This window comes from Streptomyces cellostaticus (genome assembly GCF_001513965.1).
Classification (GTDB): Bacteria; Actinomycetota; Actinomycetes; order Streptomycetales; family Streptomycetaceae; genus Streptomyces; species Streptomyces cellostaticus.
Genome location: NZ_KQ948057.1, coordinates 1 through 47,758 on the forward strand (window position 1 = coordinate 1; position 47,758 = coordinate 47,758).

Below are 47,758 nucleotides of genomic sequence, written 5' to 3' on the forward strand. Positions count from 1 at the left end.
CTGTGGGGTCCACATCGGGGCCGCCCTGCAGGAAACCGCCCACATTCCCGATGATCTCACCGGTGTCGCCCGAGGAGTCGAGCTTGGAGAACCACGGCCCGCCGGAGACCCCGCCCCACATGCCGGCGCAGTCGATCTGCATCTGGTTGTAGGCCGGCAGCGGAGTCGTCGTGACGTCGCGGCAGCGGAACGCGCGGTCCGTCGAGTCGTACTTGACCATCGGGTAGCCGATGACGGTCACCTGGTTGACGAAGCCGGGCGTACGAGCGAGGGTGTTGGCGCCCACGACGTCCTGGACGTTGCGGCCGCCGTTCTCGTTGAGGCTCGCGAAGGCGAAGTCCAGGTCGGAGTTGGCGCTTCTGTCCGAGGCGTACTGGGAGTCGCGGAACCACTCCTTGACCGGCCAGATTCCGTACGGCTGGTCGGCGGCCGACTTGGTGTGGTCGTACTTGGGAACGAATGCTGCCTTGTCACCGAGGCAGTGCCCGGCGGTGAGGATGAGATTGTGCCCATTGCTGCGCACCACGCTCGCCGTGCAGTGGTGCGCTGTCATGTCCTTGCTCTGGCTGAAGAGCGTGCCGACGGACTTGATGCCGTCGAAGTGCTTGTCGGCGGCGGCGACGGACCGCTTCTTGCGCGGTGCCACCCAGCCCTGCGGTTGGGCGATGCGGCCCGAGGGGTCGGTGGCCGAGGCCATGCGTTCAGGCGTCCAGAACCGGATGGCGTCCTGGACCGTCCAGCCGGCGTCGGCCTTGCCTTTGTCCGTCGGTGACGACGTGGCGGACGTGGAGGGTCTCGGGGCGGGAGTGACCTTGCCGGTGGGTGCCGGCTTGGCCGTGGCGGGTCGGTCGGGGGTCGGGGTCGGTGTGGCGGCTTGGGCCGCTGCGGCGTTGCCCAGCAGCAGCCCAGCACACAGTGCGACGGCAGCCCCAAGACGTATTCGTCTGGTGTACAAGTACCTTTACTCCATGTCAGGCATGCCGGAGGGCACGGTGAGCCTCCGGCCATGCGTGAGGATGACGGCCGTCGCGGAATACGAGGCCGGGTATTCGTCCATACGAAGTTCGATCTGCCGCGACGGGGTCCGAGTGGCGATCAGCCCGCCGTCAACGTGCGGCAGCGACGCGTGGCGTACCCGATGACAGGGAACAGCGCGGCGTCAACTGCCCGCGGATCGTGGCCCGTCGGCACGTCCGGGACGGGGGCATGGAACGCCCGGGAACGTCGCGACCCGCGGCGTCTCGTCTGGCGCGGCCGCCTGTGTGATCCCCCCGGCACCTGGGTGTCGGCCGCGTCGGTTCCCGGCATCACTGCGCCCCCGATGCGTTCCCCTATGCCGCCATGAGGCGGTATCAGCCGACCGTGGTCAGCGGTCGCTGCCCTCACGATCGGATGGTCCCATCGGCATGTGCACGGTCATATCGAAACGTGCTGATCCTGGCCCGGCGCCGCCGCCTCGCACGGTCGGTTCGGCGCCTGTGCCCCGCCGCTCACTCGGTCTGTCGCAGCCGAGGTGAGCCCATGTGCATGGTGTCGCACACCGTCGCACGCAGATGCCGGCCGTGTGCGTCAGTCAACTGCAGCAGAGTGCCGTAGTCGGTGCGCGCGGGGTGCGGCGGCTGCACCGCGATCCTGGGGTCCTCGTCCACCGGTATGGAGCAGTACCCGTCACGGAGCGGGGATGCCGGATAGAACAGCGGGAAGTCGACCGTGCGGCCGTGGTCCAACGCCAGCCGAACCGGCTTTGTCGTCTTCGGCTTCGCCGATTCCGACGGTCCCTTGCCCAAGTAGACCTCGACATACGGGTAGCCGTCGAAGGCGCAGGACGTGCCGCCGATGTTGGTCGCGCTCAACAGGGCCGTCGGAGCCTTGCTCGACTTGTCGGCGAGGCGCGTCAGTCTCCACCGCAGTTGCTTGGTGCCACATGCGGCACCTGGCCGGGCGCCTGTCGAGGCCGAGGGCGACGCGGGCGTCCGGGACGATGGGGCGGACGGCGCCGTCGTCCGTGACGGCCCGGTGGGCGCCTGCGCGGCGCCACGGTGTTGTGGACCGCAGGCTGCAGCAGCCACAACCACCGCCAGGCTGATCGCGGAGACTGCCGCTGTTCGCCGTGCCATGAGTTACATCCCCCTGGTGAAGCCACCCTGCGGCGGCCGGGTGCCACCGCTCCTGCGTCCCGGACGGAGAGAGCACATGCCTGCGCGGAGGTTCCCGAGGCGGCCTCCTCGACGCGCTGAGCAACGTCGGGCGTGCAACACAGACTCGGCCCGGCGTCCGAACCAGTTGCCGTATCTGCAACGGCGCTCAACTGCACACGAGCGCATCTCAGGCTGTGAATTCGTACGATGATGCGTCGGTCATGTTGCCGCTGTCGTCGTAGCCGTAGATGTCAAAGCTCAGCCGATGGCCCTCCGGGAAGGACATGTCGCACTTCTTGCTCTTGCCGTCTCCGGCGACCCTGCAGTACGAGAGCTTGGACGTCTTACCGTCGTACACCTGGACCTCGATCCCCCAGCCGTCGGACGCGGTGTCCCTGACGGTGACAACCTCCCCGTAGCTCTCGAAGGTGAAATTGCCGTGGGCCTCGTTGCTGACCCAGCCCATGTAGGTGAGCGCCTGGGCGGAGCCCACTCCGGCGGTGAGGGCGAGGCCGGCGGCGGCACCCAGCGCGACGGCCGCCCTGGCGATGGTGCGGTGCGTCGTGCGTTTCATCTTGCATCCCCGTTCTCGTTCGGTGGCTGGCGCTGTCCCCCGCGAAGCACCAGCCACCGTGCGCGAAACCCGTATGAGTAGAGAATCCCGGAATCCCGCCGAAGAGTCGTTAGCAGTCGGTCCACACTCCGTTTGGCAATGAGTGGACTTGCGGCCGGTATTCCGGCTGCCGACCACGGACTGGCAGCAGCAGCTGGAACGGATCACCGCACGGCGCGCGGAACTGGACGAACTCGAAGAACAGCTGGCCAAGCAGTTGGCCGAGATACGGGCCGAGCGGGACGAACTCGCGGTCGCCGGAACGGGTCCTCTGACCGGCAACTTCACGTTGGCGAAGGCTCTGTGTCGGCAATGGGTTCACTCGCCGTGGTGGAGAGCCTGGTGCCGGTGGTCCTTGGGCGTGGTGCCGTAGGCCGCGCGGTGAGCGCGGCTGAAGTCGGCTGCGCGGGGGAATCCCCAGCGGGCGGCGATGGCGTGGATGGGGATGGTGCGGAGCGCCGGGTCGGCGAGGTCGCGGCGGGCCGCCTCCAGGCGCAGGCGGCGTATCCACGCGGCGACCGTGGCGTCTTCGTCCTGGAAGAGGCGGTGCAGGTAGCTGGTGGAGATGTGGTGCACGGCGGCAATCGTGCTCGGGGTGAGATGCGGGTCGTGCAGGTGCTCCCGGATGAACGCCTGGATGCGCAAGGTGAGGGCTCGCTGGTGGGTCTCCGGGGGCAGGCAGTCACCGGCCTCGAGCAGATGGGCGAAGAGCGCGGCGACCAGAGGGGTCACGACGGTGGCCAGCCGCGGCCGGTCGGAGGGCTCGTACGCGGCCGGGTCCGCGATCAACTGGGTGAGGAACTGTGCCAGCAGGGCACCCATGCCTTCCCGGGCCGATACCGGTGCCCCGACGATCCGGCCGGCTATGTCGCGCGGCAGCGGCAGCAGGGCCTTGGGAACCTCCAGCGCCACCGTCTGGACGCTGTCCCCGGCGCTGTAGACGTCGTTCGGCAGCGAGGACGAGTTGATGAACAGGTCGTACGGCTTGTACTCGGTCTCCCGGTGCCGCCACACGCCCGACCCGCTCCCGCGCACGACGAGTGACAGGTGGTACGCCTCGGGGTCGGACTGCCGGATCAGCTTCGGCGTGCGCCGGAAGACCAGCGGCTGGAACGTGGCAGACCACACGGTGACGGCACCGAGGTCCAGCACGCGCTGGGAGGCACGGAAGTCGTCGGCGTGGTCGCTGCGCAGTTCCATGGGTGCATGGGTTCGGCCCAAGAGCTCGGACCAGTAGTCGAACCGGTCCGCTGCGGACACGTCTTCGCTCCGGAACACCATCTCGTCCAACAACTGTCTTTTCACCGTTTCTGAAAACGCTGGTCAAAGGCTCTCCCTGGGGATGACGGGGCAGCTGAACGCCCCGGTTCCACTTCGCGCCGGGCAGATGCCGAAGCAGCGCTCACTCACACGACCTGCTCGGGGGCGGGTTGTTTTCCTTGCGGCATCTCCCTCGCGTGGACGACGTCTGCACGATCGAGGATGTGCTGTTTCCCGGAGTCGATGCCGAGTTGGAGCGCCTGAGTCTCGGCCCGGGCTCCCCACGGTGGAGGTGGCAGCGCGCGGCGAGCCGCCGCAGTGCCCCGGCTGCACCATCCGTCGGAGACCTTCACTGCCGCTGCCTGGCTGCGCGAGCACCCGGGGGCGGAGGTCGTCTGCCGGGACCGGGGCCGGCGCCTCGACCGCAAGAGGGTCCGCCGCTTCAAGACCACCCCGCTGGACGAACTCCTCGCGTCCGCCAGGGACTTCGGAGTCCACAAGGCCGGGCTTCCGGAGCCGTTCAAGGCCTACCTGAACAGCCGGTTCACCGCCGGATGCACCCGTGGCACCCAAGTGTTCCGGGAGACCCGAGAACGCGGCTGCACCGGCAACGTCAACCGCATCAAAACGATCAAGAGAGCCATGTACGGCCGAGCCTCGTTCAGGCTACTCCGGATACGCATCCTCACCCGACCGTGACCTTCACGCAGGTCTCCGAGGACCGACTCGACGCGACGATCACGGCGGTGGGTACACCGCGGTAACCGACCCAACGGGCGAGGCCGCCCACCTGCGCGGGATGCGCACGGTGGGCGGCCGCACCTCTGTGGCGGTCCTGACCGCTCCGTGCCAGCTGAGCCGGAACCGCTGGAAGCCGGCGTAGGGACCGTTCTGGTTCTGGCAGCCGAATTCACGCAGGCCGTAGTCACTGTCGTCGACGCACCAGCGACCTGAGGCAGCGTCTCCGGACGCAAGATCATTCACGGAACCGCGGCCAGAACCCCGGAATCCCCGACGCTCACGGAGCCATCGACCTTGGCCAGGCCCACCGCGAAGGTCGGTGGCAAGCTGCTGATCGCCGCGGCCGTGGCCTACGACATCTACTATGTGGCGGCCGCACCGAGCAGGCTATGTCGCCGAGGTCGGCATGTTCGCCGGGCCGGTCGGGACCGTGGTCGGTGGCGGCGTGGGCGGTGACGTCGGCAGCGGGATCGGTGAGGTGATCGTGGACGGGATCGAGGATCTGTTCCGGATGAGGAGATGGCTGGAGGGGCTGTTCGGAAGGGGACGACTCCACACCGCGAATGCGTCCACCCCGGGTGCCCCGGTGTGGGCCGAGCCGGAGATCCCCGATGAGGAAAGGGCCGTCCTGCTGGTCGGCATCCTTGACGACCCCATGGCTCGCGAAGACGAGAAATACGACGCGGCGTGGGATCTGGAGTTCCTCTCCGGTCCGTTCGTCGAATCGAGCCTGGCCCGGATCATCCGCGCCGAGGACTTCACCAGCGTGCTGGCCCAGCACTGCGCAGAGTCCCTCGGCGGGATCTGGGCCAGGGCAGGCCGGGTGGACCCCGACTTCATGGCGGAGGTGCGGGGGCCGGCGAAGGACGAAGTCTTCGGCATCCTCGGCGTCCGCGCCCCCCACCTGCTGCCCCCTGGCCCCTGACCCCTTTAGGAGATTTTCAACGGCTGGGTCAGGGAGGTTCGAGGTCGAGCCTGGTCTTGGCGATGAGGCCCTCGACGAGGTGGGGGCGGTATTGCATCCGTTTCAGCCGTGTCTTCTCCTGATTGGCCATGGGTAGCGGGGAGGCGGGATCGAGGAACCCGGTCGCCGCGGAGCAGCTCGTGTTCGTCAACCCGTGGTTCGGCAGGCCGACAGCTGGCCGGAGATCACCGAGGCGATCAAGAACCGCGCCGGGTGGCAGTGCGAGTGTGAAGGGGAGTGCGGACGCAGCAGCCACCCCGGCCGGTGCCCCGACCAGCACGGACAGCCCGCGCCCTACTTCGGTGTCTGGAAGCCGCCGATCTCCTGCTCGAGCAGTTCGGCCAGCCGCAGCGGGGTGCGGTCCTCGAACATCGGACCGATGAGCTGTACTCCCACCGGCAGACCCTCAGGGGACCGGCCCGCTGGTACGGCGGTGGCGGGTAGGCCGGGCATGGTGGCCAGACCGGCCCAGACGAGCTGGTCGAAGTACGGGTACTCGACGCCGTCGATGTCGATCCGGCGTTCCCTCGGATCGGGGTTGTGGTCGTGCGGGTACGCGGGAGTGGGCGTGATGGGACACACCACGGCGTCGAACTCGGTGAAGAACTGCCGCCAGCCGTGGCGGTGGAGCTGGCGACGGCTGTCCGCCTCGATCCAGTCGCGGTGGCTGAACACCATGGCGCGCAGCCGCGCCGCATCCAGACTCTGGTCGTCTGCGCTCAGCTGGGCGGCGCGGGTCCGCAGCTGCTCGTACGCCTCGACGGGAAAACGTGCAACCGAGCTCGAAAACAGCAACTGCGTGTAGAGCATCGCGGCTTCGGTCAGATCGGGCAGCAGCGGACTGTGCCGCTCGACGCGGGCACCGCCGTCGACAAGCGCGTCGGCCACCCGGCCCACGCCCGCCCGCACGGCGGACCCGGTCGGAATGAGCGGATGGTCGTCGAGGACCAGGACCCGGAAGTCGCGGAGCCGTTCGTGGCGCGCGGGCGGCAGCGTCAGGTGGTACGCCACACCGAGCGTCAGCGGGTCCGGTCCGGCCATGACGTCGAGCAGGAGCGTGAGGTCGCGAGCGGTGCGCGCCATCGGACCGACGACGGCGAGGTCGTACTCGACCGGCAGGGCCGGCCCGGGCGGCGGGACCATGCCGCGGTTCGCCGCCAGCCCGAGTGTCGGCTTGTGCGCGTAAATGCCGCAGAAATGCGCGGGGGTGCGCAACGAACCGGCGAGGTCGGAGCCGATGGACAGCGCGCCGAACCCGGACGCCAGGGCCGCCGCCGAGCCGCCGGAGGATCCGCCCGACGTACGACGGTGGTCCCACGGGTTGTTGGTGGTGCCGTAGATCTCGTTGAAGCTCTGTATATCTTGCAGCCCCAAGGGCACATTGGTCTTACCGAGCACCACCGCGCCTGCGGCCTTGAGCCGCGACACCTGCACCGCGTCCTCGGCCGCCATGTAGTTCCGGTGCAGCGGTATGCCCCAGGTCGTGGGCAGCCCGGCGATGTTGTAGGACTCTTTGACCGTCACCGGAATACCGAGCAGCGGCCGGTCCTCACCGCGGGCGCGCGCCTGGTCGGCGCCGCGCGCGGCGGCCCGTGCACGGTCGAAGTCCGGCACACAGATCGCGTTGATCGCCTTGTCATCCCGCTCGATACGGGCGATCGCCTCGTCGGTCAGTTCCGCCGAGGTCACTTCACCGGCGCGCAAGGCAGCCGCAAGTTCTTCGGCCGTCGAAAAATTCCACTCCATGAATCCGACCCTATCGGCCTCTGGAAGAGGCCATGAAATGCCGCTTCGCGCAACGGGTTGGATTTCTCCATACTCATGGTGCTCCTCTCCGGCCACAGACAATTCGGCTGACCGCCGGCGATGGCGGCGCGCGGCGGCTTCGCCTCCGCCTGGACGGAGACTGACTGTCACGGTGGACAGTGAACGCTTTCAGCACGGCCGCTGATCGGGTGACGAGGGTGGTGTGAGCAACGCACGAGGCTCCCGTGCCGTCGGGGGAGGTATTCGAAGTCTCAACCCACAGGCACAGGAGCCGCGTTGGCTCCGTATATTGCCACACTCGACCTGCCTCATGCCCTGGTCGGGCCGGTGTCTGCGCCGGCACGACACGCCCGCACAGATCGCGGCCGGCTTCGGTGTCTCCGTCGGCACCGCCCACGCCTGTACGGCCGCGGTGATCGGCCTGCTTGTCTGCGGCGACTTCAATTCCCCGGCTGCTGAATGCCTGTGTCAACCGCCAGTTCATTCGGCTCTGATCTACCCTTGCACTCCGGTGATGTGGCGTTACAGGCCTCTGGATAGTTGGCGGTTCGTGAATTGCAGTGTGCTTTTCACCTCAAGGAACACTTCGGTTTTCTGGCCCCGTCGGCGGCCGTTGGCGGCACGGCGGAACCGCTCCGGCAGGACCGAGTAGTGACGACGGCCCGCGGTCGGCGGGATATAACCTCCCCGTCCTCCCTTGACTCCATTTGTCGCTGCTTCTGGTGCGGGTGCTCCAGAGCCGCCGCCTCAGATTCGATCATGGTGGGAGCGCAGGGCTCCCGGAGAGGGCACAAAAGCAATGACAGCCTTTCGTGCACCGGTGCGGGCCCGACGAGTTCTCCTGGCCGTCTTGCTGGCCCTCACCACGGTGACAAGTCTGGTACAGGCAGTCTTGCTTCCGGATACTGCCCAGGCCCAGGCGGACCGGCACCGGACCGGAACGTTCAATATGCAAGGCGCCCCGGACCGCTGGCAGCAGGGTGTCTACACGGCGGCCAAACAGGTCGAAGTCCTCGCCCTTCAGGAAGTCCCTGACGCGGTGCCCCCGGATGCGGAACTGGCGGACGGTGCGTATGTGAGCCGGCAGACGACGCTGGCCCACGGCTTCACTGTCGAGCGCTATCGGTGGGTGAACTGCCGGCCACCCCTGCCGGGCCAACTGCACCGGAGCCCCTGCATCATCTACAAGGTCAAGACACCGACTCGCAGGAACCGGTCCCTGGCCATCGTCGTCAATCAACCGACCGATTCGGTGCGAGCGGTCCAGGTCATCCCCCCTCAGCCGGTCCTGCCTGGCGGCCCAGTGGACAGCGCTGCCAAGCCCGCCCTTGGCATCCGGCTCACGGACGGAACCTGGTTCTATACCCTCCACGCGCAGAACAGACCGAGCCGCGTCAGTCAGCGGAACGACGTACCCAGCCTGATCAGCAAGATTTCAGCTGACGCGGGAAGCCACTGGGCAGCCATGGGAGACTTCAACCGCACGCCCGACTCACTGGGACCGCTTCTCGCGGATTACCCGGACCTGAAGATCGTCCGATCGGGGCATTTCACGTACCCGGTAAAAAACCCGAAGGACGAGTTCGACTATATGATCGCCAATGGGGCGACCGACAACCAGTACACCGGCTTCCGTCTGACCTACCTGGACGCCTCCGACCACTACCCCGTCGGCTTCTGGACCAGCGCCGCCGCTGACGGACACGAGTTCCTTTGCGACCCCATCGACGCAATCCTGCGGGCCCGCCAGGCCACATGCGTGCCGCCGAAGAACCCGGCCATCGTGTCGCTCGGCGACAGCTACATCTCCGGCGAAGCCGGGCGGTGGGCAGGCAACGCCGACACCGGGGCGCACGGCTCGGTGTGGGGAACAGACCGCGCTGCTGCCAACTGCTCCAGCGACGAGAAGACCTGCGACCACGACCTCGCCACGGTCTACGGCCCCACCTCCTACGCCCCCGGCGGCAACAAGTGCGACCGCTCGGACGTCGCCCCGATCAACACCGCCGACTACCCTCATGTCCCTGCATGGCGGCGTTTCAACCTCGCCTGCTCCGGGGCCACCACAAACGAGATCACCCACCCGTACGCCGACAAAGACGAAGACGCACAGACCGAACAGCTCGCGGACATCGCGAAGAGGTACCAGGTCAAGATGATCGTCGTGTCGATCGGCGGAAACGATCTCGGCTTCAGCGACATCGTCCGGTCCTGCGGCAAACGGTACCTGCTGCAGATCGTGGCCTACTGCAAGAATGTCTGGCCGGATGTGAACGAGAAACTCACGACGGTCCGGCAGCAGGTCGTCACCGCCCTGCAAACCATCCAGCAGACCATGCGGACGGCCGGATACCGGCCAAAGGACTACCACTTGGTGGTGCAGTCCTACCCCGACCCGCTCCCCCGCAGCACGGACTACCGCTACCCGGAGAAGGGCCCGCGCTACTCCGAAGGCGGCTGCCCCTTCTACAACGCGGACACCGACTGGGCCCGGCAGACGCTCGTGGGAGGCCTGACGCGAGAACTCAGAAACGCCGCCGCGACCGTGGGCGCCAGGTTCTTCGACCTCGGCGCCGCGTTCGAGGGCCACGAACTGTGCAGCAACCGGGCTCACCAGGCGACCGCGAGCGACACGTCGGCCGATCCACTGCCCGTCTGGCAGGCGGAATGGGTCCGCTGGATCCCGTACCTCTGGTTCCAGACGTTTCCCTGGACCTCTCAAGGTGATCAGCAAGAGGCACTGCACCCCAACGCCTACGGGCAGGAGGCCCTCGGCGAGTGCCTGTCGCAGCTCGGCGGAAAGCTGGAGAGCCCGTTCGGCAGGCCCGCCACGGACTACACCTGCCACAATGACCCTGTCCAGGGAATCCACGTCGAGCCGGCCGACTCGAAGGAGATTGCGGGACGCGGGTGAGGAGCATCATGAGGCTGTCGTTCGAGACGCCCCCGGCGTACGACCTGGGGGCGGATGCGAACCTCGGCATGTGGCTGACGGAGTGGGGCGAGTACGCAGACCGCATCGTCCACCTCGGACCGGACGACGGCCGCAGCCACGGGCAACTGTGCTGGGACGTCCTGGCGCCCACCGGGTTGCTCATGCCGCACTGCGGGCACTGTAAACCACAGGCACGGGGCCCACGGAGCCCGCAGCAGATGGAGTCCGCCCTGCGCATGCGGATCCCTCCGCACGAGGTGTCGCGCTGGACGGCCGCCACGCTCATTCGCACCCTCGCCTATACGAACGGTGTTCCGGACGGCCCGATGCGCCCCGTGGCCGATGCCATCGGTGACGGGCTCGCGGTGTTGCTCGGTCCGGACGCCGACTGGCGCGCCAACGGATACGCCGCGTACCGGGAGGGCGCTCACGGCAACGTCTCCTGGACACCGCTGACCGAAGCCACTTTCGACGCGGCCGTGGTGGGCATCGGTGAGGGCCATGCCGTGGTCATCGTCGCCACGGACGAGGACTGAGGCAAAGCGGGTCCGGTCGAGCCGATGGGTCGGCCGCCGCGGCTTCCACGGCGTTGGCGGTTGGCCCGCTGGTCCCGGCAATCGGGGGGTGTGTGCCGGATCTGCGGTCGCCGCAGGTAGCGGCGGTTGCGGCGGGAACTGCGCGCTTTGTCGCCGCAGACGTGGTCCGGCGCGTCCTCGGATACTCGCCAGCCGGGCGCGAGACACGGATACGGTCGCGTCGACACTGGCCAAACCCCTGTGGGGCGCGAAGCTGAGCCAACTTCGTGACGGCAACGTCGACGGCGCGGGCAGCTGCCGCTGGTGTCCGTCGGCGGAGGGGATGACGACACCGTCGGGCGCCGGCCGGTCCAGGCCGGCCAGGGGGTAGGTGGCAAAGGTGGGCTTGGACTGTTCGCCGTCGGTGACGACTGGGGAGCCGATCTCCTCCAGGCGGCGGATGGTGTCGGCGACCACGCGATCCTCGGCAGCGGCGAGTTCGCCGTCCCCGATCCGGTCTGCCGCGTGGTCGGCCATGGCTGCGAGCAGCTCAGCGGGCCGGGGGATGCAGCCGATGGGTTCGGGGAACCCCCACCGCGGGCCGGCTCACAGCCCGATCTCCAGCACAGCCTCACCGCCGCTTCCCCGGAGCCCGGAGGAGAGGCACTCCGTGGGCAACTGGCCAGGGAGTGCGGGGACGATCCGCTGCGCCGCCTGCCCTTCGCCGCGGCCCTTGATAACCCGGCCCGACAGCCTGACGACGAGGACACCGGCGACGCGGACAGTGGTGCCACTGTCGTAGGCGATCAACGAGCGTTCGCCGTCTGCGTAGTGGACGAACTCCTTGAGGTGCGGGCTGTCCACCGTGATGCAGGACGCTGAGGGGGACACCCCTTCCAGGTAGCCGGTGGCCTGCACGGTGCGGCCGGGCTTGGCCGTGCACTCGTAACCGGCGTGTGTGCGAACACGGGTCGGGCGGGGCTGAAGGGTCAACGGAGGGTCGTACATGCTGGTACTGGAGCCCGCGCACAGGACATGCTCGCTCTCATGGGCTTGGCCGGCCGGAGCCCACACCAGCGAAGAGCCCACCAGGGCCAGGGAACTCAGCGCCACTGCCACACCGCGTCTGCCGAACATGCACCCTCCACGGAATCCGATCCTCCAACGGGCCCTGGCTACCCCGAGCCAGGCCCTGACTACACCCCAAGCCGCCCCTGCCGCCCCGGCTCCTTGCGGCACACCGACCGCGCGCAACTCGCGCCACGCGCGGGACATGCGCAACGCGCACCCGGTGGGGTGCCTTGGCCTCCGAGCCACCGGGTAGGACAGCCAGACCGAAATACGGCTCTCACCGGCAGAACGCATCCGGCAGAAGGGATATCGATGGATCAGACAACCGCGCAGAGACTCGTCTTCGGCATGCTGGACGCGGATGGAGACGGGGTCGTCTCCAGGGACGAATACATGGCGCGCACCAGGAATGTGGCGCTGGCGACGGGCCGTAGGGAGGACGACCCGCTCGTCGTCACCGCACGCACGTTGGGCGCGCAAGCGTGGGCGTCGATGGACGCCGACGGCGACGGCGGGATGACCTTCGACGAGTACGCGGCATGGGCGGGCGCTGAGGCGTTCGACACCGTCTGTGCGCCCGTCCTCGGCGCGCTCTTCGACCTCGCCGACATCGACGGGAACGGCGCCCTCGAGCTGTCCGAGTTCACGGCGCTCCGCACGGCACTGAACAACCCGGTCATCAACGCCGAAGCAGCGTTCGCGGCCCTGGACAGCGACGGTGACGGACGCATCAGCCGTGATGACTACATCGCGTCGATCCGTGCTCATGTCACCGGCGAGAGCTCCCCCATGGGCGAGGCGCTGTACAGCACAGGGGCGGTGAAGGCGCTGGGAGGAGTTTAACTTCCACTGGAACGACCGGCCCGGGGGCAGGCTGGGACAGCCTGCTCGCCCCCGGCGACGCCCGCCGTTGACCGCCTGCGCCCGGCAGGGCCGGCCGAGCACGCGGAGGCGTTCAGCGCGGAATCACCCAGCTCGGTGCCCAGGTCCCGGCGGTGTCGTGGCCGGGCGTTGTGGCGGCGAGGTGGGCGCGGAGGGTGGTCAGCGCCGGGTGGGGGTTGTCGCGGTGCCAGAGGAGCGAGTGCGGGTAGACGGGTGTCGGGTCGGTCACCGGGATGCGGCGCAGGCCGTGGCCGGCGGGCCAGACGAGGCGGGTCTGCTCGCTCATGAAGGTGGCCAGGGCCGGGGTGTCGGCGACGGTGTCGAGGAGGGCGTCGGAGCCGAAGTTGGGGCCGGTCGCCTCGATGGTGAGGCTGAACTCGGCGACGAGGTCGTCGTAGTAGGCGGCCCACTCGGTGCCGGGGACGATGCCGGGCATCCAGATCCGGTGACCGACCAGCTCGGCGAGGGTCACCGACTTGGCGCCCGCCAGCGCGTGGGCGGGGCCGGTGAGGAGCTGGAGCGGCTCGTCGAGCACCCGGACGGACTCGATGTCCTCGGGAAGGGGCCGGCCGGGCATGGCGACGGCGCGGAAGGAGGCGTCGATCTCACCGGACCGGATGGCGGCGACGGCCGTCCCGATGTCGAGCAGCATCAGCACGTCGAGGTCGATCTCGGGGTGCGCATGGTGGAAGCCGCGCATCAGGCCCGACGCCGCGCCGCGCGAGGCGATCACGTCGACGCGCAGCGGACGGCGGCCGGCGTGCACGGACGCGACCGCGCGCTCGGCGACGCGCAGCAGCTCGCGCGCGTGGGGCAGGAACGCCTGCCCGTCGATGGTGAGCTCGGCGCCGCGCGCGGTGCGGGTGAACAGCCGCACGCCGAGGTTGCGCTCCAGCGCGGCGATGCGCTTGGAGACGGCCTGCTAGGTGACCGACAGGTCGACGGCGGCCTTCTGGAACTGGCCGGCTTCCGCGATGGCGGCGAAGGTGCGCACTGCTTCGAGGTCCACGCCGACTCACCTTAGCTAACAACTCATGGTTGTACATAGATGGCTGGATGGTTGTTTGACCTGTTGTTGTGCCGCCCGATTAGCTCTCATCGATCAACGCCGGTTTGTTCGGTCGGGACGTCGAGGGGAGCGCGCTGAGCATGGTGGGCAGGAGACGGCTGGGCCGGCAGTTCGGCTGGCTGTGGGCGGCGTACGCGGTGAGCGCGTACGGGTCCGGGCTGGGGTTCGGGGCATTGCCGCTGATCGCCGTACTGGTGCTGCACGCCGGCCCCGCCGAGGTGTCCGCGCTGTCCGCGGTGGCGCCTGCGGTGGGCGCGCTGATCGCGGTGCCGCTCGCGCCGTGGGTGGAGTTCCGGCGCAAGCGCCCGGTCATGATCGCGATGGACCTGACCCGGTTCGCGGCCACGGCGACGATCCCGGTCGCCTATGCCTTCGGCCGGCTCGGTTTCGTCCAGCTGCTCGTGGTCTCGATCGTGGTCGCTGCAGCCAAGATCGCGTTCGGCGCGGCCGGCGGCGCCTGCCTCAAGGCTCTCGTCCGGCCGGACGACCTGCTCGTGGCCAATGCGCGGTTCGAGTCCACGAACTGGAGCTCCCTCGCGGTCGGGCCACCGCTGGGCGGGGCGGCGATCGGCCTGTTCGGGCCGGTCACCACCGTGGTGGCCGACGCGCTCAGCTACCTGCTCTCCGCGCTGGGCATCACCGCGATCCGCGGCCGGGAGGAAGCGCCGCAACCGACCGGCAAGAGCCCGGTCCGGCTGGGCGCAGTGTTCGACGGCTGGCGACACATCATGGGCGAGCCCGGTCTGCGGGCGCTCTACCTCAACAACATGCTCGTCTCCGGTCTGATCATGGCAACCGAGCCGGTGCTCGCCGTGCTCCTGCTTCGCCAACTCGACTTCGCCCCCTGGCAGTACGGCCTCGCCTTCGCCGCCCCCTGCCTCGGCGGACTCATCGGCTCCCGGCTGGCCCAGCGGGTCGTGGCCCGCTACGGCCGGCACCGGGTCTTCCGGACCGTCGGCACCCTGCGCGCCATCTGGCTGATCGGCCTGGCCTTCGTCCGCCCCGGCGTCGTCGGCCTCGTCACCGTGATCGCCGTCGAGCTGGCGATCATCATCAACATGAGCCTGTACACCCCGGTGCTCGCCACCTACCGGCTCGAACACACCCCCAGTCTTCTCGTCGCCCGCACCCTGTCGGCATGGTCGATCGGCCAGCAGGCGTCCATCGCCGTCCTCACCGCGCTCGGCGGGCTGCTCGCCGACGTCACCAGCCCCCGCACCGCTCTCACGGCTGCGGGACTGCTCATCCTGGCCACCCCGTTCCTACTTCCCCGACGCGACCAGACGTCGCAGCACGAGCCGGAACCGTCCCGTAGCCACGCATGACGCACCGCAACTCACCACTGAAGCCCGCAGGCCGAAGGCCGCAGGCCAGCAGCTGATCCACCGGTACACGTCCGCATCGAACAGGCACACCACCAGCAAGGAGGAAACCCGCGTGAGCACGGCCCCCGCACTCGACCCCGCGCACACCGCTCTTCTCGTCATGGACTACCAGACCGCGATCCTGGCCGCGCTGCCCGAAGGCGGGGACCGCAAGGCTCTGCTCGATCGCATGGAAAGGGCCATCGCCGACGTTCGCGCAAAGGGCGGCACCATCGCCTACGTACGCACCGGCTTCACCGAGGCCGACTGGGACGCGATCCCGGACGTCAACAAGTCCTTCGCCCCGCTGGCCCAGCACCGTGTCATGCACCATGAGGACCCTGCCACCGCCGTCCACGAGCGTCTGGCTCCCCAGGACGGCGACATCATCGTGCGCAAGATCCGCTACGGCGGTATGTCCACCACCGACCTCGACCAGCAGATGCGTGAGCGCGGCATCACCACTCTGGTCGTCTCCGGCATCAGTACCAGCGGCGTCGTCCTGTCCACCGTCATGGACGCGGCCGACCGCGACTACCAGCTCTACGTCCTGTCCGACGGCGTCGCCGACCCGGACACCGAAGTCCACAACGTCCTGCTCCGACGAGTTCTCCCTTCACGGGCCCACATCGTCGACACCGCCGAGCTGAACGCCCTGCTCCGGGCTGACTGACTCGCACCACGAGCCGATGCCACCGTCCCTGCGCGACCGCTCCCGGCGACCGAGAAGCGGCGCCGGGCCCGCGGGTCTCAGGTGGCGGTAGGCCAGGTTCGCAGCAGGGCGGCGATCTTCCCAGCGGTGCAGGCGGGGTCAAGGAGCAGGTCCTTGAGGGCGACGGCATTCTCGCGAGCAGGCTTGACCGGAATTCCGACGGCTTCGAGGTACATCACGCCAGTAGCGGCGGCGACAGCCAGGTTGGAACGCTCCAGCCAGCGGCACCGGCCCAGCGTATGCACCAAGGCGGCGGCTTTGGCGTAGGGGCCGTCGTAGACGGGCTGGTCGAACAGCTCGGTTCGGTGGCGGGCGACCGCCGACACGGGGACGCCGTAGTCGTCGGGGGCCGGATCGTTGGCACCGGCAGCCTCAGCGACCTGCAGGATCCAGGGAACGTCGATGTGCAGATCCATCAGGCCGCACGTGCTCCCCGGGACGTGTGCTGGGCTTCCTCGGCGTCGTCGAAGATCGTCTGGTGTTCGGCCAGGAAGCGGGCGGCCGCGTCCACCGCACGGGCGCGCAGGCCGCTGGCGTCATCCTGCACGAGCCTGGCGAGGTAGTCCCCGATGCTCAACCCCAGGTCAGCGGCGCGCTTCTTCGCAAGTTCCGCAACATCCTCATCCACGCGGGCACCCAACTGTGTCTTCGCCATACCAGCATGGTAACAGCTGTTACCAGACGTCTGGGCGACCGCATCAGAAGCGGCGACCGTCCGACCGCAGGACCGATTGCCAGTGGTCACATCTCATCCTGGCCGTCCACTGTCACATTCCCTCGACTTGGCGCGTCATCCGTAGGAACCACAGAACACGGCCGATGTGACAGGACCGCCGACGAGGCGCACGTACGAACGAGGAGAAGGCGATGTTGAAGAACCTGATGTATGTCACGGTCTATGTGACCGACCAGGACCGGGCTCTGGCGTTCTACACAGAAAGTCTCGGACTGCAGAAGCGTGTCGATTACCCGGGTCCTGACGGACGCTTCCTGACAGTCGCTCCGGGCGATGACTCGGTCGAGATCATCCTGTGGCCGGGCAACCCGGGTCAGGGCCCGGCGGTCGATGGCGCGGAATCGAGCGTCGTGCCGGGGCCTGTATTCCTCGAGTCCGACGACCTGACCGAGGAGTTCAAAGTGCTCCAGTCACGTGGCGTCGAGTTCGCCGATCCCGAACCGATCCCCTATCCCTTCGGCGTCCGCCTCACGGCGTTCGATCCCGACGGCAACCGGATCGAGCTCCGTCAGCGCAGCCGAGGCCGAAGCAGCGACAGCTGACCACCGAACGGCGGCGGGGCCGGCCCAGCCCCGCCGGCGGCTGCGAGCCGACCAGGCGTACGACTCCCGCCCCAACCGGGCCTGCCTACGAAGACGGGGGAAGTTCGACAAGACTCACTACCGCGAACGGGCACTTTCGCAAAACGCCGCATGCTCTGATGTGGAGCACTCCCTGACATGACGGCCCCACGGCTGGTTGGCCGTGGGGCACAACGAGCTCGATCACCGCGACGACGAGCGCGAACACGAGGGCGAGGGCCGAGTTCCGCAGCATCAACGCGACGCCTTGAAGCCGAGTGATCTCGCCCACTGCCTCCCTCCGACCACCTGTAGGGCTGACGGTGCCGAGGCCAGTGAGCAGAGGCAAGGCATGGCCCGTTGCGACTCATCGATAGCCTTCATCTTCATGACGCGCGCTTGGATCTTGCCGATGCTGCTGGTGCTCTGCGGCTCAGCCCTTGCGGCTGGGCTGATCGTCAGCGGGACCCCCGGTGCAGCCGCAGCCCTCCTGCTGGTCTTTGTGCTGCTCGCAGGCGTGAACTCGCCTCTGATCTTCCCGAGGTCGATCGGCGCGCTGGAGGCACAACGCCGCAGCGCGGTCGACGGCCGGCCGGTCGTCTTCTGGCGACCAGGCTGCCCGTACTGCATGCGACTGCGCATCCGGCTGGGCCGTAGCGCCCGCCGAATGCACTGGGTCGACATCTGGCGCGACCCGGCTGGTGCCGCAGCGGTGAGGGCTGCCAACGACGGCAACGAGACCGTGCCGACCGTCATCGTGGCGGGCCGGCCGCACACCAACCCCGATCCTGCGTGGGTGCGCAAGCAGCTCTCCCGTTCCGCGTGATCGGGAGCGTCACAGAGGCGTCCGCATACCCCGGACGACCTTCGGATCATCGGTCAAGGTTGTGGAGAAGTCTGGCTCGCAGCGGGGCTGTGCCCGGGAGTCCGATCTCGTCGGTGATGGCCAGGGCCTGGGTCCATGCGTGGTGAGCGGCGTCGGGGTGGGCTGCGGCGTGATGGGTGTCGCCGAGGTCGGCGAGGCTGGTGGCTTCGTGATAGCGGTCGTCGGTCTTGCGGACGAGATCGACGGCTTGCCGGTAGCAGTCGATGGCGTGCCCGTACCGGCCGAGGTGATGATGGATGTAGCCGAGGCTTCTCCAGGTCCTGGCCTGGCCGTTGAGGTCCCCGATCTCCTCGACGAGTGCGAGAGCCCGCAGGCTGTAGGAGAGTGCCGCCGACCGGTCGTCGCCGAGTCTGACGAGGTTTCGGCCGATGTGGTCGAGAGCGCCGGCTTGTCCGAGCCTGTTGTGCGCGGCCTTGTAGTGAGCGAAGGCCTGGCGGGCGTGGCCGAGTGCCTTGCGGTGCTCGTCCCGGTCCGCGGACATCCTGCCGAGGTGTCTGTGGATGCGTGCCTGGCCGGCGTGGTCGCCGAGTTCCCCGAACAGGTCCAACGCGAGCGCGTAGTGGGCGCGGGCGTCGTCGGGGCCGTTCAGCTGTGTCCGGGCGAGTGCGAGGCCGCGATGGGCGTTGGCCTGTCCGGTCCTGTCGTTCCGGCGCAGTGCGGCGCTCAGGGCGGCCGTGTGAGCGGCGGCCAGCGCGGGCCAGCGTCCCTGCCGCTTGAGGAAGGTGGCGACGACCGTTGCGAGCTGCCAGGTGTGGGTCTCGAAGCCTGCCGGAGACTGCTCGACGACGGCGAGGACGACGGGGTGCTCGGCGCTGAACCAGGCCAGCACCTCCCGGCGGTCCGGGAGTTCCTCGGCAACGGCTCCCGGCTGGGCGGGGGCCACGCTGATCGGGTCCTTTCTGCGGGTCAGCAGCGCGTCGGCGGCGTGGGCAGTGTGCAGGTAGTGGTCGAGCATGCGGTGCACGGCCGATCGCCGGGCGTCGTCGCTGTCGTGTGTGACCAGTTCGGTGGCGTAGGTGCGAAGCAGGTCGTGGAAGGCGTATCGGCCCGGGGTGCGTTCGGTGAGGAGGTTGCCGCGGGTCAGTTCGGTCAGCAGGGCGCCGGTGCGGGCACGTGACAGACCGGCCAGGGAGGCGGCCGCGGGCAGGGCGATGTCGGGTCCGGGGTGGAGTCCGAGGAGCCGGAAGAGCCGGGCTGCGTCGGTGGTCAGCGCCCGGTACGACGTGGAGAACACCGCCCGTACCTGGCTGGCCGGGTCCCCGGCGTCCAGGGCGTCCAGGCGACTGCCGGCTTCACGCAGTTCGTGAGCGAGGGCGGTGAGCGGGAGACGGGGCTGGGCGGCGGCGCGGGCGGCCATGATCGCCAGGGCCAGCGGCAGCCCGGTGCACCGGGTGACGATCTCCTCGACAGCGGCGGGTTCGGCTGCGGTGCGGTGGGCGCCGAGGCGGCTGGTCAGCAGGTCACCGGCCTGTGTGGGGGTGAGCAGGTCCACGGTCAGCAGATGGGCGCCCTCGGTCGCGGCCAGGCCGGTGAGGCGGTTGCGGCTGGTGACCAGGGCCAGACAGCCGGACCCGCCGGGCAGGAGCGGGCGGACGTGTTCGGCGTCGCGCGCGTTGTCCAGCACCACGAGTACCCGTCGGCCGGCCAGCAGACTGCGGTACAGGCCCGCTTGTGCTGCCAGGCCGTTCGGGACACGGGCCGGGGGCACCCCCAGGGCGTCCAGGAACCCCCGGACCGCCTCGGCCGGGCCCACCACGGAACCCCCTGGGTCGAATCCGCGCAGGTTCACATACAGCTGCCCGTCGGGGAAAGCATCCCGTACGCGGTGGGCCCAGTGCACGGCCAGTGCGGTCTTGCCCACCCCGGCGGTGCCGGACACCGCCGAGATCACCACTGCGGCAGGCTGCGCCGACAGGGCCCCGGCCGTGCTGTGCAGGAGGCGGTCGAGCTGGGCGAGTTCGCTCTTGCGGCCGGTGAAGGCCGCGACGGACAGCGGCAGTTGCGCAGGGATCGTGCTCAGCTGTGCCGGGCCTTGCGGTTGCGGGACAGGGGCGGGGACGGCGTCCTGTTGCAGTACGGCGGCCTGGATGTCCTGCAGGTGCCGCCCGGGGTCGATTCCCAGCTCCCGGGCCAGCCGGCTACAGGTGCGCCGGTAGTGGTCCAGGGCTTCGGCGGAACGGCCGCAGCGGTGCAGTGCGAGCATCAGCTGGCCTGCCAGATGTTCATCCAGGGGGTGCGCTGCGGCGCGTGCTGCTGCTTCGGGCAACAGGGCGACGTGCTGGCCCAGGCGTAATCGCACGTCGCCCCAATCGAGTTGAACCGCCAGGCGTTCCTGGAGCAGTGTCTCGCGCAAGGCGTTCAGCCAGGGCGTGTCCAGGCTGGCAAAGGGTTCCGCGCGCCACAGCCGCAGGGCCTGTTCGAACAGGGCCGCGGCGCGGGTGTCGTCACCGGCGGCACGGGCCTGTGCGGCAAGGTGGCGGAAGGTGTGCATGTCTACGGTCACGGAGCGGGCGGTGGTCAGAGCGTAACCGCCTGGCTGCCGCGCGATGACTGCCTCGCCGGTGGCGGCCAGGGCCTGTCTCAGCCGGGAGAGATAACTGCGCAAGGTAGGGACGGCCTGCCGCGGAGGACGGCTCCCCCAGACCCGGTCCGTCAGCTGATCGGTCGTCACCAGATGGCCGACGTCGGCCAGTAGCACCGCCAGCACGGCCCGCTGGCGTGCATGCCCGAGCACCGCAGACCGGCCGTCGATGCTGGCCTCAACGCTGCCCAGCACGCTGAATTCCACCGTCATCCCGACCCACTCCCCACGAGGCCGCAACTCGAACGCGTCTTCAATTACCCGGCCCGGACGGTCCGATTCAACGATTGTCCAACGTTTGTCCCTCGTCGGCTTGGCACCGTGATGCGAGGCAGCAGGGGCTTCGGCCGGAATCACCTGGTGCTATCCGCCGAGCGGAACAGGAAACGACATCGGACACGCGGCGACCCATTCCGTGTGCGGATGCCGGCACGTCGGCATGGGGCGTCTTCCCGACCGAAGGAGCAGAGACAGATGACCGGGAGAACGAAGAAGACACGCGCCGCCCTGGCAGCCGTTTCGGGTGCGCTGCTGATCGCGTCGGGCACGGTCGCAACCGCGACCGAGGCCGGCGCGGTGCAGCCCGGAGCGAACGTCTCCGCCCGAATCGCTGCCACCGCGGCCGCGAGCAGCTACCACGAGATCGTCAACCTTGCCTACCACCAATGCGTGGAGGCGCCGCGCGGGGCCCTCAACGTGAGACTCCGGCTCGCCGAATGCAACGGGTTGTCCGCCGCGCAGAAGTGGGCCTTCGTGGCCGCGCCGGCCGCCTCCACGTACTACCTCGTGAACCAGGCCGGCGGCTACTGCATGGAAGTCAACGACGGCACGGCGAACCCCGGCGAGACAGTCGACGAGTACTTCTGCAACGGGACCGCCTCGGAGCAGTGGGTCCAGAGCTTCCGTACCGTGAACGGAATCGTCTACCAGCAGTTCACGCACTCGGGCACTTCCCTGTGCCTTGACACGGTCAGCGGCCCCGGCAGCCAGCTGATGCAGTGGAACTGCGATGCCGGCAACGACGCCCAGACCTGGCTCGTGAGGTAGCACCCCTCGCGTCTCCGTCCCGCCGGGGCCGCCACCCGCACGGACGGCGGCCTTCGGGCGTATCTCCTCCAACCACCCTGGAAAAACCACCAGTTCGGGCGACTGGTAGGGCAGATCTGTCGCCAGCATGCTTCTGTCTTCGGCTCAGGTCGGCAGCCCTTGGCTGCCGTACTGCGGAAGGTGGAGGCACATTGAGGTTCCCCCGACTTCGAAACGACGTGCGAGTGCGGCTTGTTCTCGGGCTGGCCGCGCTGCTGGCGGTGTGTGTGCCCAGCGGGGCAGCGCAGGCAGCGGCGGCCTCATGCCAGGGCGCCGACGTCCCCGTCACCGGTGTGGTGCCGGCGACGATGCACGGCACCCTGTGCGTGCCCACGGGTGGTACGGCCGACACGGCGATGGTGCTGGTGCCCGGCGCAACGTACAACCACACCTACTGGGACTTCCCGTACCAACCCGAGACGTACAACTTCCGCCAGGCCATGAATCGTGCCGGCTACGCCACCTTCGTCGTGGACCGGCTCGGAACCGGCGCGAGCTCACGCCCGCCCAGCGCCCTGGTCACCGCGTCCGTCCAGGCCGGGGCCGTGCACCAGGTGATCCAGGCCCTGCGCGGCGGCCGGATCGGCGGCACGGACTTCCGCAAGGTCATCCTCGGCGGCCATTCGCTCGGCTCGCTGATCAGCGTCATCGAAGCGGGCACCTACAACGACGCGGACGCCGTGGTGCTCACAGGCATCACCCACCGGATCGTCGCCCCGGAGGTCGTGGACATCTTCACCTCGTCCTTCTACCCCGCTGCCCTGGACCCGGCATTCGCCGCAAAGGCCTACGACCCGGGGTACCTGACCACGAGGCCCGGCACCCGGGGCCCTGACTTCTACGCCCCCGCGACCACCGACCCGGCGGTGCTCGCCACGGATGAGGCCACCAAGGACGTGTTCAGCACCGCCGAGGCCGTCGACGGTCTCGGCGTGGCCGACCTCCTGCCGTACTCCCGCCAGATCCAGCACCCGGTCCTGCTCGCCGTCGGCGACCAGGACCACTTCTTCTGTGGCTCCCTGGGCAGCAACTGCGCCAGCTCGGCGGCGCTCAAGGCCCAGGAGGACCCGTACTTCGTGTCTGCGGCCTGCCTGTCCACATACGTTCAGCCCGGGGCGGGCCACGACCTGAACCTGGCCACCAACACCGCCCCGTACCAACGGGCGGTACGGCAGTGGGCCGACGCGTTCGTCGGAGCGGGTCCCGAACCGATCACGCCGCCCGCGAAGGCATGCGTCTAGGGCCGCATCGCAGAACGCGGTCAGCTGACCGTCCAGGTCGGCGCAGCTCCCGTATTCGACTGCTCCACGTCATGCGTGTCCGTGTGCCGCGCAACAGACTCAGCAGGAAAATGCGGGAGCTGCGATGACGGACGACGGATGGACTTCGCCGGAGCCGGGGGCGGGCCGGGTGATGCGGTAGCACTGGCCGGCCCTTCCCTCGTGGCTGGTGATCCGGATGGAGATCGCCACCGTGCCGTCTCCTCCCACCACGCTCTTGACGGTGAAGGTGTGAAGTGTTCCGGTGGGGTCGAGGGCCCGCTGCACTCCGGTGCGGGTCAGTTCTTGTGCATCGATCCTTTCGACCCTCGCCTTCGCCACCCGGGCCAGGTAGCCGATGTCCGTGGCGGGTCTGCACACGTCGTCGTCCCGCACGGTCACCCTCGGCGTCCACGCCTGGCCGTGCGGGCGGCTGTAGGTGAAGTCGAAGCACCGGGTCACAGCGTCACTGCCTCCCCCCGGGATGATCTGCACCGTCTCGTACGGGACCTGTTGGGACAGACGAGCCGTGAACTCGCGGCGGGACGTGTCGTATGTGATCAGCGGGGCCCCGGTGTGCTTCCAGATCACACCGGTCAGCCGGTCGACATCGCTGGTGCGGCTCGCGTTGAGCGAGCGGGCCGTGTCGTCCGCCGCGTCGCGGGCTTGCCGGAGGATCGAGGACACGGCCTTCTGCCTGCGTTCGCTGTTGACTTTCCCGGCGTGCCAGTCGGTGTACCACAGCCAGGAGAGGCCGGATCCGAGAACGAGGATCAGCACGATCAGTGTGGTCAGGCAGCCGGGGGTCAGGGAGCGGTTGATCCGCTCCCTGACCCCCGGACTGCCCTGGCCGTCAGGCTGCACTAGTCGCCCTTGTATCCGATGTCGGCCAGTTCCTGGTCCATGACCTGGGCGTAGCCGGTGGTTCCGGCGCTCTTCGGGTGGAACGACTCGAGACTGAGGCAGATGTTGGCCCCAGGCTTGGGGATGCAGGGCAGCTGGTTTGCCGGGTCTCCGTCGTGGAAGTCGCCGTCGCCGTTGGGTCCTGCCACGATGCGGTTGATCCACTCGTCGCTGTCACAGATCCCGTGCCCCTTGAACGCGGGGATCGGATCGGCGAAGGCCACCTTGGTACCGCTCCTCTTCAGCTCGTCCACCTTGGCCTTCTGCTTGTCGCGCATGTAGTCGGCCAGGTAGTTCAGGGCGTCGAAGTCGGCTGTCACGCATGGTTGGTCACTGACGATGTGAGGGTAGCCCATGAGGACGATCTGGGCGTTCGGAGCAGCAGTCTGGATCTGGCCGATCAGGTCTCCGGTGGCAGTGACCGCTTGGTCGGCATTCCCCGTGTAGTCCTTCCTGTCGCACACCCCGATCACGTAGCAGTTCTTGACCGCGTTGGTGAAGTTGTCGCCGTCGTTTCCGCCGATGGTCAGCATGACCAGCGTCGTGTCCGGGCTCAGAACGCCCGAGTCGATCTGGGTCTTCTCGTGATAGTTCCCCATCAGGCCCCACGACGAAGGGTTCCCATCCGTCAGCTGCCACGTCTTCGCACCGGAGCAGGTGACATTCTGGAAGTCGACCGAGGAGCTGTGGTCGTCTGCAAGAGCCCCGATGCTGGAGCTCTGACCAGGAAGAATCACCTTACGGCCCCACGAGTTGGCGCTGCGGCGGCAGGCATTCCACCGGGTGGTGCCGTGCGAGGTGTCGGACTCGGCCGAGTAGTTCCCGGCACCTTCGCCGGAACTGTAGGAGTCGCCCATGGCAACGACCATGTGCTTCGGCTTGCCAGGGAGTTTCTGGAAGGCGACCGAGGTGAAGGCCACGTCGTCGTCGGCGGTGCCGTCGTCGGTGGCGTTCGACAGCTCCACCTGGGGTGTGCCGGTGAATTGGTAGACGCCCAGTTCGGCCCAGGTGTTCTTGCTGTAGTGGGTGTTGAGGTAGCGGTCCCGGTCGCCGCCCGCGACGCCCTTGATCACGTAGTGGGCCTGCTGGGTGTGGGCGCCGGTGTCGGGCAGTTGCACGAACACGCGGGCCCAGCTGTTCAGGTTCTGGCCGAGGGTCCAGGTGCCCTTCACGGTCATCCGCCCGCCGCCACCGCCGAGGTGGGAGGTGTCGCGGGTGTGCGTGTACCAGAAATGCCCGCCGTAGCCACCTCCGACCTGGTACAGATCGCCCTTGGCGTCGTACTGTCCCAGGCCGGGTCCGGTCGCGGCCGGGTCGGGGTAGAAGGTGAACTGGAAGTTGCCGGCGTCGGTGCCGCTGGATCCGCAGTCGCCGTAGGTGTTCATCTGGTCGGGTACGGACTTGACGGTCAGCGCCCCTGCGGGGAGGCCGTCGTCTTTGCAGACCGGCGTGCCGTACTGCAACCGGTATCCGCGCCCCGGTTCGGCGACCAGCGTCTCGTACTTGATGTTCTCGTGGCCGCAGTCGGTGTCACAGTTCTTCTTCCACGTCACGTTCGAGCCGTGCCACCAGTACTGCTTGTAGCAGTCCTCGTCCGGGCACTTCGGCGGGCTCTCGGCGTTGCAGTTGTTGGTGGAGTTGCAGAACGCGTCCAACGGGGGCTTGACCAGCGTGCGCTGGGCGGGGTTACCCCACCAGGCGGGCCGGAATCCGGCCGTCGAGTAGCCGGACTCACCGGGCCAGTCCTGTCGGCCGGAGGTCACATAGGAGAAGCCGGTGTCGATGGACCAGGCCGACCAGCCCATCACCTTTTCCTCATACGGCCACTGCTGCGGCTTCGCGGCGTCGTGCGGGTCGGTCATGAACGGGTGCCGCGACGGGGGGTAGAGGGGGTTGGCGGGGTTGTTGTACCAGCCCAGGCCCCACGGCTTGCCGTCGCCGTTGTTCGGGTTGAAGCCGAGGTTGTAGTTCCACAGGGCGCCGAACCAGTTCTCCGGCTTGGAGGAGTCGTCGTTGTTGACGGTGATCGTCTGCCCGCTCTTGTGGAGCTCGTTCCACTTGTCGGCGAGGATGTACATCGAGGCGGCGATGTTGACCGCGTAGTCGAGGGCGACGGCCCGCTGCTTCTCGGGGGAGAGAAGCGTCTCCTTCGGTTTGGCGTGTCCGGCCAATCGCATGCCGTCGGTGACCTGCCCGACGCCGTAGCCGCAGTCCGAGTTCTCCCAGTGGATCGTCCAATAGGCCCCGAGCGTGTCTCCCTTGTGCCCGTAGAACCCGGCGGTCGCGGCCAGGGGGTTGCCCATCTGGCCGGGAATGACGCCGGATTCGGCCTGCCACAGGTTCGACTCCTGCGCGAGCACTCCGAGCAGGACCTGGGCCGGGATGCGTCCGCCGCCGTTGATCTTCGGGGCCGGGAACAGGCCCTGCGGGTCGACGGTGCCGAGGCCGGCCTGGTCGCGCCAGCCGCCCTGCTTGATCCACTGAGCGTGGAGTTCGCCGCGTACGGCCATGTCGACAGCCCACTCGACCTGGTTCGGGGTCGGCTGCAACGCCAGGGATGTGACGTCGTTGCGAGGGACGGAACACCAGCGGTCGGTGTCGACCGGGTTGTGTGCCCGGTCGTCGTCCTTCACCCCGACCCGCGCGCTCTTCCCGCTCGCACCGCTCTTCCCGCTCGCACCGCTCTTTCCGTCGGCAGAGCCGAGGGCTGGGGAGAACGATCCGTTGCCCGAGCCGCTGGTCGTGTTCGCGACAGTCTGGGTGATCTTCTCACCGGTGGCGGTCGCGTGGCTGGTGATGGTCGGTGCGGCGGCGGAGGACTCGTCGGTGGGGTCCTGTGACGTGTGCGGCGTCTGTGAGGGCTCGGTCTTGGTGAAGCCCTTCCCAGCGTTCCTGATGTGGTCTAGGCCCGCGCGTACGCCGGGCATGAGGACCGGGTCGACCGCGAGCCGGCCGAGGCTGGACACGTCGGTGTCTGCCGGAACGTTCAGGAGCGTGACAGAACTTCCCCTGAGATGGGGGTTCTTGGCGTTTCCGGTGAGGAACACGCGGCCCTCGGCGCCCTGCTCGAGGGCCAGGTCGCCGAGTTTGCCCGATGCCAGCGTGACCGGCTTGTTGCTCCTCCTCCAGAGTTTGGCGCGGGCCGTTCCGCCGGTGCGGTCGACAAACGCGATCCCACCAGGTGCGGGCCGGATGTCGAACGGGACACCGTCCGCCGCTGCCAGGTTCTCGGTGTTCTTGCCTGTTCTGTCCATGTGCACGAGCTGCCGGTCCCGTGCAGCTATCAGGCCGTCTTTCACCGGCACGGCGGACGTCACCTGGCCGTCCACGGCGGCGTCACCGATGAGCTTGCCGCTGGTGCCGACGGTGACGAGGCGGGTCTTGTTCTCGCGGAACGCGGTGAATGCCGCCGTGTGTGTCCGAGGGTTGCAGGACGGGTCGAAGTAGGCCAGCGACGCCGTGAACGGCAGCTTCGTCACCCGGCCCGTTTTCAGGTCGAGGATCGCGGTGAACGCGCCGCCCTGCATCAGGTCCGGTTTGTTCGTGAACGACCTGGGCGCGTACACGACGGCGGCATGGCCCGGGTCCATGGCGCACGCGTTTCCGATCCATGTGTCGGCAGGCATGCCGGGCTCGGCCAGCGAGGCGACGGTCCGCCACTGGTAGGCGTCCTGCTCGTCGGCGGCAAAGACCTTGAATCCCGTGGTGTCGGCCGCGGAGGTCATCGCCCGGTCCGGGGACGTCTTCCAGCCTCTGCCGAGGGTCTTGTCCGGATCCGGCACCCGCGTCCGAGGTCCGGGTGCGGGCGTACCGCCTGCGGGGCTGGGCCGGGCTGCCGGTGCCGCCGTGGCGGGCACCGCTTGTATGAGCCCGGTCAGCACCGCGGCGGCGGCAAGCCCCGCAGCAGCGGCACGGGCGTGTCTGGGAACTCTCAACAGGTGTCCCTTCGCACAGGGGTGGAGTAACGGAAGGGCCGCCGCGGCCCTCCGCAAAAGGGGCGAGGACAGCGTCGGCCCGGCGAAGTTCTCGACGGTGACGGCGGCCACCTCGAATGCCGCTGGTTACCGGTCCACTGGAACGAGGCGTCGTTGCTGGAACCGGGCCAGGGCCTGGACGCTCCGAAGTCGCAGAACAGCAGCGGATTGGACGACGGATCGTCGCCGCCGGCCCTCAGGTGATCGAAGTCGTACACGGAAGGCCGGCCTCGGTGTCGAACCACACCCGCTCGACGTGGTACTTGTCGCGGCACCGGACGTCGGTGACGGCGACGGCCTTCTCTCGTGCGGCGGCCGTGTCCGACCTCCACCACGTACCGTCGTCGTTGGCATCCATCGGCTTCGCGTAGGGGCAGCCCTTACCGTCCATGCACGCTGACCAGTCGACGTAGCGGGCGTCCCTGTCGTTGGTGCCGCCGAGTGCGGGGAAGTCCGGTGACGGTCTCCAGTGCGGGAACCCGGCTTTCGTCATGCAGGCTTTCATCAGCTCGTCACGAGAGCCCGCGACGGTCCGGGCCTGATGCGATGTGGGCATGTACGCCTGGACGGGCAGAATCCAGGTGGCCGCATCGTCCGGGTCGCCGACGTGCGCCACGGCGGCAGCCGGGGTCGTACGGGACGCCGGCTTCGCGTGGTCGGTGTCGTGGCCGGTGGTGACGATCACGCCAGTGAGTGCTGCGACGCTTGCGGCGGCTACGCCGGTCGCCAAGTTCGTGGAACGGCGCACGGCTCTCCTTCCGTCAGTGCGCAGAAGGGCTCGGTGCGCTGACGAAAATCCCCCCGCTGCAGCCGTACATCCCCAGGAGCGTGTCTGGCTGGTCTGAACCAGGCGTCCGGGGCCTTGCCACTCTAGACGCGGCATGAACATGCGGGTCAAGAGAGAAAGTTGAGCGCTGTACCGCGCCTGGTCCGAAAACGACCCGTCAGCAGCAGCGTTCCGGAATGCGCGGATCAGCCGTTGAAGCCATGGAGTTGCCTGTGTTGTTCCTGTGAAGCGGAGGGCGAGGCGGAGGGCTGCCGAAGCCGGCGCGAGTGGCCGGATCCTGGGGGCGGGAATCAGAAAGCGCTTGCATGCCGCCGGCGAGGATGTGCGACTCAGGCCACATTGCCGACGGCGGCCAGCGCGGGAGCCTTTAAGGAGGCGCAGATACGTCTGGCCTCCGACGGTGCGTGGAACCGGGACGCGCAGGCAGAAAAGACCGCTGCACGGGTCCTCGACCAGCTCACCTCCGGCCTCGGGTGCGGCCTGCACGAGGTGAGCCTCTCCACCGGCGACGACGTTCTGCCACCTCAGCCCTTCCCCGCAGCGGAACTACACCCGACTCGGCGCCGCGGGTGCCGTCGTGGTTGGTCTGCGAGTGGCCTCCGCAGACACGGAACAGGCGTGTCAATGGGGTAAGTCTGGAAGTTGCCGCTCGGATGACCTCCGCGGACGCGGAGCAAACCTCACGGTCACCGGCCTGAAGTGCGTCATCGGCGGGGTGACCTCCACGCGTGCGAAGCAACCTCACGAACACCCGCTCTTGGCGACGAGGCCGCCGAGGCCGGCGGCAAGCTGCTGATCGCCGCGACCCTCGCCTACGACGTCTACGCTGTGGCGGCCGCACCGAGCGGACGCGGAGGACCATCCGCGACGGTGCCAGCCCGGCGGGCGGCCTCGCGGGCGCTCGGGGTCTGTCACAGATCACCTCCTCCGAGGCCCAGGGAGACGCTGAAGATCCTCCTGCGCCGTAAGACCGACGGGCCGACCGGATCGTAGATCGTCGCGCCAAGGGAGAGCCGACACCACCCTGCACACACCGGCCCAGGTCAGCGGGCGCACGCGAGTCTTGCGCCCGCGCCCGCTGCCCACTGTCACACTCGCGCACCCGGCCAGGGCGGACTTCGGCCCGACCTGGCCGTCTTGGCCCTTACAGCCAGGCGCCCCCGGCAGTACCGTGGCGAGTTCACGCGGTGGGATACGGACCTCGGGGGCTTGCCCAGTGGCGGGGAACGCGCTGACGCTCGGGAAATTGATCGCCAAGTCCCGCAGGCGCAAGGGCTGGCCGCAGCGGGACCTGGCCGCGCTGATCGACAAGTCGGAGAGCTGGGTCTCCCAGGTCGAGCGGGACGTGATCCCGGTCAACAGCCTGGAGACGCTGCGTCGCCTCTCTGAGGTCCTAGGCATTGCGCTGCCCGAACTCCTCGCTGCCGCCCCTTCTCCTGGCCAAGTGCCGACATCGGCTTCCCGCCGCCCTGCCTCCACTAGGGTTGGCGGCAATCTTGGTCCGGAGGAGGGTGACGATCCCGTGCGACGCCGTGAACTTCTAGCCGCTGCGGCGGTGGTCTTCACCTCTCCCCTGACCAGCGCCACCCCGGCCCAGGCCAGCACCCTCGCACCGCTCGAAGACCTCCTCCTCTACGGCACCGCCCCCGTGCCCGAGAACAGTGACGTCTCACCGGCCGGCGTCACCGCTGCGGTGAAAGCGGCCCGGCAGCACTTCCGAGCCGCCCGCTACGACACCCTGGCCCGCACTCTGCCCGGCCAGATCGCCCGCGCACAGGCTCTGAAGCCGGCGGAGGTGTCAGCCACAGCGGTCGCCGACCTCTACAACATCGCCGCTCGCCTGTGCATCAAGCTCGGCGAGGACGGACTCGTGGCCATCACCGCCGACCGCGCGCTGAACTCCGCGCGGATCGGTGGGGACGCGTTGACGATCGCCGAGGCCCACCGGATGGTCTCCAGCGCCTGGCGGCGCCAGGGGCACCTCGCACGGGCCACCGACATCGCTGTCCGGGCCGCACAAGACCTGCGGGCTGACGGCAAGGCCGCTGAGCCGACGCGGTTGTCCGCGGGCAGTTCATTGCTAGCGACCGCCGCGTATACGGCAGCGAAGATGGGCGATCGGCAGACCGCGCACGCGCTGATCGGGGAAGCGGCCCAGACCGCCAAAGCCGGCCAGGCGACGGCCGATGCCCGCACCGACGCCGGGCTTCAGCAGGTGCTACTGCATCAGCTGTCGGTCCACTACCTGCTCGGGGATGCCGGGCAGGCGATCGACCTGGCCAAGACCATCGACCCCACCGCCCTGCCGACCGCAGAGCGACAGGGGCGGTTCTTCATCGACGTGGCCCGCTGCTTCGACCAGTGGGGCAAGCCCGAACAGTGCTACCGCGCCCTGCTGGCCGCCGAGCACGCTGCGCCGCAGGAGATCCGCCGCGGTGCGGTCAAGGACATGGCCGGCGGCCTGCTCCGCCATGACCGGAGCCTCCCGGGCGTCCGCGCCTTCGCCGGCCGCGCTGGCATGACCATCAACTGACCTGAACCACAACGGGTTTGCTACCTCGCAACCCGATTGCGGATCTGCCTCTCCTCACGGCGGTTGACTCTTCTTAAGCCGCCAGGGGCCGCGTACGGCCGGCCTCTCCTCGCCCCAGGCGGCGGCGGTTGACCACCCCCGTCTTCGAGGAGTCGCACCATGGCAACCACCTCTACCGCCCCGCCAGCCGTGGGCACCGGCAGTGACCAGCTTCAGGCAGACATCGTCGCCGCTCTGCGCTCCAGGACCACGCTCCCGCCGTATGACGAAGTCCTCCGGCTGATTGACACCCTCAAGGGGCACCTCGCCCCGCTGGTCGACCAGGCCAAAGAGCACCACCCGGGAGACGGCGCCTGGCATCAGGCCATCGCCGGGGCCGAGTTCCAACTCCGGGCCGGACCCGGCAACGGCCTGGTCTCGGCCACACACCGCCTCCAGGCCCTCGCCCTGTGCCTGCTGCACTTCCAGCGGCACCTGCACCGCCACATGGCGGCCGGTGACCGGTGAAGGGCCGCCACCGCGGCGGAGATCCGCGGCTGGAGGTGTGGCTGGAGCGGCTGTGGCTGCTGGGCACCACCGCTGGCCTGACCCTCCTGGCGGCGTTGGTCGTCCAGCACGACGGCGACCACGCCCTGGCCGCCCCGGTCTCCGCACCTGACACGGGCCCGGCGTCGTAGACGCCCCTACAGCTTCCCGCCGAAACGTCGGCGGGAGAACCGAAAAGAGAGAAGGGAGTACGAGATGGACAACCTGATCGTCTCGAAGCGCACGGTGAAGGCCGCCCGGACCCAGGACCGCCTGAGCGACGGCGGCGGCACCGGCAAGGGCGACGGCAACGACTGATCGGAGCCCGTAGATGACCGCCATCACCGCGGCGGTCCGGAGCCTCGGCGGGGACTTCCCCGCCGAGGCGTTCGGCCGCACCTACCGCCTCTGGCCCCAAGTCAGCGACTTCTCCGATCTGTTCACCTGGGACGACCTCAACGAGATCATCGCCCGGCACCGCCTCGAACCCCCGCGGCTGCGGCTGTTCAACGACGGCACCCAGGTCCCCCAGCACGCCTACGCCCACCCCGTGGTCTCCAAGCGCCACACCGTCTGGCACCGGATCGAGCCGGGCAACCTCCACCGCCAGCTCAGCGAGGGCGCCTCCCTCGTCCTGGACGCCGTCGACACCCTGCACCGTGGGGTGGAACGCTTCGCCGAAGCACTGGAACGGCACCTACGGACCGACGTGCAGGTCAACCTCTATGCGTCGTGGACCTCGAAGGAGGGGTTCGGCCTCCACTTCGATGACCACGATGTGGTGGTCGTCCAACTCGAAGGCGCCAAACGGTGGAAGATCCACGAACCTACCCGCATCGACCCGCTCCGGGTCGACGTCGAAGCACCCGAACCGCCCCACGGCGAACCGGTCGCCGAGATCGTGCTCCGGGCCGGCGACATGCTCTACCTGCCCCGCGGCTGGTGGCACGCTGTCGCCGCCACCGAGGGCCGCTCCCTGCACTTGACCTGCGGCCTGAAACCCACCACCGGCGCCGACCTGCTCTCCTGGCTAGCGGACCAGCTACGGGCCTCAGCAACCGTCCGCGCCAACCTCCCCCAACTCGGCTCCCGCGAGGAGCAGGTGGCCCACCTTGCCGCGCTTTTAAAGGAGTTCACCGCAGCCCTGCACGACGGGGTGATCGAGGAGTTCCTCTGCGCGCGGGGAACGATGGACCCGGGCCGGCCGATGCCGTCCCTGCCATTTGTCGGTGGCATCCCCGCCGACGACAACCTTCACGTCCGCCTCACCGCCTCAGGTGCGTGGTACGAGGTGGACGGCGAGGGTCGAGTGGTGATGAACGCAGGTGGCCAGCAGTGGACGTTCGCCGCCCCGGCTCTCACCGTGGTCAAACACCTCGCCGAGGGAAGGACCACATCCATAGGCAAGTTGGCGGTAGCCTCATCGCTTCCCGTCGACCAGGTCGCCACTCTGATCACCGAGCTGGTCGCGGCCGACGTAGCCGCCGTCAGCCGCAGAAGGTAGCCGATGTTCACTGCCCCTGAGCCAGCTGTCAGGGACCGCATGCTCTCCGCCCGCGGCCACGCCTACGCCTTGCTGGGCCTCGCCGCCGCCGCGGGCGGAGAGGTGTGGGGATATGCCGGCCGGACACTGTCCGGGGCCGTGACGGCCCCGGACAGCCCCGCGTGGCTGCGGCTGGTCAGTGAGCTCACCGGAAAGTCGGGCGGGAAGCTGTGGGAGGGCCCCAAGGAGGCATCACAGGCCGTGCCTCCTTCCGTGCCCCGGCCACAGTTGCTCGGATGGTGCGACTGGTCGGCCGACGGCTGGGACTACCGGGCCGAGCTCTACCAACATGTCGACACACCACCGGTGTTCCACAGCCCGGTCCTTGGCCGTAGCGTCGATCTGCCGGACGTCTGGTGGCACGACCTTCACCAGGCCCTCGATCGCCTCGCGCTCGTCAGCACCGAGCGCCAGGCGGTGCGCGAGCAATACATCCGCTGCCGCGTCCCGGAGTTCACCGGCATCACCCCCGGCGAGATCACCTGGACCACTGCCCACGGCGACCTCCACTGGGCCAACCTCACAGGACCACAGCTGACCCTCATGGACTGGGAGGGCTGGGGCACCGCCCCCACCGGCTACGACGCCGCGAACTTGTACCTGCACTCCCTGCCCGTGCCGGAATTTGCCGAGCGGGTTCGCAAAGAGTTCGCCCATGTCTTGGGTACCGCCGCAGCCCGGGTCGGTGAGCTCACCGCCTGCACCGAAATCCTTCAAGCAGCCGCCCGCGTGCCGTTCTACGCCGACCTGGCCGACGTCGTACAGCAGCACCTCGACCGCTTGAGGCAGGGCGTTAGGTCCTGACGACCCGCAAGGTCACTGCCGCCCCGGCTCCCTAGGGCACGGGCAATGGCGGTTCGCCGCCGTGCCCGCGCCCCGGGCCGCCTTGGCTCAGCCCAGCGCGTCCATCAGGGCGGTGACGTAGGCATCCAGCCGCTCCTCCACGGCTCGCGTCGTCAGCTCTGTCCTCCCTGCCTCCCGCCATGGCTTCGCTACCAACTGCACTTCTTCTGAGAACGCCAGCCCGTCCCGCACCTGCCAGTACAGCCGCTCGCTCGCAGCCGCTGCCAGCACCCCGCCGGCCTCCTCATACGCCTCGGCGAACCGCAGACCCCACGCCGGGCCGTGCAGCAGCGCGAGATTGGTGGAGCAGTGCGCGACATCGAGGTCCGCCGGGCCCCAGGAGGTCGCTGCCCAATCGACAACGCCGGTGATCCGGGGACCTGCCGGGCTTGGGGACGGCACGTCGAACAGCACGTTGCCGGGTTGGAAGTCCCGGTGCAGGAATCGCCCGTCGTAGGGCGGCGCGGGCTTGCGGATCACGTCGATCGCCGCGGCCCATGCAGCCGCGTCGGCGCCCTTCGGAGCCACGACGGTGTCGGCGGTCGTCCACGCCACATACTCCCGGGGCCGCTCGGCGGGTCGCAACGCGTGGATCGCCACGAGTTGACCGGCCAGCAGAGGGACGCGCGTCTCCAATCCCTCATCGTCGAGGACTGTCCGGCCCGCCAGATGTGTCATGAGGAGCGACGGATACTCGCAATGCGCGGCGGTCGGATCAACCGCTACCAGTTCAGGAGCCGGCACGCCGGTCCCCGTGAGCAGGGTCAGGGCGCCGGCCTCCCTGTTCAGCCAGTCCTCGGCGTGCTCCACGTTGACGAAGGTCCGCAGCACCAGGTCGCGGGTGCCTCCGTCCCGCGTGCCGATGGTCAGCCGCCGCATTTCGGCGGTGATGCCGCCGTGCAGCGCCTCGGTTCTGACGATCCGTTCGCCGACCTCCAGGTGCCGGCTCACCCAAGCCAAGGTCGACGGTCGGACAGCCGCCACCTCATCGTGGTTTATCACTGTGCCATCCCATCATCCGGACGGCGGCCCGAACACAACCCTTTTGTTGGAGGCGATGTCAACGCTGTTCTGTTACTAGCGTCCGGTCAGGGCTCGGAGCAACAACTCGTTCCCCCCGGCGGTGCCATCCGGGCTCAACGGCAATGGACAACGCGATTCGCCGACAGAGCCACCAGAGTCCCTGCGAGCGCGCCGCGGAGAGCGATCATCGCGGGTCAGGCGAGCAGGATCATCTTGCGAAGGGGTGCAAACCCAGCCCGGCCGTAGAGCTGCCTCTTGGTCTTCTCGATTCTGTTCACGGCGCCCTCGGTGCCGCCGGAGTTCCAGGGCAGACTCAGACCGGCGACGACGGCCTCCAAGTCCCATGTCAGACCGCGAGCAAAGCTGTTGAGGCCGGGAAGGTCCGCGGCGCGGGCGTCGTTGTCCCACGCCGGCAGGAGCGCGCCGGTGCAGGTGGCGAGCATCTCGCCGAAGTCGCGGACCGGTCGGTGGGCCGTCGCCAGCTCGGGGCAGATGGCGAGGACCGCTTTGAGCTGTGCGAGTTCGTCCTCCGACAGGGCGGCTGAGGCGGGTGATCCAACTGGCGACGGTCCGCAGGGACGGTGCCGCCGGGACCCGCGCAGGGACGTCGGGCCATTGCAGACAGGTGCGGGCCCAGTCGCGCAGGCTGCTGTAGGGCACCGACCAGCCACGATCGGCGAGTTCGTCGTGCAACTCGGTGATGGAAGTCCTGCCGCCGGTCTCGTCGATCCGTCATCCCCCATGACCAGGCGCCCTGACCGGCCCCTCGAGGGGTCGTCGTCAACGCCGGACGTCAGCGAGCAGTCGCTGCCACGCGGCCTCCGCGTCGGCGGCGCCAGTACGCCACTGTCAGCACCGCCAGTAGCGGCCCCCACAGCACCAGCGGCGTGTAGCAGGAGTAGAACCACAGGCTCGCGACCCCGGTGCCCTGCCCGGGCGCGTCGGGCGGGAGTTCGTCGCCGCGGATGGTCGTCCCCATGAGCGTCGCGATGGGAAACAGCAGCGAGAACACCACGGTCAGCACCGTCGCCCCCACCGCCGCGGGCACGATCGCGAGCCACGCCGGCACACGGCGGTCGTGCAGCCTGGGCAGCCATCTCGGGAACGCCTCACCCCATCGTGCGACCAGCCCGATTCCCGTGAAGGCCAGCAGTTCGGACACCACCGACAGCATCGGAACGTACAACCGCTCGCCCGCGCTCATCCCGCTGTCGAACATTGCCGGCAACCGCCAGATGCTGGACGGCAACACGACCAGCGGAACGGCGTACGCGAGCCGCCGCGTCCGCGCCGAGACCCCGGGTACCGGCTCGTGGGCGGCCTTCCACGCGGTTCGGAGCCGTCCGACACCCGACTGCGAGCCAGTGACACTGCGGGACACGTATCCTCCTCGGTCCGGCGGGCCCGGCTGCCCGTTCGGTATCGAAGATCGCAGCTCACGGATCGCGGGCGGATCGCTCGACAGACGCAATTCCCCTTCGTCTCCAGGGGGAGCACGCTGCCCCCTTCAAGGATTACGAGTGTTCGGACGTGCCCGCCTGAGGTAGGGCGACCGGCCCGGCCGGCGTCCTCCACGGTCGTTGGCCGAAGGACATCTGAAGAGGGCTGGGTCTGGAACGGGAGCGTCCAGCTCTTCTTGGCGCTGATGAGCGCTGACTCAGAGCTGCACGAGTGCGTTCAGGTTCTCGTGGCCGATGCCCGGCCGGCTGAGCGCGAGCCAGCCGTGGCCGCGCACACGAGTAGTGGCACCGATTTCACCGGGGTCGACGGACAGCCGTCCACAGGCGTGAGCCACCCTCGCCGTGCCCGCATTCGGGTCGGCGTCATCAACGCCGAGTTCTTCCCAGGGGAGCGGGTCGCCGATCCACTCCGGGTTGCTCTGCGCCGCGTAGCGCCGACGGATGAGGCCCTTCTGGGCGACCACCCAGATGTCGGCACCCCCCGCCGGGTCCTCGTAGAACATCTGCGCCTCGCCGCAGAGGGCGCTCAGCCGTTCCACCGCACCCATCCACTCGTCCCAACCGAGGCCGACCAGGTCGGCCAAGTTGCCGAAGATCAGCCGCCAACCGTCCAGTTCAGGCGTGACGAAGGTAGGGACCGCATCCCCGCGGAACGGCAGATCCTCCACGTCGGCGCCCTCGTCCAGCGTGACCGGGAACCGGTCGTGCAGACCGAGCGCCTCGAAGAGCCCTTCGTACATCGCACCGGGCACTGCGTACCACCAGCCGCGAGGATCCAGGGGAAACGGCTCATCACCGGTGGACTTGATACGCGCACGACGCTCCAAGAGCATCCGGTCACGCGGGTCAAGACCGTCGATCAAACCGGTGGCGATCAGGTCGCCCAGCCTGCTGCGGGTCATGGCCGGTGATCCTATGCAGCCACGGTGGACGAGTGCGTACCGGGCAGCGTTTGAATTTCGGGTTGGTGGTCAGCGGGGCGCGAGGACGCAGGCTGCAGCGCGTTTGAGGGTTTGGATGACGGGGGCGGTCTCGATGGAGTGGATGGCGTCGAGTGCGGCCACGCGTTGGGTGAGGTAGCGGCACAGGTCTTCGGCGTTGCGGCAGTTCACGGCGGCGACGTGGTTGCGGACCGGTCGTCATGGCAGCGAAGGAGACCTCAGGATGGTCGGCCATCCGCCGTGCGACGTCGGCCAGTTCGGATGGCCGTACCGACATCCACAGCCGTGCTTCGGTGGGAAAGCCCAGTGTGGCCGGGGCGATGTCGATCGTGAACGTGGGGGCTCCGGCGCGGCGCAATGCGTCCAGACGGCGCTTGACGGGGTTCCTGTCATCCGGTGCCGTCCAGGACGGACTTGCCCCCGAGCAGCAGCACCATCCGGTGGGCCGGTCCCACGCGCGCGTGGAACAGCTCATCGAGCAGTCCGGGCTCGCCTGGACGCACCTTCGCCCGAGCACGTTCGCCACCAACACGTTGTGGTGGGCCGACCAGATCCGAGCCGGTGACGTGGTGCAGGGAGTCTACGGCGCCGTGCCGATGGCCCTCCTCCATGAGACAGACATCGCTGCGGTGGCCGTGCGCGCACTCGTCGAAGACGGACACGATCAGGCCACGTACCACCTGACAGGCCCAGAAGTCCTCACTCAGGCCGAACAGGTGGGAACGATCGGCCAGGTGCTGGGCCGCCCGCTCCAGTGGCACGAGCTGCCCCGCGAGGCTGCACGCCGCCGGCTCCTGGCCGACGACAGCTTCCCGGACGCGTTCGTGGACCCTCCTCGATGGCTACGCCGACATGCTCGTCGGCCCTTGCCCAGCCATGACCCACACGGTCGAAGAGGTCACCGGCACACCGGCGCTCACCTACCGTGCCTGGGTGTCCGACCACGCTGCCGACTTCCGCAATCGGGCAACAGAGGAAACCGCGGAACCGCCTACCGTCGTCGGCCACCTCGCGGCTGAGGAACACGAGCGGTTTGGGCGCAGCCAGAGCGCGGGTGAGGAATTTTCGCAGACCTGCTGCTGCCGGGCGCGCAGGTCGTGGGGCGTCAACTCAGCACGGCAGAAAGCGCGTTGATGGCCGATGCCCCCGGTGCGGCCCTCCCGGGCCGTGCCCGGACTGCGGCCGGCTGGCCACCCGCATCCACAGCGACTTCTGGCGTCGCCACGCCGGTCTGCACCACATTGATGGCGAATATCAGATCAGGTCTGACCACATTCCCATTTGCCGTACCCTCCCATTTCCCCTCCGGGTGCGGGGTGGCCGACGCCGGCCCTGACGCAGATTTTTCGCCCCTCTGGGAAATTATGGCTGTTTTCGAATTGAATGGTTCCGCGTCCGCCATTGTTCCAGATTATGAAGTCATAGCCTTCATTATCCTCCAGCGGCGCAACGTCGACTTCGAGGGCCGCTGAAAAGTTGTCGGCGCAGGTGTCCCTCAGATAGAAAGAGTCCCCATCTGCAACGAACCAGCCCTCCGAGGTCTGGTGGCACGCCCCGTACCCGTATGAGTGATGACTGTTGGCGCCCGCGAATGCAGGTGAACTTGCAATCCCGACGCTTGCCACTGCAGCTAGTGCCACACCCAGGAGCCTGCTCCGAGTCACACGCACGCGAAATTCTCCCTTGTTTGATCTAGTTCACGAAGGCGGCGCCAATTGCGCGACATGGAAAGAGGGAAATCTCCTCCCCAATTTCCGTGGTGACATTGCGGTAACAGGTGGTACCCACACTGCATGCCCTCCCGCTGAGCCCGCTCGACGCAACCTTCGTCTCACGTCATGTGAAAGAATCTCGTGCTTCTGCCGGAATGTCGTTAGCGCTGAGTGCACACCTGCCTTGGCTCAGAGTTCACTCCGGTGACGTGAGCGTGCGTCGCCGGTGGTCCTGCGGTGGAAGTCCGTACGCACAGCGGAAGACGCAGGTGAAGTCGGCTGCGTGGGAGAAACCCAGCGGGCAGCGATGGTGCGGATGGGCGTGGCATGCTGCGGGCTCCTGGAGAACGTGCCCTCGCACAGCTGAAAACCTGGCGACTGCTCCGGCGCGCCAGATGCTCCACCCGCCGCATCGGCGCCGTCGCCAGGCCGTCCACACCTTCCTGACCTGCACGTATTCAGGATTGAAGGGGTTCAGTGCTCACAGAGGGAGAATTCTCGTTCATAGAGCTGCTCGTTGTGTTCGTCGACGAAGAACTTGCGTTCCTGCATGAGTTGTTCGCGGTAGTTCTTGGCCTGTTCAAGCGTCATGGTCGAGGTGTCGGACCATGGTTGTTGCGGTGGCACATCGGATGTCGAGACGATCTTTTCCGACGGGTCGACCAGGAAGAACGCGAGAATTTTGCGATATCCCGGGCGGGTGGGGTCCGCGAGGCGGAATGAGCCGACGCGGTGTTGCAGGATGTTCGGGAACGCCAGGAAGCGGCCCGCTGGGGTCGATGTCGATCCCAGCATCTGGTTCAGTGCGTCTTCGTCCTCCAGGCCGTAGACCTCACGCAGGCCGTTGTCGTCGTTCTGTTCGTAGCTCGGGTCGTCGAGTGCCGCCCGGAAACTCAGCCGGCTTTCGGTGATGTTCTCGCTGTCCCAGTAGTAGATGCCGGTCGAGACGATCCGCTCGTTCATCATCCCCTCGACATGCCAGGAACCGCCGGGGTACTCGGGCTTGTCCGGGGTGAGATGAATGGTGGCGAGCTTGACGATGACCTGGAGACGGCGGCCGCGCAGGTCGACTCGGGCGGATTCATCCGGCAACTCGGGCGGGGTGAAGGCCGGGGCGTCCGGGATGGCCGGGCGGCGGTTTTCCCACCAGTTGTCCTGGGCCTCTTCCCATGCACGGAGGGCTTCCGCGTAGGCCCCGTCATCGCTGTAGGAGGACTTGTCCGGATACTCAGGCTCCGAGTCGTACCACCCGAAAGGATCGGCCTCGATCCGCAGGGGCCGCGGATGGCGCAGATCGGTGAGCACGTTCTCCAGCAGCGGGCGCAAGCGCGCGAACAGGTCCGGCAGGACGGAGGCCAGTTCGCGATGAGTCTCGGGGTGGACGTTGTTGACGTACGAACAAAAGGCGACATCGCCATCGTCACTGACGTCGACGTCCGTGGGCAGCCACTGGAATTTCTCCGAGAATTCGTACCTCGAGTAGCGGTCCGTCGGGTTCTGCCAAGCCCTCTCGGGCGCACCGCTCGCCTCTCTCACCAGGCAGAACAGTGAGGGATGAACCAGATCCAGTACCTGGCCGTCGGATCCGGGATGCCAGTCCTGTTCTGCTTCGGGGACCTGCTCCAGAACCCGAACCGCCTCGCGCAGCCGGGATCTGAGCTTGTCGTCGACCAGTGTGTCCGACTGCCACACCCCGTCGACGGCGGACACCTCGATGCCGGTTCGTCCGTCCCGCAGCGCGGCGTAATGCAGGAGTTCGGCAAGCACGTAACGAACCTGCGCTTCGGTGAGGCCCTGGGCGACCGCTTCTTGCGTCCACCTGGCGACGATGTCGGCATCGTTCATCTTGTCGAACCACCCCGGCTTCGCCCGGATGAGTGAGCTGTACTGCATCATCTGAAGTTCCCGCAGTGTTCGGGGTGTCGCGAACGATATGGAACGGGAAGTATGAAAGGGCAGCGGGAAAGCAGGCAGGCCAGTCAATTCTCTTGGTCCTCCCGGTCAGTGTGCGGTGGCGGGAAGGATACTTCAGCAGACTGACACCGCAGCCGTGGTCCCTGAGGCGATGCGTACGGACGTGCCGGCGGGCCTGTCCCTGACCGAGGACGCGGCCACGTACCCGGCGCCGAGTACCGGGCGCATCGACAAGACCATGCACCTGCTCGCCCTGGTCGACCCGGTCGACGACACCTATCGGCGCCTGATGAACCGGCAGCTCACCGTGCAGGAATCCCGCCACCGCCTCGCTCGCGCGATCTGCCACGGCGGCCGCGGCCAGATCCGCCAGGCGTACCGCGACGGACAGGAAGACCAGCTCGCCGCTCTCGGCCGGTCCTCAACGCCGTGGTCCTGTGGAACACCCGCTACCTGGACGCCGCCGTCGCCCGGCTCCGTGCCGAGGGCCACGACATCAAGGACGAAGACGTCGCCCGCCTCTCCCTGCTCAAGGACCGGCACATCAACTTCCCGGGCCGCTACCTGTTCAACATCAAAGCCGGCGGCCCCGGCCAGGGCCTGCGCCCCTTCCGGGACCGGCCCCGGAGTCCTAGCCCGGACACCAGGGAACAAGTAACCCGTCAGTAGGTTCCGGGGTTCGCTTCTCTGCCGTTTCCCGGTGCCGGGGCGCCTCGTTGGGCTGTCCCGGGTGAACGCCCGGAGGACCGACGACAAGGGGCGGGTGTGCGACAGGAGTGGTCGCCGGAAGATTGCCACGCACATCCCTCCGTTCGGGTTACGTGACTTCCTACCGACGCAGCACGACCAACGTTCCACGACACGCGCGTGTCGCTGGCCGTAGTCCGGTCAACATGTCGATGCTCGCGCTCCCCCTTCTCCAGTCCAGTCTGGTCCACATCAACACCCTGCTGCTTCAGCGCGTTCTTGCCGAACCGGCCTGGGCCAAGAAGCTCTCGGACGAGGACCGGCGCGGGCTTACCGCGCTGTTCTGGTCGAACATCAACCCGTACGGCACCTTCCGGCTCGACATGGAGAAGCGGCTCGACCTGGGGCTTTCGGTCAGTGTGCCCCGGCCACGCTCCCCCGAGTCCGCCTCAGCATTGCCGGCTGAGCGTGTCGGTGGAGGGCAGAACTGACGCGTTCCGGCTCGCCTTCCTGCGGGACCAGCCGGGCCGTGGCGACGCGTTGTGCCAAGCGTGTGAACATCTTCCACGGCTCGGTCTCTTTCGCCGCCGGTTCTGCCTCGGCCGGCCTCAGCCCAACGCCTTCTTGACAAGCGCGCTGATGCGCTCTTCGTCGGCTGCGGTCAGCTCCCTCACGGCGTAGGTGGTCGGCCACATGGTGCCGTCGTCGAGTGCCGCCTGGTCGCTGAAGCCGAGGGTGGCATACCTCGACTTGAACTTCTCCGCGCCCTGGAAGTGGCAGACGATCTTGCCGTCTCTGGCGTAGGCGGGCATCCCGTACCAGAGCTTGGGCGCGAGGTCCGGAGCGGCGGTCTTGATGATCTCGTGGATCCGCTCGGCGAGGACGCGGTCCGCCTCCGGCATCTCGGCGATCTTCGCGAGCACGTCTCGCTCCGCCGCCGCCTCCTTCTCCGCCCGGGACGAACCGCGCCGCGCCGCCGCCTTCTTCTCCTCGCGTGCGTGCTCCTTCATCGCGGCCCGCTCTTCGGCAGTGAATCCGCTGTACTTCTCGGTGGTCGTACCGGAGTCCTCGGCGGGCGACTTCGTGGACGGCATGGCAAGTTTCCTCTCGTACAGGGTCAGACGGGGCGGGAGTGCGGGGCCGGGAGTCAGGACGGCGTGGGGGCGAGCGACGCGGCAGCCTCCCAGCCGAACCCGTCCGGGTCGGTGAAGGCGTCGGCGGTGCCGGCGAGGACGATGCGGTGCGAGCCGGTGCCGTCGGCGGGGACGCCGAGGTCCCTGGCCAGGCCGCGGCGCTTGTACAGCGCCAACTTGACGGGGCTGGACTGACCGGCGGCGAACTCGGCGTACTTGCCACCGAAGCTCCTGGCCACGCTCAGGCCCCGGCCGACGTAGAACTGCTTGCTGGCCTTCATGTCCTCGACGCCGAGCAGCAGGACGATCTCGTCGATCTCGCGGGTGGCGGGGCCGGTGTCCTTCTTCGCCGAGGTCGCGATCTTCCAGATTGTCCCGTCCGGGGCCTGAACGACGCCGCCGTAGCCCCACAGCGACTTCGCGGCGGGCTTGAGCACCGTGGCGCCGGCGTCCACGGCGGCGCCGACGAAGCTGTCGACGGTGGCCGGCTGGGACACCGTGAGCGCCAGGGTGAAGCCGCGGAATCCGGTGGAGTGCGCCTCGGACGCCCGCAGGCGTATGTACGTGTCCACGCCGAAGGCGCTGTAGAAGCGGCGGGCGGCCTCGGGGTCGGCCACCTCAAGGGTGACGGACGCGAGGGACATGTTGGCTGCGGTGGAAGTGGTGGTTGCCATGACCATCACGCTAGGGGCTGCGCGGCGGCCGGGGCTTCTCGATTCCTGACCGGTCTTGTCACTTGCTTCGCCACGCACGCCGGCATCCCCTCCACCTTGATCGCCGACCCCGCATCGCGGTCCGTACCCGCAGCATCGGCATGGTCGGCCGCCGCATCCGCCGCCTGGCGCCTGAAGGCCCCGGGCGGCATGCCGACCAGCTCGGTGAAGCGGGTGGTGAACGTGCCCAGCGACGCGCAGCCGACCGCGAAGCAGACCTCGGTGACGCTGAGGTCGCCCCGCCTCAGCAGCGCCGTCGCCCGCTCGATGCGACGCGTCATCAGGTACGCGTACGGCGACTCACCGTAGGCGGCCCGGAACTGCCGACTCAGGTGCCCGGCGGACATGTTCACCTCGCGGGCGAGCGCCTCCACGTTCAGCGGCTGCGCGTATTCCCTGTCGATCCGGTCGCGAACGCGGCGCAGCCGCGCGAGATCAGCCAGGCGCTGCGCCTGGACACGTGCACGCCGCCATTCAGGCTTACACATGAGAACCCTCCCCTTTGTCTTGCATCTTCGATTGCCATCGACGACTTCGAGCGTCTGGGGTGCCCGCTCCGGCGGGCACCCCAGACGCTCGGTGGTGTGGACCGGCCCGCCGGACTCGACCAGCCGATCGAGCAGCTGCCGGACGGCAGCAGGACGGAATCCGGGCTCATGACCGGTTCAACGAGGACCCGGACGCGGCCCTGGCGGGCGACCCGCAGGACAGACACCTCCGCTCCGGTTCGCCGCCGCGTTCCTTATGGGTGGTCGCGATGCCTGCCCGCACGGCCGCATCGATACCCGCACAGCTCAGCGCAGCTCCTGGATGCGGACCAGGTTGCCCGCGGGGTCGCGGAAGGCGCAGTCGCGGATGCCGTACGGCTGCTCGGTCGGCTCCTGGACGACCTCAGTATCACCGGCCTGCACCTTCTCAAACGTGGCGTCGAGGTCCGGGGTGGCCAGCAGGATCCAGCCGTAGGTGCCCTTGGCCATCATCTCGGTGATCGTGCGGCGCTCGTCCCCGGTGATGCCGGGATCGGCGGCAGGCGGCGCCAGAAGGATCGACGTGCCCGGCTGGCCGGCCGGTCCGACCGTGATCCAGCGCATCCTGCCCTGCCCGACATCGCTGCGGACCTCGAAGCCGAGGACGTCGCGGTAAAAGGCGAGGGACGCATCCGGGTCGTCGTGCGGAAGAGAAGTCGTGTGAATGGTGATGTCCATGGCGAGCAGGCTAGAGGCGACTCCGTGAACCGCGCTTCTCGATTCCTGATCGATCCGGACACGCCCGGACGTTCACGGGCATGTCGCGTGGAGCGCACTCGGAGGCCGGCCGGATACGCCAGAAACGTGCCGTAGGGGCTCGACGCTGATGATCTGAGGCTTGGGCCCCATCGGCCGATCACCCCTTTGGACGGCCTTCCTACGAGCGGACGAACGTGCTCGGGTCCGTCTTCGCCGCGGAGGCGGTCCGGCGCCTGGAGGGCGGCTGCCGCGGTCCGGGCATCGAGGCGGGCGAGGTTGATCGCGGCGGCGGTGAACTGGCGTTTGAGCCGGGTCTTACGGCGTTGCCCGCCAGGTAACCGGGGCACGCCGTCCTGACTGTTCGGCTGGTGATCACTGTCCGTCAGAAGCCGCTGTGGCCTGCGACCTGGCGCATGACGTACGTTTCGGCGTGATCAACATTTCAGGAGCAAGACATGTCTCTCTTCATCCCCGACTTCGCCGAGACCGTCGTCGTGCGCGCTGCTGACGCCGAACTGACAGGCGCGGGTGGCCCGGTGACCAACCAGCTGCTCGTCGACAGCCCCGCCACGGGCGGCGCACTCTCCAGCATGCGTGTCGCCCTCGGCAAGGGCGCGAACGGCGCCCGCCCGCACCACCACGGCAAGTCCGCCGAGATGTTCTATGTCCTCGACGGCACCGCCCAGCTGCTGTCCGGCGATCAAGTAGTCACCGCGGAGCGCGGAGACGTGGTCGTCATACCGCCCGGCACACAGCATGCCTTTGCCGCCGCGCCCGGCGAGATCGCGGACATGCTCGTCATCATCACGCCCGGAGTGGAGCGCTTCGAATACTTCCGCCATCTCGAACGCATCCGCTACGGCAAGGTGCCGCCGGAGAGCCTTCTCGAAGTCCAGGAACTGTACGACTCCTACTTCGGGACCAGCGCGGTCTGGGACGCCGCTCGCGGATAACCCGGATACCGGTCACCTGGGTCCACCTGCGCGCCAGGATCCCGCACGCCGCGCTGTACCGAGCGGGCCGCGCCACCCGGCGCAAGCCGAGTACGGATCAACGTACCGAGGCTCAGGCGATTCAACGGAAGGCGTTGGCGTTCTCCGAAGCCCACTGCTGAAACGGGCGGGCCGGCGTTCCAGTGATTCGCAGAACCGTGTCGCGCACCATCTGCAGCTCGTCGTTCACGTCTCCGCCCGTGACGTCGAGCACCGCGTCCGCGGCCTCTGCCCCGAAGACCGCGGCCATCTGTGCGTGGGCATCCTGGCGGCTGATCTCGGCGAAGGGAACTTCCCGGCCCAGTGCTGCCGCGATGGCCTCGGCCTGCTGTCGGGCGGTCACCGGCTCTGGTCCGGTCAAGGCGTACGTGCGTCCCTGGTGGCCGGGCTCGGTCAGTGCCACCCGTGCCACCGACGCGATGTCCGCGGGGTGGATGGTCGGCAGGGCGGTCTCGGCGTACGGCGCGCGGACGGTCTCGCGGCCACGGATGGAAGCCGCCCACATGAGGGCGTTCGAGGCGAACTGTGTGGGCCTCAGGACCGTCCAGGCCATGCCGCTCGCCTTGAGCAGTTGCTCCACCGCCAGGTTCTCGCCGGCGGGGCCGAGGTGCGGGTGGGTCTGGACGGTGATGGACGACACGAGTACGACGTGCTCCACGCCCGCCTGCCGGGCGGCTTCGAGGATGTCGGCGTCCGGGCCGAGACGCGACACGAGAAACAGAGAGCGCACGTCCTCCAGCGCGGGCTTCAACGACGCCGGCTCCGCGAAATCGCCCTCCACGGCCTCGACCCCTACGGGGAAGTCGGCCCGGGCGGCATCACGGGTGAGCCCTCTCAGCGGTCCGAGGCCGCGCGCGTGCAGCTCCTTCAGCAGGGCACGGCCTATGTTTCCGGTGGCTCCGGTCACGAGGATCATCGGCGTGTCTTCCCGTCGTCGGGTGATCAAGTAGGCGACACGCTAGAACCTCAATCCAACTTCAGGTCAAGAAAGTGCGGGCCGGTTCATCACGGCCTACAGGGACCCATGCACGGAAAGGGCTGCAGGTGTGCACGGCCCCGTGTTACATGGGCCTCATGGTGACTACCGACCGACTGCTGACCTTCGCGGCCATGTCCTTCCTGCTGATCGTCATACCCGGCCCCAGCGTGCTGTTCGTCATCGGACGAGCCCTGGCGCAGGGTCGCCGGGCCGCGCTGACCACGGTCGCGGGGAACACGCTCGGTGCCTATGTGCTCGTCGTGGCCGTGGCGCTCGGGGTCGGGGCCGTCGTGGAGCGCTCGGTCCTGGTCTTCACGGCACTGAAGCTCGTGGGGGCCGCGTACCTGGTGTATCTCGGTGTCAAGGCGGTGCGGCAGCGCGGGTCGTTGCATGCCGCATTCACCGGTGACGGAGCGGAGCGCGGCAGCCTGCGCACCTTGTGGGAGGGGTTCGCGGTCGGCATGGCCAACCCGAAGACGATCGTGTTCTTCGCCGCCGTACTGCCTCAGTTCGTCGACCGTGACCAGGGGCACGTCACGCTTCAGATGCTGGTGCTCGGCCTGGTCTTCAATGTCATAGCGGTGGCTTCCGACAGCGTGTGGGGGCTGGTCGCGGCCACCGCACGGAACTGGTTCGCCGGCTCACCTCGGCGGCTTGCCATGGTCGGCGGGGTCGGTGGGCTCACGATGATCGGCCTCGGTGTGACGGTCGCCGCGACAGGCCGCAAGGAC

43 protein-coding genes and 5 pseudogenes are annotated in these 47,758 nt (G+C 68.4%); 22 read left to right on the forward strand and 26 right to left on the reverse strand.

The features are described 5' to 3' along the window. The 4 genes from AQI88_RS39445 to AQI88_RS39465 form a co-directional block, all read right to left on the reverse strand. Positions 1-955, reverse strand: a 955-nt coding sequence (locus AQI88_RS39445; RefSeq protein ID WP_159050516.1) for a trypsin-like serine peptidase, incomplete at its 3' end; no start/stop codon positions are given. A 535-nt stretch (positions 956-1,490) separates the two neighbouring features. Next, positions 1,491-2,117, reverse strand: coding sequence for a DUF4232 domain-containing protein (locus tag AQI88_RS44355; protein ID WP_079058113.1), 627 nt, complete (start codon positions 2,115-2,117; stop codon positions 1,491-1,493). A gap of 208 nt (positions 2,118-2,325) precedes the next feature. Continuing rightward, positions 2,326-2,712, reverse strand: coding sequence for a hypothetical protein (locus AQI88_RS39455; protein ID WP_067009953.1), 387 nt, complete (start codon positions 2,710-2,712; stop codon positions 2,326-2,328). A 357-nt stretch (positions 2,713-3,069) separates the two neighbouring features. Beyond that, positions 3,070-4,044 (reverse strand): AraC-like ligand-binding domain-containing protein, encoded by a 975-nt coding sequence (locus tag AQI88_RS39465; protein WP_067009958.1) that lies wholly within the window; start codon positions 4,042-4,044, stop codon positions 3,070-3,072. 285 nt (positions 4,045-4,329) lie between these two features. Between AQI88_RS39465 and AQI88_RS39470 the strand changes: the two genes are divergently transcribed. After that, entirely contained in the window at positions 4,330-4,710 is a 381-nt protein-coding gene (locus tag AQI88_RS39470; protein WP_067009960.1) for a hypothetical protein, read from the forward strand. A 406-nt stretch (positions 4,711-5,116) separates the two neighbouring features. Continuing rightward, positions 5,117-5,677, forward strand: a complete 561-nt coding sequence (locus AQI88_RS39475) for a hypothetical protein (RefSeq protein ID WP_067009962.1) — start codon at positions 5,117-5,119, stop codon at positions 5,675-5,677. Between the two features lie 333 nt (positions 5,678-6,010). Here AQI88_RS39475 and AQI88_RS39480 read toward each other — a convergent pair whose 3' ends face one another. Continuing rightward, entirely contained in the window at positions 6,011-7,462 is a 1,452-nt protein-coding gene (locus AQI88_RS39480; RefSeq protein WP_067009965.1) for an amidase, read from the reverse strand. A 349-nt stretch (positions 7,463-7,811) separates the two neighbouring features. Between AQI88_RS39480 and AQI88_RS46925 the strand changes: the two are divergent. The 3 genes and pseudogenes from AQI88_RS46925 to AQI88_RS39490 all read left to right on the forward strand — a co-directional run. Beyond that, a pseudogene (locus tag AQI88_RS46925) lies at positions 7,812-7,910 on the forward strand (helix-turn-helix domain-containing protein); the annotation flags it as partial. 423 nt (positions 7,911-8,333) lie between these two features. Then, positions 8,334-10,397: a GDSL-type esterase/lipase family protein gene (locus AQI88_RS39485; protein WP_159050517.1), complete on the forward strand. Its 2,064-nt coding sequence runs from the start codon at positions 8,334-8,336 to the stop codon at positions 10,395-10,397. A gap of 8 nt (positions 10,398-10,405) precedes the next feature. Continuing rightward, a complete protein-coding gene (locus tag AQI88_RS39490) occupies positions 10,406-10,954 on the forward strand; it encodes a hypothetical protein (RefSeq protein ID WP_067009972.1) in 549 nt (182 codons plus the stop codon). Between the two features lie 20 nt (positions 10,955-10,974). On the opposite strand, the pseudogene AQI88_RS44370 reads toward AQI88_RS39490, so the two are convergent. Together AQI88_RS44370 and AQI88_RS39495 are read right to left on the reverse strand one after the other, a co-directional pair. Further along, positions 10,975-11,168 (reverse strand): annotated as a pseudogene (locus AQI88_RS44370) (IS5/IS1182 family transposase); the annotation flags it as partial. A 371-nt stretch (positions 11,169-11,539) separates the two neighbouring features. Further along, a complete protein-coding gene (locus AQI88_RS39495; protein ID WP_067009975.1) occupies positions 11,540-12,070 on the reverse strand; it encodes a hypothetical protein in 531 nt (176 codons plus the stop codon). 246 nt (positions 12,071-12,316) lie between these two features. Between AQI88_RS39495 and AQI88_RS39500 the strand changes: the two genes are divergently transcribed. Then, on the forward strand, positions 12,317-12,847 hold the full coding sequence (locus AQI88_RS39500; protein WP_067009978.1) for an EF-hand domain-containing protein: 531 nt from the start codon (positions 12,317-12,319) through the stop codon (positions 12,845-12,847). A gap of 112 nt (positions 12,848-12,959) precedes the next feature. Here the strand turns inward: AQI88_RS39500 and AQI88_RS39505 are convergent. Beyond that, positions 12,960-13,895: pseudogene (locus tag AQI88_RS39505) on the reverse strand (LysR family transcriptional regulator). 140 nt (positions 13,896-14,035) lie between these two features. On the opposite strand from AQI88_RS39505, the gene AQI88_RS39510 reads away from it, so the two are divergent. Further along, positions 14,036-15,280, forward strand: coding sequence for an MFS transporter (locus tag AQI88_RS39510; protein WP_067009985.1), 1,245 nt, complete (start codon positions 14,036-14,038; stop codon positions 15,278-15,280). A 112-nt stretch (positions 15,281-15,392) separates the two neighbouring features. Beyond that, on the forward strand, positions 15,393-15,992 hold the full coding sequence (locus AQI88_RS39515; protein WP_067009988.1) for a cysteine hydrolase family protein: 600 nt from the start codon (positions 15,393-15,395) through the stop codon (positions 15,990-15,992). Positions 15,993-16,069: 77 nt separating this feature from the next. Here AQI88_RS39515 and AQI88_RS39520 read toward each other — a convergent pair whose 3' ends face one another. Further along, the gene (locus AQI88_RS39520; RefSeq protein WP_067009991.1) at positions 16,070-16,447 is read right to left on the reverse strand and encodes a fic family toxin-antitoxin system, toxin component; all 378 of its coding nucleotides are present in this window, start codon (positions 16,445-16,447) and stop codon (positions 16,070-16,072) included. Further along, positions 16,447-16,686 carry a hypothetical protein gene (locus tag AQI88_RS39525; RefSeq protein WP_067009994.1) on the reverse strand — a complete coding sequence of 80 codons (240 nt, stop codon included), beginning with the start codon at positions 16,684-16,686 and terminating at the stop codon, positions 16,447-16,449. The genes AQI88_RS39520 and AQI88_RS39525 overlap by 1 nt, the downstream gene beginning before the upstream one ends. Positions 16,687-16,898: 212 nt before the next feature. Between AQI88_RS39525 and AQI88_RS39530 the strand changes: the two genes are divergently transcribed. Both AQI88_RS39530 and AQI88_RS39535 read left to right on the forward strand, forming a co-directional pair. Next, on the forward strand, positions 16,899-17,309 hold the full coding sequence (locus AQI88_RS39530) for a VOC family protein (protein WP_067010001.1): 411 nt from the start codon (positions 16,899-16,901) through the stop codon (positions 17,307-17,309). A gap of 406 nt (positions 17,310-17,715) precedes the next feature. Beyond that, positions 17,716-18,153, forward strand: coding sequence for a glutaredoxin domain-containing protein (locus AQI88_RS39535; protein ID WP_067010072.1), 438 nt, complete (start codon positions 17,716-17,718; stop codon positions 18,151-18,153). A 46-nt stretch (positions 18,154-18,199) separates the two neighbouring features. Here AQI88_RS39535 and AQI88_RS39540 read toward each other — a convergent pair whose 3' ends face one another. Continuing rightward, entirely contained in the window at positions 18,200-21,007 is a 2,808-nt protein-coding gene (locus AQI88_RS39540) for an AfsR/SARP family transcriptional regulator (protein ID WP_067010004.1), read from the reverse strand. Positions 21,008-21,268: 261 nt separating this feature from the next. Between AQI88_RS39540 and AQI88_RS46325 the strand changes: the two genes are divergently transcribed. Together AQI88_RS46325 and AQI88_RS39550 are read left to right on the forward strand one after the other, a co-directional pair. After that, entirely contained in the window at positions 21,269-21,841 is a 573-nt protein-coding gene (locus AQI88_RS46325) for an RICIN domain-containing protein (RefSeq protein ID WP_067010007.1), read from the forward strand. 224 nt (positions 21,842-22,065) lie between these two features. After that, complete coding sequence (locus tag AQI88_RS39550) at positions 22,066-23,121, forward strand: alpha/beta hydrolase (protein WP_208616041.1); 1,056 nt, start codon at positions 22,066-22,068, stop codon at positions 23,119-23,121. Positions 23,122-23,220: 99 nt separating this feature from the next. Here AQI88_RS39550 and AQI88_RS39555 read toward each other — a convergent pair whose 3' ends face one another. The 3 genes from AQI88_RS39555 to AQI88_RS39565 form a co-directional block, all read right to left on the reverse strand. Beyond that, a complete protein-coding gene (locus AQI88_RS39555; protein WP_067010013.1) occupies positions 23,221-24,003 on the reverse strand; it encodes a hypothetical protein in 783 nt (260 codons plus the stop codon). Beyond that, the gene (locus tag AQI88_RS39560; protein WP_067010016.1) at positions 24,003-27,977 is read right to left on the reverse strand and encodes an SGNH/GDSL hydrolase family protein; all 3,975 of its coding nucleotides are present in this window, start codon (positions 27,975-27,977) and stop codon (positions 24,003-24,005) included. The genes AQI88_RS39555 and AQI88_RS39560 overlap by 1 nt, the downstream gene beginning before the upstream one ends. Positions 27,978-28,212: 235 nt before the next feature. Further along, positions 28,213-28,764 (reverse strand): hypothetical protein, encoded by a 552-nt coding sequence (locus AQI88_RS39565; RefSeq protein WP_067010019.1) that lies wholly within the window; start codon positions 28,762-28,764, stop codon positions 28,213-28,215. Between the two features lie 1,285 nt (positions 28,765-30,049). Here AQI88_RS39565 and AQI88_RS39570 point away from each other — a divergent pair. The 5 genes from AQI88_RS39570 to AQI88_RS39585 all read left to right on the forward strand — a co-directional run bounded on the left by AQI88_RS39570 (position 30,050) and on the right by AQI88_RS39585 (position 34,208). Next, the gene (locus AQI88_RS39570; protein WP_244184562.1) at positions 30,050-31,336 is read left to right on the forward strand and encodes a helix-turn-helix domain-containing protein; all 1,287 of its coding nucleotides are present in this window, start codon (positions 30,050-30,052) and stop codon (positions 31,334-31,336) included. A gap of 159 nt (positions 31,337-31,495) precedes the next feature. After that, the gene (locus tag AQI88_RS39575; protein ID WP_067010025.1) at positions 31,496-31,843 is read left to right on the forward strand and encodes a DUF6415 family natural product biosynthesis protein; all 348 of its coding nucleotides are present in this window, start codon (positions 31,496-31,498) and stop codon (positions 31,841-31,843) included. Continuing rightward, a complete protein-coding gene (locus tag AQI88_RS46330; protein WP_159050518.1) occupies positions 31,840-32,013 on the forward strand; it encodes a hypothetical protein in 174 nt (57 codons plus the stop codon). The genes AQI88_RS39575 and AQI88_RS46330 overlap by 4 nt, the downstream gene beginning before the upstream one ends. Positions 32,014-32,192: 179 nt before the next feature. Continuing rightward, the gene (locus AQI88_RS39580) at positions 32,193-33,365 is read left to right on the forward strand and encodes a cupin domain-containing protein (protein ID WP_067010028.1); all 1,173 of its coding nucleotides are present in this window, start codon (positions 32,193-32,195) and stop codon (positions 33,363-33,365) included. A 39-nt stretch (positions 33,366-33,404) separates the two neighbouring features. After that, positions 33,405-34,208, forward strand: coding sequence for a hypothetical protein (locus tag AQI88_RS39585; RefSeq protein WP_244184564.1), 804 nt, complete (start codon positions 33,405-33,407; stop codon positions 34,206-34,208). A gap of 87 nt (positions 34,209-34,295) precedes the next feature. Here the strand turns inward: AQI88_RS39585 and AQI88_RS39590 are convergent, their stop codons facing one another. The 6 genes from AQI88_RS39590 to AQI88_RS46340 all read right to left on the reverse strand — a co-directional run bounded on the left by AQI88_RS39590 (position 34,296) and on the right by AQI88_RS46340 (position 38,432). Next, the gene (locus tag AQI88_RS39590; RefSeq protein WP_244184566.1) at positions 34,296-35,198 is read right to left on the reverse strand and encodes a phosphotransferase family protein; all 903 of its coding nucleotides are present in this window, start codon (positions 35,196-35,198) and stop codon (positions 34,296-34,298) included. Positions 35,199-35,464: 266 nt separating this feature from the next. Beyond that, a complete protein-coding gene (locus tag AQI88_RS45525) occupies positions 35,465-36,013 on the reverse strand; it encodes a transposase (protein ID WP_107118797.1) in 549 nt (182 codons plus the stop codon). 50 nt (positions 36,014-36,063) lie between these two features. Further along, positions 36,064-36,651 carry a hypothetical protein gene (locus tag AQI88_RS39600; RefSeq protein WP_067010042.1) on the reverse strand — a complete coding sequence of 196 codons (588 nt, stop codon included), beginning with the start codon at positions 36,649-36,651 and terminating at the stop codon, positions 36,064-36,066. A 276-nt stretch (positions 36,652-36,927) separates the two neighbouring features. Then, entirely contained in the window at positions 36,928-37,632 is a 705-nt protein-coding gene (locus AQI88_RS39605; RefSeq protein ID WP_067010045.1) for a hypothetical protein, read from the reverse strand. 69 nt (positions 37,633-37,701) lie between these two features. Next, entirely contained in the window at positions 37,702-37,842 is a 141-nt protein-coding gene (locus AQI88_RS46335) for a hypothetical protein (RefSeq protein ID WP_159050520.1), read from the reverse strand. 218 nt (positions 37,843-38,060) lie between these two features. After that, positions 38,061-38,432 (reverse strand): hypothetical protein, encoded by a 372-nt coding sequence (locus AQI88_RS46340; RefSeq protein ID WP_067010048.1) that lies wholly within the window; start codon positions 38,430-38,432, stop codon positions 38,061-38,063. 1,281 nt (positions 38,433-39,713) lie between these two features. Between AQI88_RS46340 and AQI88_RS47235 the strand changes: the two are divergent. After that, a pseudogene (locus AQI88_RS47235) lies at positions 39,714-39,847 on the forward strand (IS5/IS1182 family transposase); the annotation flags it as partial. 10 nt (positions 39,848-39,857) lie between these two features. Here AQI88_RS47235 and AQI88_RS39615 read toward each other — a convergent pair. Then, positions 39,858-41,366: a DUF4246 domain-containing protein gene (locus AQI88_RS39615; protein WP_079058116.1), complete on the reverse strand. Its 1,509-nt coding sequence runs from the start codon at positions 41,364-41,366 to the stop codon at positions 39,858-39,860. Between the two features lie 151 nt (positions 41,367-41,517). Between AQI88_RS39615 and AQI88_RS44395 the strand changes: the two are divergent. After that, positions 41,518-41,966, forward strand: a pseudogene (locus AQI88_RS44395) (Tn3 family transposase); the annotation flags it as partial. 224 nt (positions 41,967-42,190) lie between these two features. Next, positions 42,191-42,475: a Tn3 family transposase gene (locus AQI88_RS39625; protein WP_079058117.1), complete on the forward strand. Its 285-nt coding sequence runs from the start codon at positions 42,191-42,193 to the stop codon at positions 42,473-42,475. Between the two features lie 117 nt (positions 42,476-42,592). Here the strand turns inward: AQI88_RS39625 and AQI88_RS39630 are convergent, their stop codons facing one another. The 4 genes from AQI88_RS39630 to AQI88_RS39645 form a co-directional block, all read right to left on the reverse strand. Next, positions 42,593-43,078 (reverse strand): iron chaperone, encoded by a 486-nt coding sequence (locus AQI88_RS39630; RefSeq protein ID WP_067010056.1) that lies wholly within the window; start codon positions 43,076-43,078, stop codon positions 42,593-42,595. Positions 43,079-43,131: 53 nt separating this feature from the next. Then, complete coding sequence (locus tag AQI88_RS39635) at positions 43,132-43,797, reverse strand: VOC family protein (RefSeq protein WP_208616046.1); 666 nt, start codon at positions 43,795-43,797, stop codon at positions 43,132-43,134. Further along, on the reverse strand, positions 43,797-44,318 hold the full coding sequence (locus AQI88_RS39640; RefSeq protein WP_067010060.1) for a helix-turn-helix transcriptional regulator: 522 nt from the start codon (positions 44,316-44,318) through the stop codon (positions 43,797-43,799). The genes AQI88_RS39635 and AQI88_RS39640 overlap by 1 nt, the downstream gene beginning before the upstream one ends. A 306-nt stretch (positions 44,319-44,624) precedes the next feature. Then, a complete protein-coding gene (locus AQI88_RS39645; protein ID WP_067010063.1) occupies positions 44,625-45,035 on the reverse strand; it encodes a VOC family protein in 411 nt (136 codons plus the stop codon). Positions 45,036-45,511: 476 nt separating this feature from the next. Between AQI88_RS39645 and AQI88_RS39650 the strand changes: the two genes are divergently transcribed. Beyond that, entirely contained in the window at positions 45,512-46,009 is a 498-nt protein-coding gene (locus tag AQI88_RS39650; RefSeq protein ID WP_067010065.1) for a cupin domain-containing protein, read from the forward strand. 121 nt (positions 46,010-46,130) lie between these two features. On the opposite strand, the gene AQI88_RS39655 is transcribed toward AQI88_RS39650, so the two are convergent. Next, positions 46,131-46,964, reverse strand: a complete 834-nt coding sequence (locus AQI88_RS39655; protein ID WP_067010068.1) for an NAD(P)H-binding protein — start codon at positions 46,962-46,964, stop codon at positions 46,131-46,133. A 158-nt stretch (positions 46,965-47,122) separates the two neighbouring features. Between AQI88_RS39655 and AQI88_RS39660 the strand changes: the two genes are divergently transcribed. After that, positions 47,123-47,758: LysE family translocator (locus AQI88_RS39660; protein ID WP_067010082.1), on the forward strand; the 636-nt coding region annotated here is incomplete at its 3' end.

Bases quoted from the DNA above. Each gene is read 5' to 3' on its own strand.
- AQI88_RS44355 (WP_079058113.1), bottom strand. From the start codon at position 2,117: ATGGCACGGCGAACAGCGGCAGTCTCCGCGATCAGCCTGGCGGTGGTT.
- AQI88_RS39455 (WP_067009953.1), bottom strand. From the start codon at position 2,712: ATGAAACGCACGACGCACCGCACCATCGCCAGGGCGGCCGTCGCGCTG.
- AQI88_RS39475 (WP_067009962.1), top strand. From the start codon at position 5,117: ATGTGGCGGCCGCACCGAGCAGGCTATGTCGCCGAGGTCGGCATGTTC.
- AQI88_RS39480 (WP_067009965.1), bottom strand. From the start codon at position 7,462: ATGGAGTGGAATTTTTCGACGGCCGAAGAACTTGCGGCTGCCTTGCGC.
- AQI88_RS39490 (WP_067009972.1), top strand. From the start codon at position 10,406: ATGAGGCTGTCGTTCGAGACGCCCCCGGCGTACGACCTGGGGGCGGAT.
- AQI88_RS39495 (WP_067009975.1), bottom strand. From the start codon at position 12,070: ATGTTCGGCAGACGCGGTGTGGCAGTGGCGCTGAGTTCCCTGGCCCTG.
- AQI88_RS39500 (WP_067009978.1), top strand. From the start codon at position 12,317: ATGGATCAGACAACCGCGCAGAGACTCGTCTTCGGCATGCTGGACGCG.
- AQI88_RS39510 (WP_067009985.1), top strand. From the start codon at position 14,036: ATGGTGGGCAGGAGACGGCTGGGCCGGCAGTTCGGCTGGCTGTGGGCG.
- AQI88_RS39520 (WP_067009991.1), bottom strand. From the start codon at position 16,447: ATGGATCTGCACATCGACGTTCCCTGGATCCTGCAGGTCGCTGAGGCT.
- AQI88_RS39525 (WP_067009994.1), bottom strand. From the start codon at position 16,686: ATGGCGAAGACACAGTTGGGTGCCCGCGTGGATGAGGATGTTGCGGAA.
- AQI88_RS39530 (WP_067010001.1), top strand. From the start codon at position 16,899: ATGTTGAAGAACCTGATGTATGTCACGGTCTATGTGACCGACCAGGAC.
- AQI88_RS39535 (WP_067010072.1), top strand. From the start codon at position 17,716: ATGACGCGCGCTTGGATCTTGCCGATGCTGCTGGTGCTCTGCGGCTCA.
- AQI88_RS39540 (WP_067010004.1), bottom strand. From the start codon at position 21,007: ATGACGGTGGAATTCAGCGTGCTGGGCAGCGTTGAGGCCAGCATCGAC.
- AQI88_RS46325 (WP_067010007.1), top strand. From the start codon at position 21,269: ATGACCGGGAGAACGAAGAAGACACGCGCCGCCCTGGCAGCCGTTTCG.
- AQI88_RS39575 (WP_067010025.1), top strand. From the start codon at position 31,496: ATGGCAACCACCTCTACCGCCCCGCCAGCCGTGGGCACCGGCAGTGAC.
- AQI88_RS39580 (WP_067010028.1), top strand. From the start codon at position 32,193: ATGACCGCCATCACCGCGGCGGTCCGGAGCCTCGGCGGGGACTTCCCC.
- AQI88_RS39585 (WP_244184564.1), top strand. From the start codon at position 33,405: ATGCTCTCCGCCCGCGGCCACGCCTACGCCTTGCTGGGCCTCGCCGCC.
- AQI88_RS45525 (WP_107118797.1), bottom strand. From the start codon at position 36,013: ATGGGGGATGACGGATCGACGAGACCGGCGGCAGGACTTCCATCACCG.
- AQI88_RS39605 (WP_067010045.1), bottom strand. From the start codon at position 37,632: ATGACCCGCAGCAGGCTGGGCGACCTGATCGCCACCGGTTTGATCGAC.
- AQI88_RS39625 (WP_079058117.1), top strand. From the start codon at position 42,191: ATGTCGATGCTCGCGCTCCCCCTTCTCCAGTCCAGTCTGGTCCACATC.
- AQI88_RS39630 (WP_067010056.1), bottom strand. From the start codon at position 43,078: ATGCCGTCCACGAAGTCGCCCGCCGAGGACTCCGGTACGACCACCGAG.
- AQI88_RS39635 (WP_208616046.1), bottom strand. From the start codon at position 43,797: ATGGTCATGGCAACCACCACTTCCACCGCAGCCAACATGTCCCTCGCG.
- AQI88_RS39640 (WP_067010060.1), bottom strand. From the start codon at position 44,318: ATGTGTAAGCCTGAATGGCGGCGTGCACGTGTCCAGGCGCAGCGCCTG.
- AQI88_RS39645 (WP_067010063.1), bottom strand. From the start codon at position 45,035: ATGGACATCACCATTCACACGACTTCTCTTCCGCACGACGACCCGGAT.
- AQI88_RS39650 (WP_067010065.1), top strand. From the start codon at position 45,512: ATGTCTCTCTTCATCCCCGACTTCGCCGAGACCGTCGTCGTGCGCGCT.
- AQI88_RS39655 (WP_067010068.1), bottom strand. From the start codon at position 46,964: ATGATCCTCGTGACCGGAGCCACCGGAAACATAGGCCGTGCCCTGCTG.